Below are 57,671 nucleotides of genomic sequence, written 5' to 3' on the forward strand. Positions count from 1 at the left end.
CTGTTGCTGGTCCTACGTCCTTGGCGAGCGACGTTGACCGCCAAGTCATTGCGCACCGTCATCATCTATGGCATCGCGCTGGGCGGCATGAACTTCCTCTTCTATATGTCCTTACGCACCGTGCCACTTGGGATCGCCGTCGCGCTTGAGTTCACAGGACCATTGACCGTGGCTCTCCTCTCTTCGCGCAGGGCAATTGACTTTGTCTGGATAATCCTGGCTGTCACAGGCTTGCTGCTGCTCATACCGACCGGGGAGAGCGGCGCGAATATCGACCTGACCGGGATAGGCTACGCACTCGGCGCAGGGGTCTGCTGGGCGATGTATATCGTGTCCGGCCAAAAAGCTGGCGCGGACAACGGCATTCAGACCGCAGCGCTAGGCGTATTGATTGCGGCGATATTCATTGCGCCTATCGGGATCGTGCACGCAGGCTCGGCATTGCTCAACCCGGCGTTGCTCACGACCGCGTTAGGCGTGGCAATTCTGTCGACCGCCTTGCCCTACAGCCTGGAGATGATGGCGTTGACGCGCTTGCCCGCCCGAACCTTCAGCACATTAATGAGTATCGAACCCGCGTTTGGGGCACTGTCCGGACTACTTTTCCTGCATGAAAGCCTTACGCTGACGCAGTGGCTAGCCATTGGCTCAATCATTCTGGCTTCGGTGGGTGCGACACTGACCATGCGCCCAAAACGACCAGCGTTGGTACCCGCTGACTGACCCCGCTTTCGGGGCAGATATAAAACGCCTCTAGCATTTGTAACGCGGTTGAGCCATGTTGAGCTCCGTAACCGCTATTACCCTTGGAGCTTCATCCCGACCTGGACGTCACCGGCACCGGTCATGCACACACGTGAATTTAGAGCAAAGCGCTGGCATTCATGCATTCGCCAGGTAAGGAAAGAAATGAAACACATAGTGATCGTCTTGGCATTACTGGCGCTCGTTGGCTGTGCAGCGACCTACAAACCGGTGAAGATCGGCAAACGCGGACTTCATATCAACTGCTCCGGACTCACCTCTTCCTGGGACAAATGCTATGAACTGGCGGCCAGCTCATGCGACGCGAAAGGCTATAAACTCATCGCCAAATCCGGCGACGCTGTGGAAGATCCAGGTGATTACCCTTTTGGTCTCAACCCAGCGGGCTATACCAGCCGCAGCATGATCATCATCTGCAAGTAGCTCTATTCGCTTATTCGCTCACCCCTTGCGCATCGATTTGCCGGACCAGCCAATCGTGACTGACATCGAGAACTTGCTGTTGAATCCGGGGAGTAGACAGCATTCTCGCAACCACCGATGCACCGATGCATTGCGACAGCGCGGCCCGCGCCGGGCTTTCAGCCACAACCGAACTCGCACGGTCGACTATAGGGTCGAAGCCTTCGCCGCTGCGCCGCAGGTATGAGCCGGCAGCGCAATCGACGGGTTAGACCGCGACGGTGCGTGTACGCAACCACTCCAGAGCTGGCCCTTGCAGCAATGGGCTGAGACGCTTGTTGACCTGAGCATGGTAGGCATTTAGCCAGTCACGCTCGTCTTGGGCCAGCAAGGAAACCTCAAGACAACGGGTATCAATAGGGCACAGGGTCAGGGTTTCGAATTTGAGAAACTCACCAAATTCGGTTTTCCCGGCATCAACCGCGAGCACCAGGTTTTCGATGCGCACCCCCCAGCGACCAGGACGGTACGTGCCCGGTTCAATAGAGGTGATCATGCCCGGCAGCATCCCCGTTTGCGGTGCTGCAACGGCTTGATAGGCGATAACTTGCGGTCCCTCGTGCACATTGAGGAAATACCCGACACCATGCCCGGTCCCGTGACCATAATCGACGCCCTCAGCCCAGATCGGCGCTCGAGCGATAGCATCCAGCAACGGTGAAGCGATCCCGCGCGGGAAATGTGCCCGAGACAGCGCGATCACACCCTTGAGTACACGCGTGCAATCACGTTTTTGCTCGGCGCTGGGTGTTCCGATGGGCACCATCCGCGTGATGTCCGTAGTGCCACCCAGGTATTGACCGCCCGAATCGATCAGCAGCAGGCCATCACCTTCAATCTGCGCATGCTCGCGCTCGGTGGCACGATAATGCGGCATGGCCCCATTGGCATTGAAACCCGCAATGGTGGCGAAGCTTGGTGAGACATAGCCCGGACGACGGGCGCGAGCCTGACCTAAATGAAGATCAACGGACAACTCACTGACCGGCTCCTTTCCCTGCGTCGTTTCCAGCCAGGCAAAGAACTCACAAAGTGCAGCACCATCCTGTTCCATGGCCTGACGGATGTGTTGAACATCGGCATCGCTTTTTTGCGACTTGAACAACGTTGTCGGGTTGAGCCCTTCAACCAGTCTCACCTCGGCTTTAAGGTGATCCAGCAAGCCACAGGTGACACGCGTCGGGTCAATCAGTAGCCGTGCATCGGCCGGTACATCACGCAACGCCGAGGCAACGTTGGTGTATTCGACGAGTGTGATGCCCTCCCCCTCCAGTGCCTGGCGCAGCTCAGCATCAACTTTGACGGAGTCGACAAACAGACTGATCCGTTGAGGACCAATCAAGGCAAAGGAGATGAACACAGGATTATAGGAAACATCGGCACCGCGCAGATTGAACAGCCAGGCGATGTCATCTAGGGTCGCTATGAAATGCCAATCCGCACCGCGCTCTTGCAACGCCTGACGTAATTTGGCCAGTTTGTCGCCTCGACTCACGCTCGCCTGAGGTGGTAAATGCTGATAAATGGCATTGGTCGGCAACCCAGGACGGTCAAGCCATAGTTCTGTGAGCAGATCAAAATCCGTCCGCAAACTAGCGCCACGCTCATATAACCTGGCCGCGAGCGTACGCGCCGAAGCAACCGCCAGCACGGCACCGTCCACGGCGACAACACTTTTGCTCGTGGCCTTTTCAGCCAGCCAATCCAGCGGCCCAGGCTGGCCCGACATCAATTTCACCAACTCGATGCCACTGCCCGCCAGCTCTTTAGTGGCTTGCTCCCAATAACGGCTGTCGGCCCACAAACCCGCAAAACTCTGGGTGATGATCAGGGTACCGACCGAGCCATGGAAACCCGAAAGCCACTGCCGGCCCTGCCAATAGCCCGGCAGGTATTCAGAAAGGTGTGGATCCGCCGACGGCACCAGGTAAGCATCGATACGCTCCCGGCTCATCAGGGCGCGCACTTGCGCCAAACGTTCGGCGACCACTCCGTTGGTTTTCGACTGCGTACTCATTGACTCTCCCGCTGAACCGGTAATTGGCATGTTCCGGTTCAGATAATGGAGCAGCACTCACGGCTGAGCAACTGCCCAGAAGGCAGGCTCGGTCAATGAGGCCTTGATCAACCGGACGGCACGGTCAACATCGTCCTCCGTGGTGAAGCGCCCGAGGCTCAAGCGAATGGTCTGACGCGCAGACTGCACATCGTGACCAAGGGCAAGAAGCACATGCGACGGTGCATTTTTTGCCGAGTTACAGGCTGACGTGGACGAAAAGGCCAAGTCACTGCTCAGTGCATCCAGATTCAGATCGCCTTTGCCAAAGGTCAGGCTCAGGGTGTGCGCGACCCGCTGGGTAGGGCAGCCATTGACGCGCAAGCCCGGAATCTCGGCCAGTTGCTGCCGCAAGCGCAATTGCAGACGCTCGATCTGAGCAGTCTCATGCTCAAACACTTCGGCAGCCAAAGCGAAAGCAGCACCCATGCCCGCAATTTGATGGGTGGCCAGCGTGCCCGAACGCAGCCCCCCTTCGTGTCCGCCACCATGGATCTGAGCCTGCAAGCGCTGGTCGGCACGCGGCCCGACATAGAGCGCACCAATACCTTTTGGACCGTAGACTTTGTGTGCGGAGAACGACATCAGATCAACCGCCAGCGCGGCCAGATCAATGCTTACTTTGCCAGCACCTTGAGCGGCATCGACATGGAACAGCGCGCCGTGCTCACGGACGAGTTGGCCTATGGCTGCAATATCGTTGAGCGTGCCCAACTCGTTATTGACCAACATCAGGGACACCAGAAAGGTGTCCTCTCGAAGCGCGGCGCTGACAACTGCAGGAGCGATCAAACCCTGAGCATCCGGCGCCAGGTAAGTCACCTCGTAGCCAGCCGCTTGCAATTGCTGCGCCGTATCGAGAATCGCCTTGTGCTCAAGCTGGCTGGTGATGATATGCCCACCCCGCTGCACTCGAGCCTGTGCAACGCCCTTGAGCGCCAGGTTGTTCGACTCGGTCGCACCGGACGTCCAGACTATTTGCGTGGCCTTTGCGCCGACAAGATCGGCAATCTGTTGACGGGCCTGTTCGACAGCTTGCCGGGCCTGCTGACCATATAGATGGGAGCTGGATGCAGGATTACCAAAATTCCCGGATCGGCCCAGACACTCGACCATGACCTTAATGACACGCTCATCCACAGGTGTGGTAGCGGCGTAATCGAAATACAGCGGAAGGCTTTTCATAGACAGATAACTCTGAGGCGCACAACCCAGAACGCTGGAATGTTTGCGTGATGTCGAAGCGTCGAAAGCTTGATAGTGCCTGATTTTAAATAGATCAAAAAATTATTAATTATTATTTATATATTCCTGAAATGCATATAAAAAATATCACCCTAACCCAAGCACGCTTACCCCACTGATCCGGGCTCATCCTTGCCTGTCGGCTCAAGGTGATCAGCGTCATGGACGATACTCGTCTTTTGTCAAATAGCCCTACTAGACATAAGGGTTATTTCTACGTCTGCTGGCAGTTGAGTCCTAAACCGCCACATTCAACTGATAAAAAGTGAACCCCCTCTGCGGAGACCAGGAATCGACCCGCTCAACTTTCAAAAACCGCGCCCAGCAAAAACCACTCAACACCATAGTTACAACAGTGCCAATGCACTCATTCGAGCAGTTTGTGTCCTTTAATAAAAGCCAACTACACTCACTGCGGACCGGTGATTACTTGCCCAGACTTCACCGTGATTAATTGCATTATTCCCGCCTTTCTTATGCGTCTAAAAAACGTCGCAGCACCTAAGCGGTGCAGGCGATGGTTTTTTAACTCTTAATAAAATCAATAGCTTATAATCACAACAAAACCGTTTATCAAAAATTTAACAGTTTCTTGACGAAATAATTTGACAGAAAGGACGCCGCCGTCGATATATATGTCTGTCAGACGATTCGTTGCCAATGCAGCCCTGTCAAAGAGCAGAGCGCGCAACGCGTCAAGCCAACACGTTCTACAGTTCTGCCCACACAAAATTAGTTTTAGGCACGGTGCAGTTTCTTGCGCCTGTGGGAGTCCGTTAACTAATTGAACACTTGTTTTTTTACTGAGCGTGCTCGGTCGGGCGGTAGCATTGCCTGAGGGTTTACTTCGACCGCTCGTCTAAGTTACAGCGTGAACGTTTAAACGAACGTTTAAACATTGTTATTCAGTCACCAGGCCGCGGCGGGATCAGCAGATTCGGGCGGTAGCGTGTTTAAACGATGTGATGTGAAGGTGTTTGTTTGTAATGCATGCCCCTCAGCAATGGCAGCTGCACCGGATGGCCGTCCCGCTCACTTACTTACCTATAAAGAGCCTGAAGCGATGCCTTTATCTTTTGACATTGATGAGCCGCACGTAAAAAAGCTGGCCAATGAGATTGATACCAATGGCTTTGCCCAACTGAGAGGTGTCGTCAGCGAAGCCGATCTACAACAGCTGCGCACCTACACCGACCACCACGCGAACCTCCATCCCGGCGAGTATTTTGCCTATCACGGCGAACAGGCATTAGCTGGCAGCCTGCTGGTGAATATCTGGGCCGACCCCCGGTTCAAGGCATTGCTGGCCAGGTTGTATCGCGAAGCCGCAAACAAACAGGCCATCAGTGACCAGATTTTTCCGGTCCTTCGCTGTGTACAAGGGAACGAGGGACAACGGGAGTCCAATTGCTTTCATTACGACGCCAGTCTAGTGACCGCACTGGTTCCCATCTTTATTCCGCAAGACGGTGAAGAGCGCGGAGATTTAGTTCTGTTTCCTAACTTACGAACCGTGCGCTCGAGCGTGGTCCTCAATGTTATTGAAAAAGCGCTGCTGCAAAATCGTTTCAGTCGCACGTTGATGTGCCTGGCAATGCAACGCGGCTGGTTCAAGCCCACCACATTGCAGTTGGAGCCGGGCAGCATCTATTTCTTCTGGGGTTATCGCTCGCTGCATGCAAACCGTACTGTCGGCCCCGACCTGAAACGTGCGACCGCCATCTTTCATTATGGCGATCCTCATGCGGGCAGCCTTGCCACACGAATCATTCTTAAAATCAACCAACGTCGAGCCCGGTTGGTCAGCCGAAAAACAGGCAGTTAGCCGCCCACATCAACGCTCGGTTAGTTCAGTACTTCAATGCTCGCTATCACTATTCAGCGTCAGACATGGAGGCTTCGATGATCAACGTGACCAAGACCTACCTCGGAGACATCAACAAGTTCAAAACCTACGTAGAAGGCATCTACGCACGGGGCTGGCTAACCAATCATGGTCCCTTGGTGTGCGAGTTGCAGGAGCGCCTCAAGGCTTTTTTGGGCGTTAAACATGTGCTGCTGACCAATAATGGCACGCTGGCCCTGCAGGTCGCTTATCGCGCACTGGGTCTGAGCGGCAGCGCTGTGACTACACCGTTCAGCTTTGTAGCGACCAGCAGTTCGTTACAGTGGGAAGGTATTCGGCCGATCTTCGCCGACATTGACTCGCGCACCTGGAACATCTCCCCCGACCACATCGAAAGCAGGATCGTTTCCGATACCACGGCGATCGTGGGTACGCATGTGTTTGGCAACCCTTGTGCGGTCGAACGCATCGAGCAAATTGCGCGTAAACACCAACTAAAAACCGTCTACGACGGTGCCCATGCATTCGGGGTTCGTCATGCCGGTCAGTCGGTGCTCACGTGGGGCGACATCAGCACACTCAGTTTTCATGCGACCAAGTTATTCCATACCATTGAGGGTGGAGCGATCATCACCAACGATGACGAGCTGGCCCGGCGTGTGTACCTGCTGTGCAACTTCGGCATCGCCGACACCGACAAAATCGACGGCCTAGGGATTAACGCCAAACTCAACGAGTTTTCGGCGGCCATGGGGCTGTGCATTCTCGACGACATCGACAGCATCTTCGAACAGCGTGCTGAAATCGCTCATCGTTATCAGTCTCGGCTGGGCGATTACGTGGATTTTCAACAAGCCACACCCAATAGCGAGCTTAACAACAGCTACTTCCCCATCGGCCTACACAGTGAACAACAACTATTACGGGTGCGGACAGCCCTTAACAATAAAGGCATCAACCCTCGGCGTTATTTCTACCCGTCTCTGGACACCCTCGAATACCTGCAGCCCCAAGCCGCCCAGAGCGATTCGCGAGCCTTGAGCCAGCGCGTACTTTGCCTGCCGATCTATCCGGGGCTGGCACACGATGACCAAGACAAGATCATCGACACCCTTATCACTGAATGCAGTCTTGGCCCGATCAGCTTTAAAGATACGGCCTTCGCTCAGGTTATCTAAACGCCATGCCGAGAAAACTTTCCGTCATCAGAAACACCACCTTGAGCTATGCCGGACAGGCCTACGCGCTGCTGGTTGGCATTCTGATAATGCCGTTCTACCTCGGCCATCTAGGGGCCGAAGCGTATGGCCTGATCGGTTTCTTTTCCGTCATGCAGGCATGGCTACAGCTACTTGATGCAGGGATGTCACCCAGCCTGGTTCGTGCTGTTGCGCACCAGCAGAGTTTGCCGACTGAAGAACGAAACGCGGGGCATTTGCTGCGCTCGTTCGAGATTATCTTCGTGCCACTGGCAGTACTGTGCTGCGTGGTGATTTACGCGGCCAGCCCATGGATTGCAGTGAAATGGCTCAACGCTCAGGTCTTGGATCACCAAACCCTTATCAGCTGTATCAGCATGATGGGGCTGATCATCGCCTTGCGCCTGTATTCGACGCTCTACAAAAGCGGCATACAAGGTTTGGAACAACACGCGTGGCTAAACATCGCCAATGTGATCATTGCCACCCTGCGCTATTTCGGCGGGTTGCTACTGGTCAGTTCCATTTCGAACGACCCTCGGGACTTTTTCGAATTCCAGGTGCTGGTGGGATTGATCGAAACCTTGATCTTCGCGGCCCGGGCCTACCAGCAAATGCCAACCCCGCATCTGTTGAGCGGTTTCAACTGGGCACTGGTCAAGCCGATCATTCCGTTTGCGGCCAGCATGTCCCTGACAACCGTGTTGTGGATCGTCTTGACTCAGATAGACAAGGTGTTGCTCTCGGAAATGCTGCTGCTCAAAGAGTACGGTTATTTCTCGCTGGTAGCACTTATCAGCACCGGCATCCTGATGTTGGCCAACCCACTGGCGCAAACGCTATTACCCCGCTTGACTGTACTGATGGCAGAAGGCCGTCAGGACGATATGCATGCTCTGTTTCTATCCGCCAACCGATTCGTGTGCACCGTTCTGTTTCCACTGGCTGCGGTGATCGGGGTGCACGCCGAACCGCTGATTTACGCTTGGACCGGTGACCACGTTGCTGCCCAATGGAGCCATTCGATACTCCTCTGGTACTCATTGGGCAGCGCGATCATGGCCGCCAGTGCCTTCCAGTTTTACCTGCAATACGCCCATGGAAAGATCGAGTTGCATGTTTGGTACAGCGTGGTGTCAGCCGTAGTGACCGTGCCGGTGATGCTTCTGGCCATCCATTATCAAGGCGCCTACGGCGCAGCAGTGGCCTGGTTCGCTCTGCGCCTAGTGTCTTTCCTGATCTGGCCACCGATCGTGCACAACCGATTGGCACCAGGCATTAATGGCCGATGGCTACACGATATTTTGCGTATCAGCCTGATGACCGCGATCGGGATTGTTATCAGCGAACCGCTGTTTCGCATGATTGCAGGTGATGACCGCATCACGACGTTCATGGGCCTGGCGGTGTGTGGTCTGGTAACCCTGACGCTGGTGGCAGCAAGCTATAAGCCTCTGGCCGTGAAGATTTTCATTTTGTTCAGCAAACCGAGTACTTGAGCCATGGATGCCACCTCGCAAAATGCCACCACTGAGCCGCGCGCTCCCGAGCCGCTGTTGAGCATCGTCTGCCCCGCCTATAACCAGGAGGCGTTTATCGCCCAGACGCTAGAAAGCTTTCTGGCACAACAAACGAATTTTCCTTTCGAAATCCTGATCAACGACGATGCGTCCACCGATGGCACTGCGCGCGTCATCGCCGAGTATGCCGAACGTTATCCAGGAATCATCAGGCCGTTTTATCAAGACGTTAATCAGTACCAGCAAGGCAATCCCTGCGTACCGGCACTGTTCAAGGAAGCGCGTGGACGCTACATCGCTTATTGCGAGGCCGACGACTACTGGACCGACCCACGCAAACTTCAAATCCAAGTGGACTTCCTCGAGAGTCATCCGGATTACGCACTGACCTATCACGACGCCATGTCCTTCGACCACGATGGTGAGCGAGGCATCCAGTTACAGGGCGAATTACGTCGCGACGCCAGCGCCATCGAACTGCAAAAGGCCCGACCGATTTCAACGCTGACCGTGTGCTTTCGTAATGTCTTTTTCAAGCTGCCGCCAGAGTTGCTCCTCGCGCCACTCAACGACCTGTGTTGGTGGTCGCTGCTCGGCGCATTTGGCAAAGGTAAATTCCTCGCCGAGATCAAGCCTGCCATGTACCGCCTGCATCCGGGTGGAGTTTTCTCCATGCGATCGCACAAACGGAAATTGCACATGAGCCTGCAGACATGCACCAGCCTGGCCAACTACTACAACCGTATTGGCAATCAGGAATTGTATGAATACTTTCTGATTCAGGTGTTTGGTTTGTCGCTGTCGGCCATAAGGCCGCTGAACAAACTACACGCGTTGCTGCTGGTGGCACGTAACGTCAGCGTCAATCTAAACAAACGTCTGTGGCTGATGCTGTCGGGCAGCAAAGGTCATGTTCAATAACCTGTTAGTGATCTGCGTCGGCAATATCTGCCGCAGCCCGATGGCTGAGGCGATGTTCCGCCAACGCGTGCAGGCATCCGGTGTGCAGATTTCATCGGCAGGGATTCACGCAATGCTTTGCGCGCCGATGGACCCTCTGGCCCGCGAAGTCCTGAAGACGCATCAAGTGCCTGCTCACCGCCATGAGGCGCGTCAGGTCGACCGACAGATGTTGCGCCAGGCCGAGCTGATCCTGCTCATGGAACAGGCGCAGATGCAAAGTATTTTGAAACTGGCTCCAGAAGCGCGCGGCAAAGTGTTTTTGATTGGCAAATGGCAACACGAGCTGGAAATAGCCGACCCCTACCGGCGCCCGAAACTAGCCTTCGAACAGACCTTCGAGCACCTTTCGCGTTGTGTCGATGACTGGCTCCCTTACCTACAGTCAGGAGTAACAAGATAAATGACCGCTATGAACCGCTCTTCCCTGGACTATTACCAGGACACCCGGATCGATTTGGCAACTATCTTGCGCACATTGTTTGATCACAAGGGTCTGATCGCCTCGATCATCAGCTTTTTTTGCCTGATCGGCGTGGCCTACGCCCTGCTCGCGACACCGGCCTATCAAGCCGCTGCGATGATTCAAATCGAGCCTAAAAAAATCGGCATTGAAGCGACTACCGAAGTCAGTGGCAAGCCTATGTCTGTGTCTCAGGCCACTACCGAGATCGAGCTGATCAAGTCGCGGGCCGTGCTCGGCCGTGTGGTCGAAGACCTCAAGCTCAACATTATCCAGAAGCCACGGTACTTCCCTGTGTTCGGCGCATACATGGCCCGAACTTACAAACCGCTAACCGAAGGCAGCTTCGCTGAACCCTTGTTCGGCCTGAAGAACTACGCGTGGGGGGGCGAACAAATCAGCGTCTTCCAGCTGGAAGTTCCTGACGCACTGCTCGGCGAACCGATGACACTGGTGGCCGACGGAGCAGACGCGTTCTCGCTGTATGACAAAAAAAGCAAGCTGCTGCTCAAGGGCCAGACCAATCAGACCGTCGAAGGCAATGGCGTAAAAATCCAAGTGGCCACGCTTAAGGCTCGCCCCGGCACTGAGTTCAAGCTGACCAAAGAGCGCACGCTGACCAGCGCACTGGAATATCAGGGCCGCCTGACCATCAATGAAGCCGGCAAGGATTCAGGGATCATTTACCTGTCCATTCAGGACACCAACCCCATACAGGCCAAGATTATCCTCGATGAAGTCAGCCACCTGTACGTGCGCCAGAACGTTGAACGCAGCTCTGCCGAAGCCGCACAGCGCCTGGAGTTTCTGCGCTCGCAACTGCCGCTGGTACGTAAGCAGCTTGAGCAATCAGAGCAAGCCCTGAACGCTTTCCAGGCCAGCGCAAAATCGGTGGACCTGAGCATCGAAACCAAATCAGTGCTCGACCAAGTAGTCAACCTCGACTCCATGCTCTCCGAACTGAAACTCAAAAGGGTCGAGGTTGAACGGCTGTACACCCGCGAACACCCTACCTACCGCGCGCTGATGACTCAGATGGGTCAACTTGAAGCACAGAAACAAGGCCTGTTGAAAAAAATCCAGGCGTTGCCTGTCACCCAGCAAGAGTTGCTGCGCTTGACGCGCGACATGCAAGTCACCACTCAGACCTACACCTTGCTGCTGAACAAGAGCCAGGAACAGGACATCCTTCGCGCCGGCAGCATCGGTAACGTACGCATCATCGACAACGCTGACGTCAATGTCGAAGAGCCAGTCAGGCCCATGCGCAAACTGATCGTGGTTATCGCAACCTTGATTGGCGCATTGGTGGCAGTCATCGTGGTATTCCTGCGCCAAGCGTTCTATCGCGGCGTGGACAACCCGGAAATCATCGAAAACCTGGGCATGCCAGTTTATGCCTCGCTGCCGTACTCGCGAAAACAAGAGCGCCTGGAAAAACATAACCAGAGCCGTTCCGCGGGCAAGGAATCGAAGTTGCTGAGCGTCTCCGAACCCTCCGAGTTGGCCGTGGAGTCGCTGCGCAGTCTGCGCACCAGCCTGCACTTCGCGATGCTCGAAGCACGTAACAATGTATTGATGATTTCCAGCCCGTCACCCGGTTCGGGCAAGTCGTTCGTGTCCAGCAACCTGGCGGTGATCATTGCCCAGACGGGTAAGCGTGTACTGCTGATCGACGCTGATATGCGCAAGGGCTATTTGCACAAGGTATTCGGCCTGCACCCTAAACACGGTCTGTCCGATACGCTCGCCGCTCGCCTGACAAGCCGGGAAGTGATCAACGCCACCGAAGTGCCTAATCTGGACTTTATCTCCTGTGGTTTTGCTGCACCCAACCCGTCGGAGTTGTTGATGCACGACAACTTCAACAAGCTACTCAGCGACTTGTCGCCGCTCTATGACTTGGTAATTATCGATACGCCACCGATCCTCGCTGTGACCGACGCCACCTTGGTCGGACGCCAGGCGGGCACCTGTTTACTGGTCACCCGTTTCGGCCTGAGCACCGTCAAGGAAATCGAAGCCTGCAAACGCCGTCTGGGCCAAAACGGTGTGGTCATCAAAGGCGCCATTTTCAATGGCGTTTTGCGCAAGGCATCGAACAATGCCTATGACTGCTCAGCCTATGGATATGACTACAGTCCCGCTCGAAAGTGAACGCACGGATATCACTGACATCAAGGAGATGAACATGGCCAAGACGCTCGCAATGATGCAGCCGTACCTGTTTCCCTACCTGGGTTACTTCCAACTGATTGCATCAAGCGATGTCTTCGTCCTTGGCGATGACTTGCAGTACATCAGGTCGGGTTGGGTCAACCGCAACCGCATCCTTTACAACGGCGAAGCCAAACTGATTACCTTTCCGCTGAAACGGGATCGATTCGATCTGCCGATCAACCAGCGTGAACTGTGCGACAACTTCGCCGACGAGGCTCAACGCCTGATAAGCCTGATCACCCAAAGTTATCGCAAGGCTCCGTACTTTGCTCAAGTCATGCCCTTACTGGAGCGATTGATAAACTTCCCTCAACAGAACCTGGCGCTTTACATCGAACATTCGATCAGGGAAATGTGCGCCTATCTGCACATTGATACGCCGATTTTTCGTAGCTCTGATTTGGACATCGGCCCCCCCATCGACAAACAGGATCGGGTGGTACGAATCGTGCGCAATCTTGCTTGCGAGCGTTATCTCAATCCCATTGGCGGGGCTGAGTTGTATGACCCTGAGTATTTTGCGCGACATGACCTGTCGCTGCAGTTCTTCAAAATCGACCCCATCGACTATCGGCAATACAGAGATCCCTTCGTAGCCAATCTGTCGATCATTGATGTACTGATGTTCAACTGTGTCGAGCAAGTTCAACAACTGCTGTCGTGCTACTCGCTCAGTAACAGCACCGCGCCTCATGGACATAAGGCCTTGGCCGCCACCGCCTGAACACCTGATGTTGTACTACCCAGTCAAACCCGGATTGCAGTGGAGTAAACATATGTCTTACACGGAAAGCCCCGCTCGCTGGTATCTAATCCAGACCAAGCCGCGTCAGGAAGCTCGCGCTGAAGAGCACCTGCAACGTCAGCAGTTCGAATGCTATCGCCCACTCAAAGCAGCGGCGCCGAAGAAGCGCAATCCACGGGCCGTCAGCGAGGAAGAGTTATTCCCCGGCTACCTGTTTATCCGCATGGATCAGGTGCACGACAACTGGTACCCGATCCGCTCAACGCGTGGGGTAGCGCGCATCGTCACCTTCGGTGGACATCCGGTGCCGGTGCAGGACGAACTGATTGAGCAAATTCGCCAACGACTGTTGTCCCCTGCCCCACAGCCGGAGTTTCAAGAGGGCGAGCACGTACTCATTAAGTCCGGCGGTTTCTGCGACATTGAAGCGATTTTCCTCACCGCGGACGGCGAAGAGCGTGCAGTGATCCTGCTCAATCTGCTGCAACGTGAACAAAAGGTCACGCTGCCCATCAGCAGCCTGGCAAGGATGGAAGCGCGAGTCTGAAAGGTCGCTTGCACAGACCTTCGATTTTTTCTAATCGCCTGGAACTCACCATGACCCCTAAAACAACGCTGGTGACACTCACCTATGGTGATCGCTTGTCTTACCTGCAAACGCTGGTCGGTCGTTCCTTGGCCAGCCCCCAGATCGAACGGGTAATCATCGTCAGCAATGCGTCGGTGGCGCCACTCGAATCCCTGACTCGGGCCTGGCCCGGCCAGGTTCAAATCATTTACCTGCAGCACAACACCGGTTCTGCCAAAGGCTACTCCGTAGGTATCAAGGCTGCGCTGGATGCCGGTGCCGATTACATCTGGCTGATGGACGACGATAACGCGCCGACCGTCAATGCCATCGCGACCTTGCACCAATGCCTGTATCAACGCGAGCGCATTGATGGCCGTGAGAAAGCCGCCGTATTGGGATTCCGCCCGACCCATCAGGCAGACTTCGCCGCCGGTGTCCCCAAGCGCTTCGCCATTCAGCGGCGCTCGAGCTTCTTCGGTTTCCATATCGCCCAGTTGCCCTACAAGATTTGGCGGCGCTTGCCTTGGGGCCATCCTCGGGCCAAGCAGTCGCAAATGCCCATGGTGCAATTACCGTTCGCGACCTATGGCGGCTTGCTCGCCCACCGCAGCCTGTATGAAAAAATAGGTCTGCCGCTGGACGCGTTGTTGCTGTATGCGGATGACAGTGAATACACCTGGCGTATCACCGCTGGCGGCGGCCGGATATTCCTGGTCCCCGACGCGCTCCTCGACGACCTGGAAGAGTCGTGGAACATCAAGGCCAAAACCAACAACATCTATGAAAGCTTCCTGCTGGGTGGTTCAGACCTGCGCGCCTATTACGGCGCGCGTAATCAGGCATGGTTCGACAAGAACATCTGGGCATCATCGTCATGGCTGTACAGTCTCAACCGCTGGGTGTTCTTTCGCCTGCTGCGGGTGATCGCCAAACGACGTGGCGCAGAACAACGCTTGAGCCTGATCGAAAAGGCCATTCACGACGGTGAGTCCGGCGTGCTAGGGCTACATCAGTCGTATCCACTATGAAAGTACTGTTCATCAACAGTCTTTATCCTCCACATATCGGCGGCGGCGCAGAGATCATCCTGCAGCGCACTGCGGAAGGCCTGCAAGCACGTGGCTGCAAGGTGGTGGTATTAGCCACTGCACCAGAGCCGGGGCTGAGGGAAGACTCGCTAAACCAGATCAAGGTTTATCGCGCGGGCCTGCGCAACCTCTATTGGCACCATACCGAGCAGCGCCCCGGGCAGTTGAGTCGACTACGCTGGCATATGCGCGACCGCTATAACAGCGACATGCGCGAGTATGTACGTGATGTCATCCGCGCAGAGCAGCCAGATGTGGTGGTCTGCCACAATCTGAGTGGTTGGTCGGTTTCAGCCTGGGACGAGATCCGCGCAGCTGACTTACCTATTGTCCAGGTATTGCATGACATGTACCTGCTCTGCCCCAGTAGCACGATGTTCAAAAACGGCAAAAACTGTGAGCGCCAGTGCTTCAGCTGCAAAGTGTTTCGCAAGGGCTATGACTCGCGCTCGGCCCAGGTCGATACCGTGGTTGGAGTAAGTCGTTTCATGCTCGACACCTTGCAAGGCCAAGGCTATTTCCAGGGTGCCAAGGCCTATGTCGTGCACAACAGCAGCCCATTCCCCGCGCCAACGGTAAAGCCTCGGCACGCCAATGCCCTGAACACTAAGGAACCGCTGCGTTTTGGCTACATGGGCACGCTGTCCGAGGCGAAGGGCGTGCACTGGCTGATCGACCAATTCCAACGCCTGCCGTTCGACGCCACATTACAGATTGCCGGACGCGGCCAGCGCAATGATGAAGCGCGGCTCAAGGCGTTGGTGACCTCGCCAAACATCAGTTTTGTCGGTTACCAAGTGCCGTCGGAGTTCTACAGCCAGATTGATGTGGCTGTAGTGCCATCCATCTGGAACGAGCCCTTCGGCATGGTCGCCGTTGAAGCGTGCGCCCATTCACTGCCGGTTATCGCCAGCCGTATGGGTGGGTTGCCCGAGCTCATTCAGGATCGGCTCAACGGCCTGCTATGTAACCCCGATGACCCGGACTCACTAGGTTTGGCCATGCTGAGCTTGCATCAGCAGCCGAAGCTGCTCAGCCGGCTTAGCGGCCAGGCACGTACGAGCGTCGCTTCGCTACTCAACTTGGACCTGATGCTCGACAGCTATCAAAGTATTTTCGCCCAGACCCTTCTGGACAAAATCGTACGGCATGAAGATCAACCCCTGTCCCATTCGGTATTGCCCGGCCCGTGACCCTGAGCAACCGCTCCGGACCGTTGTTTCTTCACTGAGACGAAACATGCTCACTCCTAATCTAACCACGTCACGCCAGCAACTGACGTTATTTCTCACGAGCCTGTTTCTCAGCATCGCAGCCATGGGTGATGAATCGTTCATCGTTGGCGTTGGTACTCACCTGCTCAATAAAAACGACTCATCGGCCAGCGCCATGAAATTGATCAGCGACGCTGGGATCGACTCGGTACGTGACGAAGCCTATTGGTCGACGGCTGAACCCCGGCGTGGCCAGTTACATATCGACCCGGCCTGGAAAGACTGGTTGAGCAAAGCGCACGAACATCGATTAGGACCGCTGTTGGTACTGGGTTATGGCAACCCGTTTTACGCCAACAATGCAAAACCCCGCGAGCCGCAAGTCAGGGCAGCCTTCGGCAACTATGCAAGTTTCGTCACTAGGAAGTTGAGGGGCCGCGTCGATTTTTTCGAAATATGGAATGAGTGGGACTCAGAGAACCCGGCCGATGCGGGTTCCTCAGCCGATTACATCGCCTTGATTAATGAAACTGTGCAGCGTATTCGAGAGCAAAACCATCCTGTAAAAATTCTGGCGGGCGCTATCACCAGCAGAGGAATCGACTTGGGATTCGCTGATCGTTTACTCGAAGCGGATGTGCTGTCCAAAGTGGATGGCCTGTCACTGCATCCGTCTGTGTATTGCCGGAATGTCGAGCGCCATACCCCGGAACACTGGATTGCCTGGCTGCGCGAGGTGGATGCAAATTTTAGGTCGATTGCGGGCAAACCAGTGCCTTTGTACCTGACTGAAATGGGCTGGCCCAGCAACGAAGGTAAGTGCGGCGTGGATGAAAAAACCCAAGCTGCGTACCTCGCCCGCAGCTTCTTTCTGGTGCGTACCGTGCCGGATATCAAGGGCATGTGGTGGTATGACCTCCTCAATGACGGCGAAGACCGCAGCGATCTGAAACAGAATTTCGGCCTGCTGGAGCAAGACATGACGATCAAGCCGGCCTACCTGACCCTCAAGGCAATCAGTCCAACGTTACGCGAATACAGTTATGAGCCGGAAAAAAGCCGAGTGGAAGGCTCGACTTACCTCCTGCGTTTCTCCAAAGGCCCGGAACAGATACTGGTGGCCTGGAGCGCAGGCGAGAACCCGCAGCAGATACACATAGATGCCAGCAGCGCGCAGCGTGGCAATGTACAGATCATTGACACCGGCGAGCCCGAAAAGGGCCGTTTCGACAGCGGTATTGCCTGGCAATGCGACGACAGTCGCTGCTCGGCACTGCTCCCTATAACCGGTTTTCCTAAAATCATCAGCCTGGGCATCAAACCTCCGCTCTTTAGCCCGGTAAATTGCGCGCCCTTACAGCCATGGCCGGCAACTGACCCTATTTTTACCCTTCAACCTTCCCCTCAGGTCGCCTCCGATGATTGTGATCAATGCTCGTTTTCTCACTCAGGAACTGCGCGGTGTGCAACGGTTCGCTGAGCAGACCTGTCTGGCGCTCAAGCAGATGCGAGACGACGTGGTCTTTGTTGCCCCTCATGGCATTAAAATGCACGAAAGCGCCAAGGCGCTAGAGGTGCAATGCATTGGCCGCAATAGCGGTCACCTCTGGGAACAACTGGACCTGCCGCTGTATCTGCGTCGCCAGGGCAACCCATTGCTAGTGTCACTGTGCAGCACTGCGCCGCTGATGTATGGCAACCAGATTGCCACCCACCACGACATCACTTACGTACGTCACCCGGAAAGCTACACCCGCGCATTTCGTACCCTGTATCGGGTGATGACCCCCATCCTGCTGATGCGGATCAAAGCGCTGTTGACCGTGAGCAATTTTTCGAAAGGGGAAATTTCACAGTTCTATAACTACCCCGAGAGCAAGATTTTCGTAGTACCCAATGCGGTCAGCGACGACTTTCAACCGGGGCCGCCACTCACCAACAAGCAAAACTACCTGCTGGCGGTGTCTTCACCCAGTGCGCACAAAAACTTCAGTCGCATGATCGAAGCATTCCTGACATTGCGTACACAAGAGGATCTGCAATTGCACATTGTCGGTGCCGCGAGCGAAATCTTCTCTGACCCTAGCCTGCAACGTCTGGCCAGCAGCGATCCCCGCATCCACTTTCTCGGCAGGCTCAGCGACACCGAGCTGATAGCACAATATCAGGGCGCAACAGCTTTCGTATTCCCCTCACTGTATGAGGGCTTCGGCATCCCGCCGCTGGAAGCACAGGCCTGTGGTTGCCCGGTACTGGCAGCCAATGCCGCATCGATTCCCGAGGTGCTGCAAGCCAGCGCGCTGTACTTCGACCCGCTGGACGTCGGCCATATTGCCTCGGCCATGGAGCGCATTCTTACCGATATTTCGTTACGTCAATCTCTGCGCCGTCGCGGCTTGAACAACGTGACACGGTTTTCCTGGGAGGACTCGGCCCGCCGCGTTTCCCAACGCATCGATGCCGTGCTCACACAACCCAGCGCCCCAGAACTGCCCCGGCACACGGCGACGAAGCAGGCTGTTAACGAGAGCATTCCTGCGAAATCGTCTTCCAGCAAGTCTTGAAGTATTCCTATTGCTGCTATGGCTGGGTGCGATCAGTCATTCGCGGAATCTGTTGCGCCCATCAGTGTTGATGCTGTGTCGAACTGCCTTTTATCAAACTCGGTACGCGCCTTAACTATCGTCACACCAAGACGCAGCCTGCCCGAGCCTGAACCCGGGCGTGTGCACACATGAGAAAATCCAATGAAAATTGCTATCGTCCATGACTGGCTGGTGACCTACGCTGGCGCCGAGCGCGTGCTCGCTGCGCTGATAAAGGCCTGGCCGGAGGCTGATCTGTTCTCGGTGATCGATTTTCTCAGCGATCAGGATCGCGCCCATTTGGGTGGCAAGAAGGCTCAGACTACGTTCATCCAGAATCTGCCAAAAGCCAAAACCCATTATCAGAAATACTTGCCCTTGATGCCGCTGGCCATCGAGCAACTGGATCTGTCCGGTTATGACCTGATCATTTCCAGTAGCCATGCCGTGGCCAAAGGGGTGCTGAGCGGCCCCGATCAGTTGCACATCAGCTATGTCCATTCGCCGATCCGCTACGCCTGGGACTTGCAACACCAGTACCTGCACGAAGCCGGCCTGAACAAAGGCTTCAAAGGCAAGCTTGCGCGGATAGTTCTGCATTACATACGCATGTGGGATCAACGCACCGCCGCCGGGGTCGATGACTTTATCGCCAACTCGTATTTCATTGGCCGGCGCATCTCCAAAGCCTATCGCCGCGAATCGACAGTGATCTACCCACCGGTGGACACCTTGGGGTTCACCCTGCAAGAAACCAAACAGGAGTACTACCTGACGGCCTCGCGCATGGTGCCTTACAAGCGCATGCCGATGATCATCGAAGCTTTCGCGGCAATGCCGGACAAACGTCTGATCGTGATCGGCGATGGTCCGGAAATGGCAAAAGCACGCGCCATCCACGCGCCGAACGTGACCCTGCTGGGTTATCAACCGTTTGCCGTGTTGCTCGAACACATGCGCAACGCCAAGGCCTTTGTCTTTGCCGCCGAGGAAGACTTCGGCATCAGCCCGGTAGAAGCGCAAGCCTGTGGCACCCCTGTGATCGCCTATGCCAAGGGTGGCGTGCTTGAAACCATCTGTGGCCTCGACCATCCCATGCCGACCGGCGTGTTCTATCACCAGCAGACGGTATCCGCACTGGTGGCGGCCATCGGCGAATTCGAAAACGCCAAGCCCCGGATCAGCGCCCAGTCCTGTCGCACCAACGCCGAGCGTTTTTCCTGCGAGCGCTTCGAGCAAGAGATCAAAAACTTCGTCGAAGCACGCTTGAGCGCCGCGCACACCTCGCGCCATCCTCGGCCAGCGAGCGCAGCAGTATCTACTCCGCCAGTGGCCGTCGCCGATCACCACGCACGTGTAGTTCCGATCAAATCACTCTGAACGAGCACAGGTCATGAGCACACAATTTCGTGGCATTTTGCATGCTAACCAATCCCTGCTATCCGTCGCCCACCGCTTGCTTGATCTAACCGTCATCGTGCTCTGCGGCTATTGGCTGAACCGGGTCGAAGGCTCACCCATGGGCGCCGAGCCGTGGATCCTGATCATGCTTTCGGTGCTGGTCTTCCACTGGATCGGCGAGTATCACCAGCTCTATGGCTCTTGGCGCGGAGAACGCATTCTGCGTGAACTGACCAAAATCTTCAGTTATTGGTCGACGACGTTCGTCATCCTGCTGACGGTGAACTACCTGCTGTTTAACCACGTCAGTGTGCCGGACAACGGCCAAATGGCCTGGTTCGCGCTGGTGCTGGTGACGCTGTGCAGTTATCGACTATTGATCCGCAGCCTGTTGCACAACTTGCGGCGGCGAGGCTTTAACACTCGCCGCGTGGCTATTGTCGGTACGGGGCAATGTGGTGAACGCTTGGCCACCTCGATTTCCAGCGCCCCCTGGATGGGCATGGATCTGCTCGGTTTCTACGATGAGGAGCCTCAGCAGATGGACCTCACCGTCGTTGGCCGAAGAGTGCCGGTACTGGGCAATCTGGAGCAGTTGATCAACGATGCTCGTGAAGGTCGCGTTGACAAGATTTACATCACCCTTGCACTCGGTCAGCCACACCTGTGCGAGTTGGTCAAAGGCTTGAGCGACACCACCGCATCGGTGTACCTGATTCCGGATATGTTCATGTTCGAGCTGCTGCACGCACGCAGTGAGAGCATCAACGGCCTGGCCAGTATCAGCATTTTCGATTCCCCCATGGACGGCGCCTCGCGCGTGGTCAAACGCGTGGAAGACATCGTGCTGTCCAGCCTGATTCTGTTGATGATCGCCTTACCCCTGGTATTGATTGCAATCGCAATCAAGCTCACATCCCCCGGCCCCGTACTGTTTCGACAGCGTCGTTATGGACTGGATGGACGGCCAATCATGGTCTGGAAGTTTCGCAGCATGAGCGTGCAGGAAAACGGCGATAACGTCCGTCAGGCCACGCGCAATGACGCACGAATCACACCCCTCGGCGCTTTCCTGCGTCGCACCTCACTTGACGAGCTGCCGCAATTTTTCAACGTGTTGCGCGGTGACATGTCCATCGTCGGCCCACGGCCTCATGCGGTGGCGCACAACGAGCAATACCGCAAGCAAGTCAGCGGTTACATGCTGCGGCACAAGGTCAAACCGGGAATCACCGGCTGGGCGCAGATCAATGGCTGGCGTGGCGAAACGGACACGCTGGACAAGATGCAGAAACGCGTCGAATTCGACCTTGAATACATCGAACACTGGTCAATCTGGCTGGACATAAAAATCATTCTGTTGACCCTGTTCAAAGGCTTTCTCAACAAAAACGCATTTTAAATAAATCATCTATCTTTTGTATAACCAGGCTCGTTGAGGAGGCGAACCGGGGCGTGCACGACTGCAATAACGCGGTACCGGTGTTGGTAAGGGAAGCAATGAAATCACTGTGGTGCACCGTGCACCTTTCGGAAGGATAAAATATATGAAGCGAACCCTAGCTGTTGTGCTGCTTTCCAGCCTGATTTTGCAAGGCTGCGCATTTGCTCCCGGGCAGCATATGACGCCAGATGAAGTCGAAGACAATGGACCGGACGAACCTAAAGTCCACCTCGTGGCCATTACGCCCAAGAGCGTGCAGCAACAACATATCTCAACCAAAACCTCAGTGCTGCCGCCGGAGCTGGTGAACTACCGTACTCCCGAATACGTGGTCGGTGCAGGTGACACTTTATTGGTGACCGTCTTCGAACACCCCGAGTTGACAGCCCCGGGCTCCCTGGACCAGCTCGATGCCAACAGTCGGGAAGTGCTGAGCGACGGAACGGTGTTCTTTCCCTATGTCGGCAAGATCCAGGCCGCGGGCAAGACCGTCGCACAGATACGCGAACAGTTGAGGATGGGCTTGCTGCCGCAATACACCGAGGTCAAAGTCGACGTCAAAGTCTATCGTTACAACAGCCAGCGCATCGTGCTGTCAGGTGCGTTCAAGAATCCTGGAACGCAACCGATCACCAACATCCCGCTGAGTCTGGTGCAGGCCATCAGCGCTGCCGGGGTGGACCTGACCGACGCCAACCTGGCGGGGTTGACCCTCAGTCGTGACGGTAAGGAGTACGTGCTCGATATCGACGCACTCAACCGCAAAGGTTCGCAACTGAGCAAAATCCTCCTCAAGAATGGCGACTACCTGCACTTGAACAGCAACTCGCAGAACAAGATCTATGTGCTGGGTGAAGTCATGCGCCCGCAAGTGATCTCTTTCGGCACAACCAGCGTGACGCTGATGGAAGCCCTTGGCAATTCCGGTGGCCTCAGCCCGGACTCTGCCGACGGCAATGCGGTCTACGTGATTCGCGCTGCGGATAACGATGGCCAGGGCGCAACGGTCTACCACCTCAACGCAACAAAACCGACCTCCTATGTGCTGGCACGTCAATTTGAACTTGAGGCACAGGATGTGGTGTTCGTCGGTCCGGCCAATATCACCCGTTGGAACCGCTTCATCAGCAACTTGCTGCCATCGGCCAGCGTAGTCGCTACTGGCACCGCCTTCAAATAACTGAACCGCACTACAACCCTCCCCGCCTTCGCCGAATGCGGGGTTTTTTTTGCCTGCGATTTGGCGGCTGACGACTGTTGCGTAAGGGGGCAGCGAACACACCTTCCGAACCCGGTCGATAAGGACGATGGTGTCCGCGTATTTTGATCTGACCCCCTGAATATTGGACATCAACATTGAGGGGGTCATGAAAAAGTACACAGAACAGGCGAAATTGTCGGTTGTTGAAGATTACTGTTCGGGGTGCAGGTCACAGAGAGGTCGCGCAGCCCAAGCGCATGACGTTTGCCAAGCGCAGCAGCTGAATTCGCAGCAGGCCAGTTTGCTTGATGACCTGATCGATACCGAGACCACAGCACTTGAAGCAGAGCTTCAAGCGCTGTAATCCATCAGTGGCTGTACGAAATCGAAAGTGAAGTCCGAGACCTGGAACCGGATTTACGGCGCCGAATACGACAAGAAAAGCCGTACCGGTGATATATATGCTGCATGCCTGGATAGTCGCCCAGCGGGCAATTGGAATCGACCAATTGCTGGCGCAATAAGTGGCGACCGGTTTCTCTGCTCAAGGCTTGATGCCCGTGCGCATACTAACAATGTGTGTGTGTGTGAAGCCTTCACTTGCAAGACCCATTGAGCCGACGTTTAACGCTGACCTAAAGTTTCCATCATATATTCGACAAAACAGCGCAATTTTGATGTCATCCGATGGTCCGCTGCGTAAAGCAGGTGGATGGGGCGGGCAGGCCCCTCGTAAGTGGGGAGTATTCGAACTAAGTGGCCCGATGCGAGGTCGGCCGCAAGGGCACGCTCGTAACCGATCAAGATGCCAAAGCCGTCGCACGCGGCTACGTGCAGTGCTTCCCAGTCATTGATCTGCAAGCGGCCGCGCACCGGCACCTCCGTAATCTGTCCATCCTGCTGAAAATGCCAATTCCGACTGAGGTCGGATACCCAAGGGGCGAAGCCCAGGCACTCGTGGTCGATGAGATCCGACGGCAGTTGTGGCGTACCGTGCGCAAGCAGGTACGCCGGAGATGCACACGCTACAAGACGATAGGTACGCAACGGCCGTGCAATAAGCGCGAGATTTTTTTGCAGCGGACCGAGACGCACGACAGCTTCATAGCCTTCTTCGACCGGATCGATTAGGCGATCTGATAATGTCAGCTCAACGTCAACATCGGGATAGCGATTAAGAAACTGCGTGACCACCGGCATCAACCCGTGGCGTCCAAAAGTAACAGGGGCATTGACGCGCAAACGACCTTGCGGCCTGGCATGCGAAGACTGCGCCAGCATGTCGGCGGCTTCCACTTCGGAAAGGACCGAATGGCATCGGTCCAGATAAAGCCGGCCAAATACCGTCAAGCTTTGCTTCCGGGTCGTCCGATTTAATAAACGAGTTTCCACCCGTTGTTCAAGCGCCTCGATATGTTTAGCCACCATCTGTGGCGACATATTGAGCTTTTCCGCTGCGGCAGCGAAGGACCCATAGCGAACCGTTTGGACGAACACCGTCATGCTTGTCAGTCGATCAAGCATTAACAACCACCCGTTGTTAAAAAAACAAATGTACACCCATTTATCGAGTATCTAACGGCAATTATCCTCATCGTGTGTCACTGGATTGGCAAAAATCCAGTGAAGGTACCCATCGTTCGAACGTCATCAGCGCGCTGGCCATTGAGTGGTGGGAGTCTTCATTCGGCTTACTTGCCGATGACTCATCCAAACGATTGCCATCTGCCCTGGCTAATGCGACATGAGTGTCAAACGCTCCTCCTCTGTCGTCGTGCCCACGATGAACCCTAGGCGGGGTCTTGTTGATTTGAATAGTCGAGATATCGCATGTTTTATGAACTCACAACACTAAGTTGTCCACCGCTCACAGAGGGCGCCGTCGCGACTGCCGCGTGCGCGTGGATGGCGCAAGGGCCTGGCCAATTACTCGGTGTCTGGCGCTCAGAGATTGGCGACCTTTTCCAAGTTAAACTCCTGCGCGGGTTTGACACTGCGGATGCTCTTGAAGACGAACGTCGCCGAGCGCTGATGGTGAAAGCGCCTTTCGGGATCACTGATCCCGCCATCCGATTGAACACGGAAAGCTATATGCGGTTTCCGTTCTTGGCGGATATTTCCCCCGCGGCGTTTGGAAATTTTTATGAATTCAGGACGTATTTTCTTAAGCCGGGAGGTCTCACACCTACGCTAGCCAGTTGGGAGGATGCTCTTGCGCCGACAAATGAATATACCTCTCATCTAGTGCTGAATATGTACGCGTTTGATGGGCCGCCGCGCATCACCCACATCTGGGGGTTTTCCAGTTTGGAAGAGCGCGGTGTGCTAAGAGCGCGTCATTATGCTGAAGGCCTTTGGCCGCCCAAGGGTGCACCTCAGCAAATTGCCAGAGCGACAACAATGATATGCATACCAGAACCTTACTCGCCTCTGCGCTGAAGGCGTGTGCAAGGCGTCCGATTAGCTGCATCAGCTAAGGCAGCTCGTCGGATCATATCTTCCAATAGTTCACATCTGCCCTGTCCTCAGGCTGGAAGGTGGCCTATCCGTTATAAGTCGGCTACGTCGAATATTGGACGCGGTCGATGTCCCAAGTCCCATATCCCCAGCTAGGTGAAGGTGTATTGGCTGGACGCTTAAACTGTTGCCACAGAAACAGCGAACCAACAGTTACGTGCCTATTGCGCAGTCATAACGACACACGGGCGCGTCATATATTTCTATAAAATCGTTTATTTTCAAAGCGTTAGATAATTATTCGATGCTGGCATGCATGCTGCTTTGTACTGGGTAACAGACCGAAGCCATCACCATGGCGGGTGACATTGACCCAAGGAAATACAACATGTTGGTAGTTTCTCTCTCAGGCAGCCCTGCCCTGAAATCCCGCTCCGGCGTGGTCTTGGAACACGCGCGTCATTGGCTGCAAGCCCACGATGTGAACGTCCAGGCCCTGAAAATTCGAGACTTTGCGGCGGAAGACCTGCTCTACGCGCACTTCGACAGCCCGCAGGTCATCGACTTTATCGAAGCGGTCAAACAGGCCGATGGCCTGTTAATCGGTACACCTGTGTACAAGGCGTCATTTTCCGGCGCACTGAAAACCCTGCTCGATCTGCTGCCCGAGCGTTCGTTGCACGGCAAGGTTGTTCTGCCTCTGGCCACCGGTGGCAGCATCGCGCACATGCTAGCGGTGGACTACGCCCTGAAACCGGTGCTCTCGGCGCTCAAGTGCCAGGAAGTACTACACGGCATCTTCGCCATCGATACCCAGATCAGCTACAGCAACAACGAACAGGGTGGCGAACTCGACGATATCCTCACCGAGCGTCTGCATGAAGGATTGGAACATTTCCATCATGGATTACTGCGAAGGGTCCAGGCCCGGCACTCGCTGGCCGGCGGCCATTTGAAGCTGGCGCTGTGAACCCCCGTCAACCCTGACGATCAGGGTGAGCGACACCCTGCGCTGCATTCATCTCGCCGCGTTTGTCGAATTCATGGACGATCTGTTGCGAGTGGGTCAATTGGGCTTTTTTGGTCTGGTATTCATCAAACGACAACCCGCGACGGTTCAAGTCTTCAAGCGCCAGTTCGCGAGTCTCTTCGGCGGTGTAGGGACGCAGCTCAGGAGCGTGGCTGGCACATCCTGAGAGAACGGCAGCGGTGAGCAACAGGGCAAGGGTCAATAGGCGATTCATGGGCGTGTTCACAGGGCTCTTTTCGGAATGAGTCAAGGCTACTCGCCACCTAGGCCGAGTAGAAATCATCACGCTCGATAGTCGCTATCGATTCTCCTGTGTTCTCCACTCGTCCTCAGAAAGCCCGCCCACCCAAACATTCCTCTAGTGAAGTCGGGGCATTCCCGAGACTTGCTCCTGCGCACACCCAATCAACACCTCTCGCAAGGCCTGGGCCGCCGTCGACAATGTGTGATCAGCCAGCATCATCAAGCCGATGCGCCGTTCAATACGCGGCTCGATCAGCGCGATGCAATGCGCGCCCAGCTCGCGCATTTGCTGCACGCACAACGACGGTACCGCGCTGACCCCGAGCCCATTAGCGACCATACGGCCAATAGTCGCCAACTGATGACTTTCAAACGCGACCGACAGCTTGCCATGCGGCGCCTGCAGGGCTTGCTCCAGCAACAAACGCACGGCGGATGGCCGCTGCAGTGCGATGAAGTCTTCCTGCAACAGCTCACTCCAGGTCACTTCCTCGCGTTCGGCCAACGGCGAATCCATAGGCACCACGGCCACGAAACGGTCCATATAAAACGGGGTAAACAGCAGCGAATTGCTCGATTCCGGCTCAAAACCGATACCCAACTCCACCCGACGATGACGAACCATCTCAAGCACTTGCTCATTGATCACGTCATGCACCGCGACGTTGACCCGTGGGTAGCGATCACGAAACACCTTGAGTGCGCTCGGCAGCCAGTTACCGGCGAATGACGGCATCGCCGCGATCGATACTTTGCCCAACTGCAAGGTGAAGCGCTGGCGCAGCAACTCTTCGGTGTTGTCCCAATCCGCCAACAACTGACGCGCCAGCGGTAACAGGGTTTCGCCCTCCGGTGTGAGGCTGACGCTGCGCGTCGTGCGACTGAACAGCGGCCCGCCAAGGTCCTCTTCCAGACTTTTGATGGTCAGGCTCAACGCTGGCTGGGAAAGATGCAGGCGCTCCCCCGCCTGGGCGAAGCTCAGGCATTGCGACACGGCGAGAAAAGCCCTGAGCTGTTTGACGTTCATCTATTTAGTTTTCTTATCAATCCATCAGAAAAACAAAATTAACAAATCATTACAGGCAAGGGAAGATGCACTGAACGCTCTCCGACAGCCTGCTTGTCGGTCAACAACTACAAAAGGCGGATCATTATGGCTGGGCTCGACAAACGAGTGGCAACGTACGAAGAAGCGCTGGATGGGCTAACCGATAACATGACGGTCTTGTCCGGTGGTTTCGGTCTGTGTGGCATCCCTGAAAACCTGATCGCGGAAATAAAGCGCCGTGGCGTCAAAGGCCTTACGGTTGTTTCCAACAATTGCGGCGTCGACGGCTTTGGTCTCGGTGTGCTGCTCGAAGACCACCAGATCCGCAAAATGGTAGCGTCTTATGTTGGCGAGAACGCGCTGTTCGAACGCCAGCTGCTCAGCGGCGAGCTGGAAGTCGAACTGACCCCGCAAGGCACTCTGGCCGAAAAACTTCGCGCAGGCGGCGCCGGCATCCCCGCGTTTTACACCGCCACCGGCTACGGGACTCCCGTCGCTGAAGGCAAGGAAACCCGCGAGTTCAATGGACGTCACGTGATCCTTGAAGAAGCGATCACCGGCGATTTTGCTATCGTCAAAGGCTGGAAAGCCGACCATTTCGGCAACGTGGTGTACCGCAACACGGCGCAGAACTTTAACCCGGTCGTCGCCACCGCTGGCAGAGTCACCGTGGTCGAAGTCGAAGAAATCGTCGAGCCAGGCGAACTGCTGCCCAGCGAGATTCACACCCCGGGTATCTATGTTGATCGCGTGATCCTGGGCACCTTCGAGAAACGCATCGAACAGCGCACCGTCAAGAAGGCCTGAGGCCGTTCTTTCGCTGCACTCAAAGAGTCTTCTCGCCCAGAACACTCTCGTTCCGAACAATAAGAGAACCTGACCATGGCACTTTCCCGCGAACAAATGGCACAGCGCGTCGCACGCGAACTGAAAGATGGTTTTTACGTCAATCTCGGCATTGGCATTCCGACCCTGGTCGCCAACTACGTGCCCACCGATATCGACGTGATGCTGCAGTCGGAAAACGGCCTGCTCGGCATGGGTGAGTTTCCGACCGAAGAAACCATCGATGCCGACATGATCAACGCAGGCAAACAAACAGTGACCGCCCGCAAAGGCGCATCGATTTTCTCCTCGGCTGAATCCTTCGCCATGATCCGTGGCGGTCATGTGGACCTCACCGTGCTGGGTGCTTTCGAAGTTGACGTCGAGGGCAACATTGCCTCCTGGATGATCCCCGGCAAGCTGGTCAAAGGCATGGGTGGCGCGATGGACCTGGTGGCCGGTGCCGACAACATCATCGTCACCATGACCCACGCCTCCAAAGACGGTGAATCCAAACTGCTGGCGCGTTGCAGCCTGCCGCTGACCGGCGCCGGTTGCATCCGCAAAGTGCTGACCGACCTCGCTTACCTGGAAATCGCCGACGGCGCATTCATCCTGCGCGAACGCGCGCCGGGGGTCAGCATCGAAGAAATCATCGCCAAGACCGCTGGCAAACTGATCGTGCCGGACGATGTCGTGGAAATGAGTTTCTGATCCTTTTGTGGTGATAGCCAAGAGGTCACCAAACGACGCCTCCACGCTGTGCCATTCTGCCCCTTCAGTACTTGAAGGGGTTTGTTGTTTTGTAGCTTCACCGCTTTGCGCGTGCTCTAACAAAAACGGGCTACACCCTTAGCCCCTCAATAATAAATTCAAAAAAAGGTAGGACCCATGGCCGCCCATATCGAAGACAGCCGCTATGCCCGCTTTGCCCTGCGTTGCGCCAATTGGGCCGAACGCTGGTTCCCTGACTCCTGGGTATTTGCCGTGTTGGCTGTGGTTATCGTGGCCGTTGCGACCATGGCCATGGGCGCCAAACCGACTGAGGCCGCCACCGCGTTTGGAGACGGTTTCTGGAGTCTGATTCCATTCACCATGCAGATGGCTTTCGTGGTGATCGGTGGTTACGTGGTCGCCAGCTCACCACCTGCGGTACGCTTGATCGACCGCTTGGCGCGTATCCCGAAGAACGGGCGCTCGGCGGTGGCCTGGGTAGCGTTGATCTCCATGGTCGCCTCTTTGCTTAACTGGGGCTTGTCGCTGGTATTTGGCGGTCTGCTGGTTCGCGCGCTGGCGCGGCGCACCGATTTGCGCATGGACTACCGTGCCGCCGGCGCGGCTGCTTACCTGGGCCTGGGTGCGGTGTGGGCGTTAGGCCTTTCGTCTTCGGCCGCGCAACTGCAAGCCAACCCGGCCAGCCTGCCACCGTCGATTCTGGCGATTACCGGCATGATCCCCTTCACCCAAACCATCTTCCTTTGGCAGTCAGGCGTGATGTTGGCGATCCTGATCGTGGTCTCTCTGGTCATCGCCTACGCCACCGCGCCCGGCCCTTCCAGCGCCAAGGATGCAGCGGCCTGCGGTGTCGACCCGAGTTTCAGCCTGCCGGCAATGCCCAAGCGCTCACGTCCTGGCGAGTGGCTTGAGTACAGCCCGATACTGATCATCCTGTTAGTGCTGCTGGCTGCTGGCTGGTTGTTCCATGAGTTTTCGACCAAACCGGCGATCACCGCCATCTCCGGGCTGAACACTTATAACTTCCTGTTCATCATGACCGGTGCCCTACTGCACTGGCGCCCGCGCAGCTTCCTGGATGCGGTGTCTCGCGCGGTGCCAACCACCACCGGCGTATTGATCCAGTTCCCGCTCTACGGTTCGATTGCGGCACTGATGACCACGGTTAAAGGCAGCGATGCGCAGACCCTGGCCCATCACATTTCGACCTTCTTCACCCAGATCGCCTCGCACGATACTTACGCGTTGCTGATGGGTGTGTACTCGGCGGTGCTGGGCTTCTTTATTCCGTCAGGTGGTGGTAAGTGGATCATCGAAGCGCCTTACGTGATGCAAGTTGCCAATGACCTGAAATATCACCTGGGCTGGGCGGTGCAGATCTACAACGCAGCCGAAGCCCTGCCGAACCTGATCAACCCGTTCTACATGCTGCCGCTGCTGGGCGTTCTGGGCCTGAAGGCGCGTGACCTGATTGGCTTCTCATTTGTACAGTTGCTGGTCCATGCGCCTCTGGTGCTGTTCATGCTGTGGGCGTTGGGCACCACGCTGACGTATCTACCGCCGGTCATGCCATAAACCATTGGCCACTTCTTGCCGATGCAAGAGGTGGCCTTCTTAGCGGTTCCTCCACCATCGAGATAATCCTTCCGATTGAGTTAGCCAAGGTTTCCAGCGTGCTCTGGCATTTTTATTGATGACTCCCTACACCTGGCGGATGTCTCTACAATCAGGCCCTCTGATTTGAAGTGAACCCACATGGACATCGACCTGGCTCGAACCTTTGTAGAGATCGCGCGGTATGGCAGCCTTGTCGCTGCCGCCGAACGACTTCATGTTACGCAGACGGCCATTACGGCCCGCGTGCAGAAACTTGAGAGTCATCTCAACTGCACGCTGTTCATCCGCAACCGGGCCGGCGCTAAATTGACGGCTGATGGCGAAGCGTTCGTCGCGTATGCCAATCAACTGGTGCAGACCTGGGAAGCGGCGCGTCGGGACCTTCCTCTGCCTGAAGGCTACCGCAATGTGCTGCACATCGGGGGTGAAGTCAGTTTGTGCAACCCGCTGATGCTGAGCTGGGTGCAACAGCTACGTGAAAAAATCCCGACCCACGCCTTGCGCGCAGAGATAGGGGACGGCAAGCAACTGTTGCAACAACTTGAACTGGGTGTACTGGATGCCGCGCTGGTCTATCAGCCAACCTACTGGCCGGGCCTGCAAGTCGAGCAACTGCTGGAAGAGAAACTGATTCAGGTGCGCCTGACATCCAACCCGGAGCCCTACGTGTATGTCGACTGGGGCGATGACTTCCGCAAGCAACACGATGCGGCGCTTCCAGACCAGGCCAAAGCGGCGATCGGCTTCAACCTGGGGCCATTGGCGCTGCACTACATTCTTGAAAATGGCGGTGCCGGTTACTTCCGTACCCGGGTGGTCCAGAGTTATCTGGACAGCGGCGTATTCGAGCGCGTGCCAAAGGCGCCAGAGTTCACCTACCCCACCTATCTGGTCTATTCGCGTGATCGTGACTCGGCGGTATTGCAGTCGGCTTTCGAGCTGTTACGAAACATCGTCAAAGCAGACAGTGATTGGTCGCAACGCTGGGACCCAATCATCTAGTCATCCAAGGTGCATGATCAAATCCCGATGAAGCGCTGCAATCAGATCGGTCTGGGTCACGATGCCGACCAGCTCTCCCTTCTCGATGACGGGCAGGCAGTGCAGCCCCGATCCTGATAACAGCGGAATCAGTTCGACGACATGTGCATTACCGCTCACACACGTGACTGGGCGGGTCATCACGTGCTCCAGCACCCTTCCGCGGCGCAGGCCCAATCGGCCCAATACCCCCAATCGTCTGGTATTGCGCGAATGCCCAAGCAAATCAATCAAGCTGACAATGCCGACAAGGCGCCGCTCCTTATCCAGAACAGGTAACGTCTTGAGGTGTTGCGAGGTCAGCATATTCAGCGCCTGCTCGACCGGCGTGTCCGGGGTGGCACACTGTAAATCGCGCGACATGATCTGAGACGCCGTGATATCCCCCATGCTGCGCCGTAACGCATATTTTTCAGTGGCACGCACGATGTCTTCGAGCTCTTCACGTGTCACATCGACAAACTCACCGATGTCGGCCAACGCCAGATCCAGGTCTGCAGAGGTGATGCCGACGCGCTCCTCTGGGGCTGGATCGTCGGTAGCGCGTACAGCCGTCACAACGTGCAGTTTGGGATAACGTACTCCGGTGATGTTGTTGTAGAGCAAGGCCGCAACCAACAGGCAAATCGCATTGAGCATGACCGGGTAGAACACCTGAAGGCCCATCCCCGAGAGTTCGGTATCCGCCAATACCAGGCATAGGGCCAAGGCCGCCCCAGGGGGGTGCAAGCAACGCAACACACACATCGCGCCCAACGACAGGCCAACGGCCAAGGCGGCGCTTTCCAGCGAATAGCCGACATAATGGGTGACAATCAACGCCACCGCTGTTGAGGTCAGATAGCCGCCAATGACCGGCCAGGGTTGCGCCAGTGCCCCCGAAGACACGGCAAACAGGATAACGGCCGACGCCGCCACCGGCCCCATCAAATGCAATTCGACTGAACTGCCAAAGACTGCGCGACAGATCAGCGTGCTGACCAGCAACCCGAGAAAACTTCCGACACTCGCTCTCAACCATTCTTTGGGACGTGTGTTTAATGTCGCCGGCGTAAAACGAGCAAGCCAACCCATAAAGCGATAACGCTGCATAATCAAAACCAGAATTAAAAAGGCGCACCCAAACAAATGGATGAGCCTCGTATCAGGGCGACGATACTAAAAAAAATTCATCCCAGGACAGGGAAGCGCTTCACATCTCTTGTCGTCAATCAAGCCACGGCCACAATCGGTGATTGGACGTTGCGCTCGCCTGCTCGCACAGTGCGCCAGGTGTTGTAGGCCATCAGCAGCATCCCGCCAGCGAAGGTCGAGCCGCCGATAAGTCGCACAACGTAGCCTGGGTGACTGGCTTGTAGCGTTTCGACGAAGGAGTAAGTCAATGTCCCGTCATCGTTGATCGCACGCCACATCAAACCCTGAGTGATGCCATTGACCCACATCGACGCGATGTACAAAACGGTACCGATGGTCGCCAGCCAGAAGTGCACGTTGATCAGCCCCACGCTATGCATGTGTTCGCGGCCATACAGTTTGGGGATCATGTGGTACAGCGTCCCGATGCTGATCATGGCAACCCAGCCGAGCGCGCCAGCGTGTACGTGGCCAATGGTCCAGTCGGTGTAATGGGAAAGCGCATTGACGGTTTTGATCGCCATCATCGGCCCTTCAAAGGTCGACATGCCGTAGAACGCCAGGGACACGACAAGGAATCGCAAAATCGGGTCAGTACGCAACTTATGCCACGCCCCCGACAGGGTCATCATGCCGTTGATCATGCCGCCCCAGCTTGGCGCCAGCAGAATCATCGACATCGCCATGCCCAGCGACTGAGCCCAGTCGGGCAGTGCGGTGTAGTGCAAATGGTGCGGACCCGCCCAGATGTACAGAGTGATGATTGACCAGAAGTGCACGATGGATAACCGATAGGAGTAAATCGGCCGCGCGGCCTGTTTCGGCACGAAGTAATACATCATGCCCAAAAAGCCGACAGACAAAATAAAGCCCACAACGCTATGGCCATACCACCACTGGACCATTGCATCGGTCGCGCCGGAATAGACCGAATAGGACTTTAGCAAACTGACCGGAACCGAAAGGTGATTGATCACATGCACCATGCCTGTCACCACGATGAAGGCACCGTAAAACCAGTTACCGACATAAATATGTTTAACGGTGCGGCGGGCGATAGTGCCGAAAAATAAATAGGCATACGCCACCCAGACGACGGCCACCGCTATCGCAATTGGCCATTCCATTTCGGCGTATTCCTTGGACGTGGTATAGCCCAAGGGGTACGTGATCAGCAGGGCAACGATAATGGCTTGCCAGCCCCAGAATACAAAGTTGGCCAACCTGTCGGATATCAACCGAACCCGACTGGTGCGCTGAACCACATACAATGACGTTGCAAATAATGCACCGCCACCAAATGCAAAAATCACCAGATTAGTATGGACAGGCCGCAAGCGGCCAAACGTGGTCCATGGCATATTCAAGTTCAGCTCCGGCCAGACTAACTGTGCGGCCAGAATCACGCCCATCCCCATGCCAAGGATCCCCCAGAACAGGGTCATTAACGTGAAGCGGCGAACAACGTCGTAATTATAGGAAGCGTTGATATCGGGAGCGGTTACACGGGCCATAATTATTCCATTACAAGCACACTGAGTGACTCACACTGATCGCCGAAAAAAAGACACATGTGTGCCTTGAATCCAAGCGTCAGAACTCAATGAAGCAAGCACTCGAGACAGCGGGGATGGAGACAGTAAACCGTGAGCGCCCGCAGTGTGCCGATCAGCGGCACGCTGGGCAATGTCAAATTAATGATGTTTAACTTCACTTTTATTGAAGTGACTTGCATTACACCTGTTACTCACTTGAGGTGTGAGCCGGCATAACAGACGGGAGAACTTTGCGGCCCTTGCTTATCCAGTTCTTCTTCAAGCCACTCCCTCAGCACGATTGCATTGTTATGTTCCGTGTCCTTCGCCGAATAGATGAGTGTCAGCGTGCCTTGGCGGGCAGGTTCGAGAAGTCGCCACCAATGTTCCGGATGAGCCGTCAGTTCTTGGCGATACCCCGTACAAAAATCCGCGAAGCTCATCGCGCCGCTTTTGAACGCCTTTCTTAACGGGGTGGTCGGGCCCGTGTCAGGCAGCCATTCGTTGAGGACCAAGCGATCTTTGCGCATGTTTCTTGGCCAAAGTCGGTCGACCAATACCCGATAACCATCTGCGGGGGACGCCGGGTCATAAGCGCGCTTGCATTGAATCATGGCCTTCTCCTTTTACCGACGGGCTACGTAACAGGGTCACAACGTTAACGCTCGATTCAACTGCGCACTGGGGTCAGCACCGGTTGCCCGGAAAAGTACGCCAGCAGATTGTCCGCCACCAACTGAACAGTACCCTGCGAAGCTTCCGGAGAGAGTCCTGCGACATGAGGGGTGAGCACCACGTTGCTCAACGCCTTGAGCGCGTCCGGTACCTGCGGTTCATTATCGAAGACATCCAGTGCGGCGCCAGCGATACGATCATGTTCAAGCGCATCGATCAGGTCCGCCGTCGAAATGACGCTGGCACGCGCGATGTTGACGATAAAACCGTGAGGGCCCAGGGCATCCAGTACGTGTTTGTCGACCAACTGCAGAGTTTCTGCCCCACCCGGTGTCGCGACGATAAAGAAGTCCGAGGCGCTCGCCAGTTCGACCGGGCTTGCGCAATAAGCGTAAGGCACATCACTGCGAGGCTGGCGATTGTGATAACTCACGGACATATCAAAACCCAGAACGGCACGTTTGGCGATCGCCATGCCCACCGCGCCCAGCCCAAGAATACCGAGGCGTTTGCCAGCCAGCGAAGGACGCATGACTTTACGCCACTCGCCGCGCCGTACCGATGCATCGGCACGCGGGATATCACGCACCAGCGACAGCAACAGCGCCAAGGCGTGGTCGGCGACCGAGGGTGCATTGACCCCGGCCCCGTTTGTCACCGTAATATTCCGAGCCTTGGCGGCCTCAAGGTCGACATGCTCATAGCCGGCGCCGATCACGCAGATGATTTCCAGATGAGGTAGCGCGGCGATCTCATCGGCATAAAAACCCAGCGGACCGCGGGTTAATACGGCATTGATCTGCGCACCATGCGTCTCGATGGCTTTTGCCCGCTCGGCCGGACTCGGCGCGAGAATCAGGTTAAAACCACTGTTTTCGAGTATCGGCAAATAGTCGTTAATGGTTTCAACCAGCACTAGAACAGTCGTCATACGTTCCTCCATCCCCAAGTCCACTGTCAGACCACACTCAATCAGTCTGAGGACTATGCCGTCTATCAGGCCTGCCCGTCACGTGGCAAACGGCGGTCGCTCCCGCGAAATGATACAAGGGCATGAGGCATGTAAACTTGCCCACCCGTAAACCCCGTATGGATCCCCATAATGGCGACTCGTTTGACCTTGATCTGCCATGCCCGGACACTCGCACAGAAGCTCGCGCGTTTTCCGCTGGACGAGCCTGTCGAACTGGATTGGCAGGCTGCAGGGCATTCGCTGGCCGACCGCTTCAAGCCCTCCGTGCATTTACTCAGCGCACCCGAGATCCGCGCCCGGCAAACCGCTCACCTGTTCGGGTCGCAGATGGATATCGTCCCTGAGTTGCGCGATTGCGATTTTGGACTCTGGCAAGGCAAACGCATCAAAGACCTCCAGGCGCATGAGCCCGAAGCACTCCAGGCCTGGAGTGCAGACAGCGCTTCAACTGCGCACGGCGGCGAATCGGTGGCCGAGGTCTGCGCCCGCGTCGGCGCATGGCTCGACACCCTGCGCACGCAGGGACACTTCGTCGCGATCACCCACCCCTTCGTCATCCGCGCCGCCATCCTGCATGCCCTGCAGTGCCCAACGGCAGCCTTCAACTCGATAGACATCGAGCCATTATCCGCGACTGAGTTGCGGTTCAACGGGCGGTGGCGGTTACGGATGCAGGAAGGGCTTTTGTGAGGATTCTAGAGCGGGCGCAAAAAGGCACCCGAGACGCCCTTATGCACATGATGTCAGGTCAAAAAAACCAGATGATTCGATGAGTGTCAGATCTGGTTCCGGGGGACTGAGCGAAGGAACTGTTTGCCGTCTTCGTCATAGATGAAATAAACACGCTTCTGTGACCACACGTACTTGTCATGCATCGAGTACAGCCCGACATCCACTGTCTCCAAGTTCTGATCAACGTCTATTTCGTAGAGCAGTTCGGTATCAGTGAAGCTACGGATACAGCTCGAAAAGAATACGCCAGGCTCTCGCTTCGCTATGTTGAGTTCCAAAAAAGTCTTTACCGTCATCTCCATGCCTGGATGATTCCTCACTAAAAATTGGCGCCATTTTAACCGTGACCTGTCGGTTCCTGGAATACCTGAAACGGGCCGAATCGTTGCAAAAGTGACCGACGGCTCACTCACCATTTCGTCATCGACGACTTGCTACAGTGCAGCAACGACAGCTTGATTGCTCTCGCTGATGGTTGCTGTTAATGCTTGAGACTTGGGAGGCCTCGATTTATCGGGGCCTGCATGGCGATCAAGACGGGCGTGAATGATCCGTGCAGAAAAGGAAAATCAAACATGTTGAAAGGTATTCCACGAGCGGTCGGGCTCATGACACTGTTGGCGAGCGCGCTGCTGATGAGTGAGTCCACGCTCGCGATTGAACCGCCGAGCAAGACACTCGCCGCCAAAATCGGGGTGCCCTGGCCTGCCGTCATTGCGCACCGGGGCGCGTCGTTTGATGCGCCAGAGGAAACCATTCCCGCTTATATGCTGGCTCGAGAGCTGGGGGCTGATTATCTGGAAATGGATATTCAGCGCACCAAGGACGGAGTTCTGATCGCCCTGCATGACGATACCCTCCGACGCACTACCAACATCGCGCAGGTCTACCCGGACCGGATCACGCAACCTGTGAGCAGCTTCACGCTGGCGGAGCTCAAACAGCTGGACGCTGGTTCCTGGTTCAATACCGCCTTCCCCGCCAGAGCCCGCAGCAGTTATGTCGGTTTAAAAATTCTGACCCTGGACGAAGTCATCGATATCGCCGAGGGCGGTGAGAACAAACCGGGGCTGTATATCGAGACCAAGGTTCCCGCCCAGTTTCCCGGCATAGAAGAAGACCTTAAAAATGTCCTGGCCAAACGCGGCTGGCTCGATCAACGACCCGAAGCCGCCCAGGGCCGGGTGAATGTCGCGCACATGCCTGGTCGCGTGGTCTTGCAGACCTTCGAAAAACCAAGCCTCGAACTGCTGCAAAAAAGCATGCCACAGGTGCCAAAAGTGCTGTTGTTGTGGTTAGGGGATGGCTATATCCAGGCCAGTTCGGACGCCACGTTCAAGACCTCTGGCGCCAAAGACAAGGCCAGCTTTTATGCCGGACAGGACGTGAAGTCCGAAGCGGAGTTCGCCGGGTGGATTGAGTGGGCCAAAGCTCACGGAGCAATCGGCATTGGGCCTTCATCAGCGCTCAAAGACGGTGGCGATCAAAGTTATGTGGACTTGGTCAAGCCATGGATGAACCGTATGGCCCATGACAAAGGCCTGATAATCCATCCCTACACCGTCGATGACGAGGTGGATTTCAAAGCACTCAGCGCCCGCGGAGTCGACGGTTTCTTCACCAACCGCGCGGCACAACTGCTGACGTTCTATGGCCGTCCGTCTTCAGAAAGCCTCGACACCCTTCTTCGTCGAAGCGGGTATTGAGCGCATTTCACCCGTGCTGAAGGCAAGGCTCCGTTATCGGCTCAAGGCAAGCGCTAACGAGTCCTTGCTGAACAGCATGTTTACTGCGACCCCGCACTCAAGCGGGATCACGCACGACCTGATGAAATGCCCCGTCAATCAAACAACCGACCCGGTCACGCCCCGTGCTTTTAGCCCCATACAGCGCCTTGTCGGAGTCACTTAGCCAACTGGTCGCATCCAGATGGGCAGGGCTGTAGGCGGCCAGTCCAATGCTAAGGCTGACCCTCATCGCCGGTTCCCGTTCGTAACGGATGGAGCCGAAGGTATCGCGCAGGCGGTCCATAATCTCGGCCGCGACCACGATCGGGGTATCAGGCAAGATCACGCAAAACTCATCGCCGCCATACCGCCCTGCCAGATCCGAGGCCCTCAGGTTTTGTTTGAGTACCGTGCTCAATTGCCGGAGCACATAGTCCCCCACCACATGGCCATAGGTATCGTTGATCACTTTGAAGTGATCGATGTCGATCAGGGCGATGGTGCCACTCTGCTGCGTATTGCTGCAGGACTGGAACTCAAGGTCCAGATGATCCTTCCACGAGCCATGGTTCAACAGGCCCGACAAGCTGTCGGTACGACTGAGGGTCAGCAATTCGCGCTTGTGGTTTTTCAGCAGATGAGTCTGTTTGTACGCAACCCAGCCAAGCGCCAACGGGTAGATAGCGAGCAAAGGTACACAGGCATACATCTGGAAAACTGTGGTTTCGGGCGTAAATACCGGGGAAAAAATCAGCAGGGAGACCGCAATACCCAACGCTTGTGCCAGCCAGCCTCCCAGCAGAAAACGCGGCCCCGCGATGGCCATATTGTTCATGGACATCATTGAAAGAGCGATGACGCTGGGCAGCAGGTTGAATTGCATGGCCCCCACCCAGAGGCCGCCTAGACATGAATCAATCAGTAGATTGCGCTGCTCAGCCTGGAATGGAACCGTCGATACGCGAGCCCATTGAAAGGCCAGATGCGGCCAGACAAATCCGGTAAGGACCATCAGCCCCCATACCCAGCCAGACTTGTGCAGTGGGTAGACGACGGCGGCAACGCAGAAAAACCCGAGGATCATTCCCAGCGTGCGCGACTTGTACAGCCGCTTCGTGAGTGAAAGTCCTTTTCCTCCGGGGTCTTGCATGGGGTCGAGGCTCCTCTGCCCTACCGCTCGATAAGGGCGGGGAATGAGACAGGATGGCTGTTCGGGCAATCGATCCACAGGCAATCACACATCCATGGCATCCACTTCTGTTGAGGGTGCGAACCGACGAGTAGCGTCATTCAGCTAACCTCCTGGCTCACGATCTGAAGCTTATCAGAGAGCTATCAAATAGCCATCACCCTCTTGTCCGGATACAGAACGCATCGGGACGGGATTAAACATCCAGCTGAACGTGCGGCCCCATATTTTCATATGGTTGGTGATAGTAGAAGTATTCGCGATCAGCACTATTAGCGTTTTCCGGCGTGCTCGCCAAAAAGGTCAGGCACCATGCCCCCGCGCGATTATAAAAAAACAAACCCTGTCATTGTTCAGTTTCAACGACGTGCTGCACCAAGAGATGATGAAGCTGTTCGGTCTGGGCCGCGCCCAACTCATGGTCTTTGGCGTGTTTCAACTGCCATACCGGTCAACTTTGTGCAGCGAGGCAAAGAGCAAACCCTCTCACTGACACTCTGGTGTAAGCTCCCGTGCTATCTGGCTAACGCTTCGAGAGGCTTATGCGCTCCACTTTCAGACGTTCCATCCTGCCCACGCTTCGTGGTTTTGCCTTGGCAGCCGATGCAATCACGATGTTGCCCCACGCCACCGACTACCGACGCTGCCTGCTGGAGAAAATCGCTGCTGCGACTCAGCGAATCTATGTGGTTGCCCTGTACCTGCAACAGGATGAAGCCGGTCAGGAAATCCTCGACGCCTTGTACGCCGCCAAAGCAGCGCGGCCGACACTGGATGTCGTGGTGTTGGTGGATTGGTTTCGCGCACAACGAGGGTTGATCGGTGCCGGCAAGCAGCCCGGTAACTCCGCGTGGTATCAGGCGCAGAACCTGGAGCATGACGTTGAAGTGCCGGTGTATGGAGTGCCTGTGCAGACCCGCGAACTGTTCGGGGTGCTGCACCTCAAGGGAATCGTGATCGATGACTGCGTGATCTACAGTGGCGCCAGCATCAATAACGTCTACCTGCACAAGTTCGACAAGTACCGCCTTGATCGCTATCACCTGTTGCAGAACAAGGCACTGGCCGACTCGATGCAACACTTGGTGCGCAACGATGTACTCACATCCAAAGCCGTGCACCGCCTGGACCTGCCCGCGCCTCCCACCTCTCGCAGTTTGCGGGGTGAAATCCGAGCCTTCAGGAGCCATCTCAAACGCACGTCATACGACACATCGGACGGCAGCGATGAAACCGGTGGCCTGCGTGTCATTCCCCTGCTGGGTGTGGGCAACAAGAACCCGCTGAGTCGCACTATTTGCGAGTTGATCGCGGCCAGTCAGACACAACTGACGCTGTGCACGCCGTATTTCAATCTGCCGGTGACCGTGACGCGGGAAATCAATCGCGCCCTCAAGCGCGGCGTGACCATCGATATCATCATCGGCGACAAGACCGCCAATGACTTTTTCATCCCGGCCGACGAGCCCTTTAAAGTCATTGCCGCACTGCCTTATCTCTACGAAATCAGCTTGCGCCGCTTCGCACAAAAGCATCAGCAGGCCATCGCCAAGGACCAGTTGAATCTGCACCTGTGGAAAGACGGCGACAACACATTCCACCTGAAAGGACTCTGGGCCGACCAGCGCTACACCTTACTGACGGGCAACAACCTCAATCCGCGAGCCTTCCAGCTGGACCTGGAAAATGCTCTGCTGATCGACGATCCAAAGTCCGAGTGGACTGCAAGCCGTGATGTGGAAGTCACTCAACTGATGCGTAATACCTTGCGGGTCGGCAAGTACGACGAACTGGACACGCTGAGCGAATACCCGGTCGCCGTGCGCACGTTTCTGCGTCGGGTCAGCCGGGTTCGCATAGAGCGTTTGTTGTACCGCATCCTCTAATTGCAACGTTCGATGATCGCGTAGCGCGCCCACGACAGGGCTCAGTGACCGAGCAGGGCCGAATCGGCTTCACTCGAGGGCGCTTCGAAGCGACTGGCCCACTCACCCAACTGGCTCAAGCGGATATCCAGTTCGTTGAGCAGTCGCGCGGTCGTCTCGCGAACTTCCCGACCATTAAACAAGCCTGGCTCTTTGGTGTAGAGCTTATAACGCTGATTGATCTCGGCCGGACCCAGGACCTTCCACATCGCTTTGGCATTATGGTTGACCAGTGCCACCAGCATCCCGTTGGGGCTGTCGTCAGCGTTGCAGAAGATCAGCGAAACAACCTGTCCCTTGCGCATGGGGATGTTGCTGTCAAACAGATAGATCGGCTTTTCGACCCCGTCCGGCAGTCGGATCCAGAACTCATGGGCCGTGTTGGTTGTGGCGTTGACGAAGGAGTGGCTGGACACATTCATGCTCACCGAGCCGGTGCCTTGCCAAAGAAACCCGCCACCTGTGCTACTGAGCGAATGGCTGGCAGACATCCTCACCTCAGAACGCTTGTCAGACGCCAGTACTTCACCCGTGATGCACATGAAGTTCAGCGAGCGACCGTAATGGTTGAATTTCTCGTCGATGAACGCCAGCGACCGCGGGGTAAGGGTCATCAAGTACATGGTCCTTACGTACTCGGCGTGGGCCACCTTGTCGTTTCGGGCTTTCTCTTGCAGAACCGCACGCTGAACCTTGGCTTCTTCGAGCGCTTTGATCGCCTGCGCCTTAATGATCGGAGATTTTTCTTGGGCATAAGCGCTGGCTTTCGCAGACGCCTGCTTGATCACGGGAGCGGCCTTGTCAGCCATTTCAACAGCGACCTTCTTGCCTTTCTCCATCAACTCGGATGTGCGAGCGAGCAGATCAGGAGAGGCCTCATTGATCTTGTTCTTGATTTTGTCCAGGAAACTGCTCACGTACGTACCCTCTCTTTCCATTGAATGGACCGATGGTATGGCAAATGGCCTGCAGCGAATAGCAGCGATCCGAACAGAAACCGCTGGCTGGCAAGACATACCAATGTGCCTACCAGCCAGCAAGGCATTTCCTGACCGTTCAAGACAGAAGCTAACTCTTCAAGGCATCGTAAGCTTCGAGTGCGTGCAGAGAGAAGATGCTCGCGGACCACGTCACCCGCTGGCTTGTCGCTACGCAGGGCGATAAATGCCGCCTGACGTAAACGACACTTGAGTTTGATCCAGTCCGGGCTGCGTTTGGACACGTAAGGGCTGCCAGAGCCTTGGCTTGCAGTGGTAATCGCTCAGTCCAGTCGTTGCCGTTGCGGCGGAGCAGGCGCACCTGTCCAGCGCTGAAATGGGTCAGGATCCGGTAGCCGTCGAATTTGATTTCATACAGCCATTCGCCACTCGGCGGTCTATCGACCAGCGTTGCCAACTGAGGCGCCAGCGTGTCAGGAACGTGGAAGGACGTTTTGGCTTTTTTGGTTGTATCCACAGTGCGTGTCTCACCCACAGTCGCGCCACTGATCACGCTCTTCGGTAGCGCCTCGACGAGGTCGTACTCCTCTGCAGGTCGCGCGCTTCGTGCTTTTGCACCACAAAACTCAATGACTTGGCCCCGCGCGAGGTCTGCTTTCGATCAGCAAGCTCCGACGGCTCGGAAGTGATGTCGAAATTGCGTTTGCGAGCGTACTCACTCAATGGCTTGGCCATGATCGATTACCTTGCGCTGGATCGGAGCAGGTGGAGATTTGCTTAAAGAGACCTCAAGAGGCTTTGCTGGTTTTCTTTCGGGCAGGTGCCCGTCCTTTGGCCGGGCTTTTGCTGCTCAGGCTGCGCTTGAGCAACTCGGTGAGGTCAATGACATCGGCGCTTTTGCGCTCCAGTTCGCCGACACTGGTTTCGACATCCTCGATTTTTCCTTCGCGGCCCTTGGTCTCGACCAGTTGCATGATCTTTTCTTCGAAGGTGTCACGGTACTCATCGGGCTGCCAATCGACGCTCATGTCCTTGACGATATTTTCCGGGGTCATTTCCTTGCCGGTGACCTTGTTGATCCGCTTGTAACCGACCGGTTCCATACTGCGCTTCAACGCGACCGGGATATGCACCAGCCCGAAACCGATCGCACCCTTCCAGATTGCTCGTGCCATCACCTGACTCCCTGCGCTGTCGTGTTATAGAAATGGCAGGAGCGTCGAGACAAAGTTTCGGGGAGGCGACGAGTGAAGGCTGCGATGAGGCCGACCAAGGCAGGAGCCTTGGTCGATTGGCAATCACTGATCGGTCTTGTCAAGCGTCCGCAGTTTGGCCGGCAAAGCCCAAAGCAGCAGCCCGGCGGCAATCAGGCTGGCGATGCCGATCACGTACAGCGCTGGGGTGGTGCTGCCGGTCAGGTCTTTGATTCGGCCGACCATGATCGGGCTGACGATACCGCCGAACTGCCCGAGGGTATTGATTACCGCAATACCGCCGGCTGCACCTGCGCCAGCACCGGCCAGCAGTTTTGGTGGCAGGGCCCAGAAGGCAGGGATTGAGGCGACGATGCCTGCACCCAGCAAACTCAGGGAGATGATAAGAAACAACGTGTGCTCGGCGAATATCCCGGCGCTAAAGAAACCGATCGCTCCCAGCACCACCAAACCGGCCACGTATTTGCGCCGTTCGCCGCTGGCATCGGACATCCGCCCAACTACCACCATGCTGATGGCGCCACAGATATACGGGATAGCCGTAAGCAAACCGATGATCACCGGGCTTTCAGTGCCAGCGCTGCGAATCAACTGCGGGGCCCAGAAGTTGAGGCCATAGGACGCCACTTGAATCAAGAAGTAAATCAGCCCGAGCATCAAGAAGCCTGGCAGCTTCAATGCCGCCAGCAAGGAGCCGCCGCCTTTGTGGGGTTCGTGGTGGGCGACGCGGCTGGCCAAATAGGTCTTTTCCTGGCCCGTCAGCCAATGCGCATCGGCGATCTTGTCCTTGAGGACAACCAACACCAACAGGCCCAGCAGCACACAGGGTAAACCGCCCAGCAGGAACAGCCAGTGCCAGCCGCGCATGTTCATCACGCCATCAAGATGACCGAGGACCAGGCCCGAGAGCGGCGCGCCAATCAGACCGGCGAAGGCCGAGGCCAGGAACAGCATCGAGGTGATCCGCCCGCGATAGTGCTGTGGGAACCACAACGTCAGGTAATACAGCACGCCCGGCGCGAAGCCCGCTTCCATCGCGCCAATGATGAAGCGCAAACCGTAGAACTGCCATTCAGTATTGACGAAGACCATCAGCGCCGTCGCCACACCCCAGGACATCATGATCCGGGCGATCCAGCGCCGTGCGCCGACCTTGTACAGCATCATGTTGCTGGGCACTTCGAACAGCACGTAACCGACCACGAACAGCCCCGCGCCGAGACCATAAGCGGTGTCGCTCAGGCTCAGGTCAGTCTGTAGCTGGAATTTGGCGAAGCTGATGTTGATGCGGTCGAAGAAGGCGAACAGGTAGCAGACCATGATCAATGGCATCAGGCGCCAGGCGACTTTACTGATCAGGGCCTTTTCCGCGCTCACGATCTCGGCAGGACTGCTGTCCGCGTTCAGAACAGAGATTGTCATTTCATTTTCTCCAGACGGACTTCCCGTGGGTGTCCGATTGTTTTTGTTGTCTGGTCCGGGGGCGTGTGCCCCCTTGGTCACGCTAAGGGGTGAAACAGGATCAAACGGGCATATTCTCCGGCGCGGAATGCAGGTCGCAGTTGCGACCGGCCTTGGCTACCTGACCGGGCATTTCATGACCCAACAGCGCAGGCAAACGGCGAGACATCTCCAGCAAATGAGGCAGATCGGTACCGGTGTGAATACCCATTTCCTCGCACAGGTTCACCAGGTCTTCGGTGCAGATGTTGCCGGAGGCGCCAGGGGCGAACGGACAACCTCCCAGCCCCCCAAGGGAGGCATCGAAGCGCCGTGCGCCAGCCTCGTATGCAGCCAACACATTGCTCAGGCCCAGACCTCGGGTGTTGTGGAAGTGCAGCGTCAGCATTGACGCCGGAACCTGCGTCAATACGCGTTGTACCAGACGATAGACCTGACGTGGATTGGCCATGCCTGTTGTGTCGGCCAGGGTGATGCCCTGCATGCCCAACTCCAGATAAGCATCGACGATCTGCATCACCCGGTCTTCGCTGGTCACGCCTTCGAAGGGGCAACCGAAGGCGGTGGCAATGGAGGCATTCAGGCCCAGCGACGTGCCGCGAGCCAGTGCCACCACATCGGCAAATGCCGTAAGCGATTGCTCGCAGCGCATGCGCATGTTTGCCAGGTTATGGGTCTGGCTGGCGGACATCACCAGGTTCAGCTCATCGGCACCCGCGCTGAGGGCGCGCTGCGCACCTTTGAGGTTGGGCACCAGCGCAACGTAGGTCACGCCAGGCTGACGCTGGATGCCCAGAAACACCGCTTCACCGTCGCGTAACGCTGGGATGGCTTTGGGGGAGACGAAGGAGCCTGCTTCGATACGGGAAAACCCGGCCAGTGACAATTGATCGATCAAGGCGATCTTGTCGGCAGTTTCTACCCACTTGGGCTCGATTTGCAGGCCGTCTCGCGGCGCGACCTCCTGGACGATCAGGCTGTCGGAATAGTCAGTAATCATTGGACCACTCCATCGTGTTTGAGTCGGGCGATATCCTGCTCGGTCATGCCCAGTTCGCTGAGTACGCTGGAGGTGTGCTGGCCCAGGCTTGGCCCCTGCCAATTGATTGAGCCCGGTGTCTCGGAAAGTTTGGGCACGATGCCCGGCATCTTCACCGCAACCCCGCCCGGCAACTCGGCGTCGAGAATCATGTCGCGTGCCTGATAGTGCGGATCGGCAACGATGTCAGCCACTGAGTAGATGCGCCCGGCCGGCACCTCAGCCGTTTCCAGGGCCTGCAACACGGTGTCGATGGGCTGGCTCAAGGTCCAGGTGCTGATCGCTTCATCGAGCATCGCGCTCTGCAGCGCCCGACCATCGTTATGCGTCAATTCGGGGTTTTCGCCCAAGTCGGGGCGGCCGATGACCTGCATCAGTCGCTTGTAAATCGGGTCGCTATTGCCCGCAATCACCACGTAGGCGCCGTCGGCAGTCGGGTAGGTGTTGGAAGGTGCGATGCCTGGCAAGGCGCCGCCGCTGCGCTCACGTATATGGCCTTGCATGGCGTATTCCGGTACCAGACTTTCCATGACGTTGAACACGCTTTCGACCAGCGACACATCGACAACCTGACCTTCGCCCTGCCCGGTCTTCACCCGCAGCAACGACATCAGTGCGCCCATCACCGCGTGCATCGATGCCAGCGAATCACCCAGGCTGACGCCGACCCGCGCTGGCGGTGAACCAGGCGTGCCGGTGGTGTAACGAATACCTCCCATGGCTTCGCCGATGGCGCCAAAACCGGGACGGTCACGATAGGGACCGGTCTGGCCGTAGCCTGAGATGCGCACCAGGGTCAGCTTGGGGTTCAGCGCATGCAAAACGTCCCAGCCCAGACCCAGTTTTTCCAGGGCGCCGGGGCGCAAGTTCTCGATCAGCACGTCGGTGCTTTCAGCGAGCTGCTTGACGATGGCGATGCCTTCGGGAGATTTGAGATTCAGTGCAAGGGATTTTTTGTTGCGTGATTGGAGGTACCACCACAGGGAGGTGCCCTCGTGGAGTTTTCGCCATTTACGAAGAGGATCGCCCTGCCCCATCGATTCGATCTTGATCACTTCAGCGCCGAACTCCGCCATCAGACGCGCCGCGAAGGGTGCCGCGATCAGTGTTCCAATCTCGATAACGCGGATTCCACTCAGGGGAGCCGTCATCTTCAGTGCCTCATATTTTTTTATTGGAATGTAAGCCTTGTAACGTGAGCCAAGGCTAGAGGACCAGGCACTGAAGAATCCAACCTTCTGTTGGCAAGCGTCGTTCGCGAAACGCGAACGCTTGAGGTGGTGTGTCTAGTTCGCGGGATTTTCCAGGCGGCGCAAGTGTTCGAACAACAAACAGCTGACCGGTGACAACGATGCCTGGTCGCGGGCTACCAGCAACAAGGTGCGTTCGGACCAATCATCGCTCAACGCCACCGCCGTCAACCCGAGCGAGCGACCGAACAGTTCATACGCCTTTTGCGGCAGGATGCCGATGCCCATATTGGCCTGCACCATCCGGCACACCGCATCGAAACCTGGGACATGAATCCGCAGGCGCACGATCCGCCCGCAGGCACGAGCCGCTGCGTGGGTGCGCATGTTGATCGAACTGGCCGCATGCAGACCGACATAGTCATAGTCCAGGGTATCGGCAAAGGCCACGTGATCACGATCGGCCAAGGGATGGTCGCTGCGCATCACGACCGCCAGCGTATCCTGGCGATAAGGCACGCTGAACAGGCTTTGGGTGTCGGTGTCCATCGAACAAATGCCGATGTCCGCCACGCCATCAATGATGCCCTGCACCACGCCATTGCTGGGGCGTTCTTCGAGGTCGATTTTCACTTGCTCATGGCTGGAGACGAAGTCGTGCAGGTCTTCCGGCAGAAACTGGATGATCGCCGACAGGTTCGCCAGCATCCGCACATAACCGCGTACGCCCTGAATATGTTCGCCTAGTTCCAGGCCGATTTTTTCCACATCGAACAGCATCCGCCGCGCATGGTGCAACAGCGTTTCCCCCGCTGCGGTCAATGCCATGCCTTTAGCGTTACGCATGAACAGGCCAATGCCCAGTGCATTCTCCAACTCCATCAAACGCTTACTGGCTGCCGACACCGCAATCGCCTCCCGCGCAGCCGCCCGAGTCAACGTGCCTTCTTCGTGCACGGCGACAAACAATTGCAAGGTAATCAAGTCAAGACGACGGGTGAGGTTTTTGTGGCGCATGGGGTGCGGCTCTCGGCTTCGCGATGAGGCCGAGGATATCCGTAAATCAGCTGCTGAGGTTTAAAACCCCACACTCGCCTGCACGAAAAACGTCCGTGGTAGGCCCAGGTAGATGCCTCAGTGCTCTGCTCGCGAGCAGCAATCCAATTTGCTCAGGATTTGATACGCCAAACGAACCCGAGGCTCGTTGGGATAATTCTTGTTGGCCAGGATCACAATGCCGAGCTTCTTCTCAGGGATGAAGGCAGCGTAGGCTCCAAACCCGCGGGTTGAGCCCGTCTTGTTCACCCAGACCGCCTGTTGCGGGGGCTGGGGCGGGGTCAGCTTGGTGGCCGCCTGACGCTCATAAGCCATCTTGTCAGAGTTGCCTTCCAGTAGCGTATCGAGGCTAACCGGGTACCCATATTGTTCCCATATAAGGTCCTGGGTCATCGGACCAAGCTGGAAGTAACCTATATGGGTATCGGCGATTGCGCGCTTAAGCGTGGCATCTGTCTGGGTAAGGTTCAGGTTAACCTCGACGAAGCGAATCAAGTCCTGGACGCTGGTTTTCACTCCGTAGGCTTCGGCTGCAAGCACTCCTGGGCTAAGCCTGACTGGAGCGTCCTGTTTGTTATAGCCCTGTGCATAGAGCGGCATATTGCTTGAAGGCACATTGATGTAGCTGCCGTGCATGCCAAGTTTCGGGAAAAGCTGGGCCTCAAGAGCCTCATCGAAAGGAATGTTCATGCTCTTGGCAGCGATCATCCCAAGCAAGCCGATACTGGGATTGGCGTAAGTCCTGTAGGTGCCAGGGGCGAAAAGGGGCTGCCAAGACCTGAAGTAGTCCATCAACTGCTCGTTGTTCTGGACGTCATCAGGAATCTGAAGGGGAAACCCTCCCGCCGTATGAGTCCCCAAGTTGATCAGCGTCACCTTGTCCAACTGGCTGCCCTGGAGCTGCGGCAGGTATTTGCCGGGGTTGTCACTGAGTGCAAGCCGACCGTTGACCTGAGCGTAAGTGGCCAGGGTCGCCGTGAACGTTTTGCTGATCGATCCGATCTCGAACAGCGTATTGCGGGTGACCTTTCGCCCGGTTTCCCTGGAGGCCACCCCGTAGTTGTAGAAGCTTTGTTTACCATTAGCGGTAACTGCAATAGCCAGGCCGGGAATCTTGTACTGCTGCATGATCGCCTGGGCGGCGTCTTGCACGAGGTTGTCAATATCCGACTTTTCCGTATCCGCAGCTGCTGAGGTGCCGAACAAAGCCGCACAGACAAGAAAGAGAAACGGTGCGCAGAATTTTCCATTCGAGTGCATCCGGTCGTCCTTTGGGGGTTTCTATTGGACGGCGAAAACTATCACATGATTTAGTTTTTCCAGAACCGCTGCTTGGCGACTCTCGGTACTGAAGTACCTTTTTCGGCGATCAAACACGAACCATGCCCCATGCCATCACTGCTCGCCATTGATGCGTCTACGTGCGCGCCCATGATGGCGCCTTGAGTGTGTCGGGCCTCGCAGCCTCGCGTAGCACTGCAAGCCTGCAGCGCCCGAGCATAGGACTCATACATATATATTAAAGTTATAAAAATATGAAATTAGGTTCTTTTGAGGAATAACTCATAAGCTTTATAACTAGCACTGACTCAATGCAGTGTTGGCCCAGCAACTGTTTGCCCGGCAACAGTCATTCAACAAAAGCGTTGCCGGTGAACAGGTGACTGACGCTAGCCAGCGCTGCCCAAGGTGTGAATACGGGGGGCTCGTTGATACAGCTCTTGCTCTGAGCCCGTGAACTTCATTACCGACTGAGACACCGCTTTTTTGCCCTACTGCATAACGCGCCGTACTGCTGTTCGGCGTCCATAAAAAATTGGCTGCACATTGTTTGAAGGATTTGTCATGGATGTTTTCTGGTTCCTCCCTACTCACGGCGACGGCCATTACCTGGGCACCACCAAAGGCGCCCGCCCCGTCACCTTGAATTACCTCAAACAAGTGGCCCAGGCAGCGGATGACTTGGGTTATCACGGGGTGCTGATCCCCACTGGCCGCTCTTGCGAAGACTCCTGGGTCATCGCCTCGGCGCTGGTGCCATTGACCGAGCGCCTGAAGTATCTAGTGGCCATCCGTCCCGGCATTATCTCGCCGACCGTGTCCGCGCGGATGGCGGCAACCCTGGATCGACTGTCCGGTGGCCGACTGTTGATTAACGTGGTGACCGGCGGCGACCCGGATGAAAACCGTGGCGACGGTATCTATCTCGATCACAGCGAGCGCTACGAAGTCACCGACGAGTTTCTGCACATCTGGCGTCGCGTGCTGCAAGGCGAAGCCGTGGATTTTGAAGGCAAGCATTTGCGCGTGCAGAACGCCAAAGCGCTATACCCACCGATTCAGAAACCCTATCCACCGCTGTACTTCGGGGGATCTTCCGAGGCTGCTCACGAACTGGCCGCCGAGCAGGTGGATGTGTACCTGACCTGGGGTGAGCCGCCAGCCGCCGTCGCCGAGAAGATCGCTGACGTTCGCGAACGTGCCGCACGCAAAGGACGCACCGTGCGTTTCGGTATTCGTCTGCATGTGATTGTGCGTGAAACCAGCGAAGAGGCTTGGAAAGCCGCCGATACCCTGATCGAGCACATCAGCGACGAAACCATCGCGGCCGCGCAGAAGTCGTTCTCGCGCTTCGACTCCGAGGGCCAGCGACGCATGGCAGCGCTGCACGACGGGCGTCGCGATAATCTGGAAATCGCACCAAATCTGTGGGCCGGTGTCGGCCTGGTTCGTGGGGGGGCTGGCACCGCGCTGGTGGGCAACCCGCAAGAGGTCGCGGCACGGATCAAAGAATATGCGGACCTGGGGATCGAGAGCTTCATCTTCTCCGGCTACCCGCACCTCGAAGAAGCCTACCGCTTCGCCGAGTTGGTGTTTCCGCTGCTGCCCGAGCCCTACGCGAGCCTGGCCGGTCGCGGGATCACCAACCTGACCGGGCCATTTGGCGAAATGATCGCCAATGACTTGCCGCCTCAGGCCAAGTGATCGGTTGCGCCTGACATACCGTTTTCGCAGGCAAGTCTGCTCACACAGCCTGAACAGGATCGGGGGGGCGTGACACTTCCGTCCGACCCTGCATTAACCCTTGAGGAAACCCGTGTGACTGCCAAGCCGCCAAGCGCCCCGTCCACGCCCTTGCAGACAGCCCAAAAACTGGCTGCACAATTTGCCGAAACCGCCGCAGAGCGTGATGAACGTGGTGGCACTCCCAAAGCCGAGCGCGACGCACTGCGCGAAAGCGGCCTGCTGGCGCTAAGCATTCCTCGTCAATATGGCGGGCTAGGTGGGCGCTGGAGTGAAACCTTAGACATCGTTCGCGAGTTCGCCAAGGTCGACAGTTCCATCGCTCATGTCTTCGGTTTCCATCATTTGATGTTGGCCACCGTGCGCCTGTTCGCCAAGCCGGAACAATGGCAGCCCTGGTTCGAGCAGACCGCGCGCAAGAATTGGTTCTGGGGCAACGCCCTCAACCCGCTGGACACACGCACTGTCGTCAAAACATTCAACGGCTGGCGGGAGTTCTCCGGCAAAAAAAGCTTCTGCTCCGGGGCCAGCGATTCACAGATGCTGATCGCTTCGGCCGTGGACGAAACGGCGGGCGGCAAGTTGCTGATCGCCGCCATCCCCAGCGGGCGCAGCGGTATCACCCTGCATAAAGACTGGAACAACATGGGCCAGCGTCAGACCGACAGCGGCAGTGCCAGCTTTGAGCGGGTGCGGGTCGACGAGTCGGAGTTGCTCCTTGACCCCGGTCCTTTGAGTACGCCCTTTGCCTGCTTGCGTCCGCTGATCGCGCAACTGACGTTCACCCACATGTTTCTCGGTATCGCCGAGGGGGCCTTCAATGAAGCGCGGCAATACACCCTCACCGAAACCCGCACCTGGTTCAAATCCACGACCGAGGACATCCGCCAGGACCCTTATGTGTTGGCACACTACGGGGAGTTCTGGGTAGCGCTGGAAGGCGTGCGGTTGCTGGTAGAACGGGCCGCCGAACTGCTCGATGCCGCTTGGGCCAAAGGCCCGGATCTAAGCAACGAGGAGCGTGGTTATCTGGCAACAGCGATCGCCACCGCAAAAGTCGCCGCCAGCCGCCAAGGCCTGGAGCTGTGTAGCAAGCTGTTCGAGGTGACGGGGGCGCGCTCGACCCACGCGTCCCTGCGTCTCGACCGGCATTGGCGCAACCTGCGCACTCAGACCTTGCACGATCCTGTGGATTACAAACTCCACGAACTGGGTGACTGGGCATTGAACCGATCTCTGCCTGTTCCGACCTTCTACTCATAGTGATAGAGATGCCCATGCAGCTTCTGACCTTACCCCCATCGCCAGCTTTGGCGACGTCGATCCGGGCCACCGCTCAGGTCTTCGAAGATCCAAAATCCCAAGCCCTGTTGGCGCATGTGCAGCAGGTCGCGCCCAGCGAAGCCAGTGTGCTGATCATCGGCGAGACCGGCACCGGCAAGGAACTGGTCGCGCGCCATATCCATAACCTCAGCGCCCGACGCAATCGCCCCTTCGTGGCGGTCAACTGCGGAGCCTTTTCCGAATCGCTGGTCGAGGCCGAGTTGTTCGGTCACGAAAAAGGGGCCTTCACCGGCGCCCTCAGCGCTAAAGCCGGCTGGTTTGAAGAGGCCAATGGCGGCACGCTGTTCCTAGATGAGATCGGCGATCTGCCAATGCCCATCCAGGTAAAACTGCTCCGGGTGTTGCAGGAGCGTGAAGTGGTGCGTCTGGGCTCACGTAAAAGCATCCCCATTGATGTGCGGGTCCTGGCGGCCACCAACGTACAGCTGGAGAAAGCCATCAATGCAGGGCATTTTCGCGAGGATCTGTATTACCGGCTGGACGTGGTAAGCCTGGAGTTGAGCCCGCTGCGCGAGCGTCCCGGCGATATCCTGCCATTGACCCGGCACTTCATCGAGGTCTATAGCAAGCGCTTGGGTTATGGCCCGATCAGCATCAGCGCAGAAGCCGAACACAAGCTCAGGAGCTACAGCTGGCCGGGTAATATCCGCGAACTGGAAAACGTCATCCACCATACCCTGCTCATCTGCCGCAACGGGTTGATCCAGCACAACGATCTGCGCTTGTCGAACATGCGCATCGAGCGCCTGGATGATACGGCGCCTGTTGACGACTCCGCCGCGGCGCTGCTGACGCGAGCGTTCCAGACCCTGTTCGAAGAGCAGGCCGGCGCCCTGCACGAAAAAGTCGAAGACGCCCTGTTGCGCGCGGCCTATCGCTTCAGCCATTACAACCAGGTGCACACCGCCAACTTGCTCGGTTTGAGCCGCAACGTCACGCGGACCCGCCTGATCAAGATTGGCGAGCTGGCAGTGAACAAACGTCGTCCCACTGAACAGACGGCAGGAGATCGCGTGCTTCAGCTATCAATCTGAACGCCGATCAGGTGTCTGGCACGAAGTAAAAAGGTGTAGGACCGTAACGCTTCGATCAGAAACGACAGTATCTTCGACTGCTCAAACCCAGCATTTACGGGGGGAAATATTAACTATTTAATACCGTACGAAATCCCCTACTAAACCTAGTCACGAACCCTGCATCTATGCAGGAAGCGTCTGACAGATTCAGGGGTCGACTCCCGTTATGGTTGCGCCGGCTTATTTATGCCCGAGCACAAACCACCAGGAGTCACCACACATGAAGAAGTTATACCTTGCTGCCGCTGTCGCCACCCTGATCGCAACGACCAGCGGCTGCGTGAGCTATAACATGAGCCAGCCAACCGCGCCGATTGCTGGCTCGGTCACCGCTGACTTGAAAGCCGATGTGAAAGTAGGGGAACAAATCAGCGGCGAATCATCCACCACGATCCTGTTCGGCTGGCTTAACGTGGGTGGCGATACCCAGTTCGCCGATGGCGTTACTTACGGTGGTGCGGGCGGTTCCGCAATCGGCCTGCCTGACCCGATCTCCGCAGTGAAAGCTGCCGCCGCGTTCAAAGCGGTGAAAAGCTCCGGTTCCGACCTGATCGTCGCACCTCGCTACGAAGTCAGCGTTGAAGACTACTTTCTGTTCAAGAAGGTCAACGTCAAGGTTACCGGTAACAAAGGCAGCATCAGCAGCATCCGCTAAGGACTGCTCGCTCTGGATTGAATCCCAGTGACGTGAACGAACGCCGCTCAGCGCATATCCGCTGAGCGGCGTTTTTTATGAGTCAGTGTTTATCCAGAGAAGCCAATCGCTCCGCCAGGGCTTTGGCCTGACTGGCGACGTCGGTTACTGCAGTACTTTCCCACCACATTCCGCGCAACGGCGGCCCCATGGCGAACAGCCGCGGTGAGACGTTCCCTTGCGCATCAAGCAACGCACCATCGGGCTGCGCGGCAATCCCTAGCGCCAGCGGACCTGGGAGGATAAGGCCCCGCGCCAAAAGCTGCCTGGGCAATGCACGGTCCACCCGACGCCAGTCGTATTCGATGCCCGTGGAGTTAATCAAGGCATCGCCAATGACGTGCGACGACTCAGACTCTCCGCGACGACGGATGCGAATCTGTACCTGCCCTGTCGGCAGCACTTCCACCCCCTGCAATGACGCGGCGTGAATGGTCAGCCGTCCCTCTTCCACACGTCGCGCCAGCAGTGCTGCACTTGGCGGTGGTGAACGATGGTGATGGCTTTCCCACCAGGGCCGCACATGGCGAACGAATTGCCGACGCTGCACATCGCTGGCCTGGGACCACAGACGGCCAATGTGCGCACGAACCGTATCCAGCGGCGCCTGCCAATCAATCCCGTCAGCAATGGCGTGTTCGCATTCCTCGCGGACCTTGCGCAGCAGCTGACGCGTGCTGCGAATACTGTGATCTTCGGCCAGAAAATCCACCCACACCGGCGGCTGGCGGCGGACGTGGGGCAATAGACCGTGACGGGAAAACACGTCGATTGGTCCGCGATGCCCGGCCTGCTCCAAGGACACCAATGCATCGACCATGGTCAGGCCCGAGCCGATGATCAGTACGTTTGCCAAAGGGTCGAGCTCGCGCATGGCGTCGACATCCCACGGATCGACAGACGCCGCATTAAGCCCGCTGGACTCGCGTTGTGAGGTGCGCGCAGCAGGGAACATGCCGGTGGCCAGCACCGCAAACGTGCCCTGTAATTGGCGGCCATCACTCAGGGTGATCCGCACACCCGCATCACTGCTTTCCAGATCAGTTGCTTCGCCGCGCACATGTTCCAGGCTAGATCCGTATGAAGCGCCGAGCACCCGCGCATCCGCCAATCGTTGCTGCACATACAGACCAAAAATACCCCGTGGCGGGAACAGCTCTGCCACGGGTACGTGTTGCCCGGCAGACTCCGGCCAGCCGCCAGCCGCAATGTAGTCGCCCAGCCATTGGGTCAGGTCATCGGGGTTGTCTGGATCGACACCCATGCGTGCAGCATTACCATTGAGGGTGTGGCCCAATTCAGTCGCGCTGTAGGCTTCGCCACGCCCCAGCTCACTGCGCGACTCGATAATCAAAATCCGTCGTTTACCCGGCAGTCTCAATAATTGCGCAGCCAACATGCTGCCGCTCAAGCCGCCACCCACAATTAAAATATCGGCTGTACGGACGGCAGAAATCGCCTGCCCTGAATGCGACTCGGTCATTCCCCTATCCTTCAAAAAGCGCAGCAAAAAGTAATGTCTGCCACCGACCTTGCACAGGGCATGCCTGATCAAAAATGATCGCTTTTCTTGGCCTTGCCTGCAATCTGACAGTGAAAAAGTCCAGCAAACCTACACAGTGTTCAAACGCTGTTGTTGGGCAAACAGTTCGCGAGCCATCACCCCTCTTCCGTGAACGGCTTACAGCACCACGTTGCGCACAAACCGAACAGCCACCGGCCCATCGTTTCGATAGGTATGGGCCTGACTGCTGGCGAACATGTAGAACTCGCCGCGTTCAACGCGGTGGACGGTATCGACCAGACCGATGTTCAAGCAACCTTCGAACACATAGACCTGCTCACTCCAGCCTTCAGGGTCGGCTTCCGACGCATAAACCTCACCCGGTTCCAGGCAAAACTCCCACAACTCGACTTCGCGCTTGGCCACGGCCTTTGCCAGGAGCACTGCTTTGCTGCCAGGGATCAGTCCCGCCCACGCGACCTCGTTGATGCGGCTGGGATCGCGCACATCCGGGGCCTGGATCAAATCGCTGAACGCCACGTCCAGCGCATCGGCGACCCGATCAAGGGTTGCCAGGCTAACGTTTTTCTCGCCCGCCTCGATTGCCACCAGCATTCTGCGGCTCACCCCGGATTTCTCTGCCAAGGCACTCTGACTAAGGTCTGCGGCATTGCGCAAACGGCGCACATTCTGACTGACGTGTTGTAGCACCGGGGCTCTCTGAGCGATGTCTTTGTGCACTATATTGCTCGCCTGATTCGATTTGCGCAGTATACTGCCCACTTTCGACGCATTCTGCGTCTCACCTTTGTCACACGCAAGCCCCAATAGCCCGGTGAACACCATGAAGTCTACCCGCCTGACGCCACGAATCAGTAAAGCAGAAGCTGTATTGATCCTGATCACCGTGATCTGGGGCGGGACGTTTCTGCTGGTGCAGCATGCACTGACGTCCAGTGGACCGTTGTTTTTCGTCGGGCTGCGGTTCGCTGCCGCCGCGAACATCGTTGCCCTCTTTTCCCTGCGAATTCTACGCGACCTGACGCTGCTCGAGTTCAAGGCCGGGGTGTTCATCGGTGTGTCGATCATGCTCGGCTATGGCCTGCAAACCATCGGCCTGCAAACCATTCCCAGTAGCCAGTCTGCCTTTATCACCGCGTTGTATGTGCCTTTCGTACCGTTGTTGCAATGGCTGGTGCTGGGACGTCGTCCGGGTCTTATGCCAAGCCTGGGCATTGGCCTGGCCTTCGCCGGGTTGAT

General features: G+C 56.6%; 52 protein-coding genes and 1 pseudogene (2 of these 53 only partly in view). 32 read left to right on the plus strand and 21 right to left on the minus strand.

The genetic code is table 11. The features are described from left to right. Positions 1-723, plus strand: the 3' portion of a protein-coding gene (gene rhtA / locus ACVBEG_RS17295; RefSeq protein ID WP_322178393.1) for a threonine/homoserine exporter RhtA. It extends 165 nt beyond the left edge of the window; 723 of the gene's 888 nt are visible here — the last part of the coding sequence; the start codon falls outside the window, past its left edge; its stop codon occupies positions 721-723. A 186-nt stretch (positions 724-909) separates the two neighbouring features. Next, positions 910-1,188: a hypothetical protein gene (locus ACVBEG_RS17300; protein ID WP_322183079.1), complete on the plus strand. Its 279-nt coding sequence runs from the start codon at positions 910-912 to the stop codon at positions 1,186-1,188. Positions 1,189-1,198: 10 nt separating this feature from the next. Here the strand turns inward: ACVBEG_RS17300 and ACVBEG_RS17305 are convergent, their stop codons facing one another. The 3 genes from ACVBEG_RS17305 to ACVBEG_RS17315 all read right to left on the minus strand — a co-directional run bounded on the left by ACVBEG_RS17305 (position 1,199) and on the right by ACVBEG_RS17315 (position 4,468). Beyond that, positions 1,199-1,354 (minus strand): hypothetical protein, encoded by a 156-nt coding sequence (locus ACVBEG_RS17305; protein WP_322178392.1) that lies wholly within the window; start codon positions 1,352-1,354, stop codon positions 1,199-1,201. 81 nt (positions 1,355-1,435) lie between these two features. Beyond that, positions 1,436-3,244 carry an aminopeptidase P family protein gene (locus ACVBEG_RS17310; protein ID WP_322178391.1) on the minus strand — a complete coding sequence of 603 codons (1,809 nt, stop codon included), beginning with the start codon at positions 3,242-3,244 and terminating at the stop codon, positions 1,436-1,438. A gap of 57 nt (positions 3,245-3,301) precedes the next feature. Next, a complete protein-coding gene (locus ACVBEG_RS17315; protein ID WP_330200853.1) occupies positions 3,302-4,468 on the minus strand; it encodes a cysteine desulfurase family protein in 1,167 nt (388 codons plus the stop codon). A gap of 1,123 nt (positions 4,469-5,591) precedes the next feature. Here ACVBEG_RS17315 and ACVBEG_RS17320 point away from each other — a divergent pair. From ACVBEG_RS17320 to ACVBEG_RS17395, 16 genes are all read left to right on the plus strand, one after another. Beyond that, on the plus strand, positions 5,592-6,353 hold the full coding sequence (locus ACVBEG_RS17320; protein WP_322183077.1) for a hypothetical protein: 762 nt from the start codon (positions 5,592-5,594) through the stop codon (positions 6,351-6,353). A gap of 77 nt (positions 6,354-6,430) precedes the next feature. Next, positions 6,431-7,552, plus strand: coding sequence for a DegT/DnrJ/EryC1/StrS family aminotransferase (locus ACVBEG_RS17325; RefSeq protein WP_447108144.1), 1,122 nt, complete (start codon positions 6,431-6,433; stop codon positions 7,550-7,552). 5 nt (positions 7,553-7,557) lie between these two features. After that, a complete protein-coding gene (locus ACVBEG_RS17330; protein WP_322178388.1) occupies positions 7,558-9,072 on the plus strand; it encodes a lipopolysaccharide biosynthesis protein in 1,515 nt (504 codons plus the stop codon). 3 nt (positions 9,073-9,075) lie between these two features. Beyond that, positions 9,076-10,014 carry a glycosyltransferase family 2 protein gene (locus ACVBEG_RS17335; protein WP_322178387.1) on the plus strand — a complete coding sequence of 313 codons (939 nt, stop codon included), beginning with the start codon at positions 9,076-9,078 and terminating at the stop codon, positions 10,012-10,014. Continuing rightward, positions 10,004-10,456 (plus strand): low molecular weight protein-tyrosine-phosphatase, encoded by a 453-nt coding sequence (locus ACVBEG_RS17340; protein WP_322178386.1) that lies wholly within the window; start codon positions 10,004-10,006, stop codon positions 10,454-10,456. Before ACVBEG_RS17335 ends, ACVBEG_RS17340 begins: the two co-directional genes overlap by 11 nt. Further along, complete coding sequence (locus ACVBEG_RS17345; RefSeq protein ID WP_322178385.1) at positions 10,457-12,673, plus strand: polysaccharide biosynthesis tyrosine autokinase; 2,217 nt, start codon at positions 10,457-10,459, stop codon at positions 12,671-12,673. A 34-nt stretch (positions 12,674-12,707) separates the two neighbouring features. Then, entirely contained in the window at positions 12,708-13,460 is a 753-nt protein-coding gene (locus ACVBEG_RS17350) for a WbqC family protein (RefSeq protein ID WP_443690324.1), read from the plus strand. 52 nt (positions 13,461-13,512) lie between these two features. After that, positions 13,513-14,028, plus strand: coding sequence for a transcription/translation regulatory transformer protein RfaH (rfaH, locus tag ACVBEG_RS17355; protein ID WP_322178383.1), 516 nt, complete (start codon positions 13,513-13,515; stop codon positions 14,026-14,028). A gap of 50 nt (positions 14,029-14,078) precedes the next feature. Continuing rightward, positions 14,079-15,080, plus strand: coding sequence for a glycosyltransferase (locus tag ACVBEG_RS17360; protein ID WP_322217089.1), 1,002 nt, complete (start codon positions 14,079-14,081; stop codon positions 15,078-15,080). After that, the gene (locus tag ACVBEG_RS17365) at positions 15,077-16,333 is read left to right on the plus strand and encodes a glycosyltransferase family 4 protein (protein ID WP_447108145.1); all 1,257 of its coding nucleotides are present in this window, start codon (positions 15,077-15,079) and stop codon (positions 16,331-16,333) included. Before ACVBEG_RS17360 ends, ACVBEG_RS17365 begins: the two co-directional genes overlap by 4 nt. Before the next feature lie 46 nt (positions 16,334-16,379). Continuing rightward, on the plus strand, positions 16,380-17,834 hold the full coding sequence (locus ACVBEG_RS17370) for a hypothetical protein (RefSeq protein WP_322178380.1): 1,455 nt from the start codon (positions 16,380-16,382) through the stop codon (positions 17,832-17,834). Next, the gene (locus ACVBEG_RS17375) at positions 17,773-18,918 is read left to right on the plus strand and encodes a glycosyltransferase family 4 protein (protein WP_322217094.1); all 1,146 of its coding nucleotides are present in this window, start codon (positions 17,773-17,775) and stop codon (positions 18,916-18,918) included. Before ACVBEG_RS17370 ends, ACVBEG_RS17375 begins: the two co-directional genes overlap by 62 nt. Before the next feature lie 183 nt (positions 18,919-19,101). Further along, positions 19,102-20,319: a glycosyltransferase family 4 protein gene (locus ACVBEG_RS17380; RefSeq protein ID WP_322178378.1), complete on the plus strand. Its 1,218-nt coding sequence runs from the start codon at positions 19,102-19,104 to the stop codon at positions 20,317-20,319. 13 nt (positions 20,320-20,332) lie between these two features. Beyond that, complete coding sequence (locus ACVBEG_RS17385; RefSeq protein ID WP_322178377.1) at positions 20,333-21,742, plus strand: undecaprenyl-phosphate glucose phosphotransferase; 1,410 nt, start codon at positions 20,333-20,335, stop codon at positions 21,740-21,742. 145 nt (positions 21,743-21,887) lie between these two features. Next, positions 21,888-22,964: a polysaccharide biosynthesis/export family protein gene (locus ACVBEG_RS17390; protein WP_322178376.1), complete on the plus strand. Its 1,077-nt coding sequence runs from the start codon at positions 21,888-21,890 to the stop codon at positions 22,962-22,964. A 187-nt stretch (positions 22,965-23,151) separates the two neighbouring features. Then, complete coding sequence (locus ACVBEG_RS17395; protein ID WP_447108146.1) at positions 23,152-23,349, plus strand: hypothetical protein; 198 nt, start codon at positions 23,152-23,154, stop codon at positions 23,347-23,349. Positions 23,350-23,609: 260 nt separating this feature from the next. Here the strand turns inward: ACVBEG_RS17395 and ACVBEG_RS17400 are convergent, their stop codons facing one another. Then, positions 23,610-24,509, minus strand: coding sequence for a LysR family transcriptional regulator (locus tag ACVBEG_RS17400; RefSeq protein WP_322178375.1), 900 nt, complete (start codon positions 24,507-24,509; stop codon positions 23,610-23,612). A 306-nt stretch (positions 24,510-24,815) separates the two neighbouring features. Here ACVBEG_RS17400 and ACVBEG_RS17405 point away from each other — a divergent pair, with 306 nt between their 5' ends. Further along, entirely contained in the window at positions 24,816-25,424 is a 609-nt protein-coding gene (locus ACVBEG_RS17405; RefSeq protein ID WP_447108147.1) for an NIPSNAP family protein, read from the plus strand. Between the two features lie 406 nt (positions 25,425-25,830). Next, the gene (gene ssuE, locus ACVBEG_RS17410) at positions 25,831-26,412 is read left to right on the plus strand and encodes an NADPH-dependent FMN reductase (protein ID WP_219061349.1); all 582 of its coding nucleotides are present in this window, start codon (positions 25,831-25,833) and stop codon (positions 26,410-26,412) included. Positions 26,413-26,419: 7 nt separating this feature from the next. On the opposite strand, the gene ACVBEG_RS17415 is transcribed toward ssuE, so the two are convergent. Together ACVBEG_RS17415 and ACVBEG_RS17420 are read right to left on the minus strand one after the other, a co-directional pair. Continuing rightward, positions 26,420-26,686: a hypothetical protein gene (locus ACVBEG_RS17415; RefSeq protein ID WP_322178373.1), complete on the minus strand. Its 267-nt coding sequence runs from the start codon at positions 26,684-26,686 to the stop codon at positions 26,420-26,422. A 144-nt stretch (positions 26,687-26,830) separates the two neighbouring features. Continuing rightward, positions 26,831-27,742: a LysR family transcriptional regulator gene (locus tag ACVBEG_RS17420; protein WP_322178372.1), complete on the minus strand. Its 912-nt coding sequence runs from the start codon at positions 27,740-27,742 to the stop codon at positions 26,831-26,833. Between the two features lie 126 nt (positions 27,743-27,868). Here ACVBEG_RS17420 and ACVBEG_RS17425 point away from each other — a divergent pair, with 126 nt between their 5' ends. The 4 genes from ACVBEG_RS17425 to ACVBEG_RS17440 all read left to right on the plus strand — a co-directional run bounded on the left by ACVBEG_RS17425 (position 27,869) and on the right by ACVBEG_RS17440 (position 31,942). Beyond that, positions 27,869-28,570: a CoA transferase subunit A gene (locus tag ACVBEG_RS17425; protein WP_322178371.1), complete on the plus strand. Its 702-nt coding sequence runs from the start codon at positions 27,869-27,871 to the stop codon at positions 28,568-28,570. A 75-nt stretch (positions 28,571-28,645) separates the two neighbouring features. Further along, on the plus strand, positions 28,646-29,302 hold the full coding sequence (locus ACVBEG_RS17430; protein ID WP_322178370.1) for a CoA transferase subunit B: 657 nt from the start codon (positions 28,646-28,648) through the stop codon (positions 29,300-29,302). Positions 29,303-29,479: 177 nt separating this feature from the next. Then, entirely contained in the window at positions 29,480-30,898 is a 1,419-nt protein-coding gene (locus ACVBEG_RS17435) for a short-chain fatty acid transporter (RefSeq protein ID WP_322178369.1), read from the plus strand. Positions 30,899-31,078: 180 nt separating this feature from the next. Continuing rightward, complete coding sequence (locus ACVBEG_RS17440) at positions 31,079-31,942, plus strand: LysR family transcriptional regulator (protein WP_322178368.1); 864 nt, start codon at positions 31,079-31,081, stop codon at positions 31,940-31,942. Here ACVBEG_RS17440 and ACVBEG_RS17445 read toward each other — a convergent pair whose 3' ends face one another. The 4 genes from ACVBEG_RS17445 to ACVBEG_RS17460 form a co-directional block, all read right to left on the minus strand. Beyond that, on the minus strand, positions 31,943-33,073 hold the full coding sequence (locus ACVBEG_RS17445; protein ID WP_322178367.1) for an HPP family protein: 1,131 nt from the start codon (positions 33,071-33,073) through the stop codon (positions 31,943-31,945). A gap of 119 nt (positions 33,074-33,192) precedes the next feature. After that, positions 33,193-34,629 carry a cytochrome-c oxidase, cbb3-type subunit I gene (ccoN, locus tag ACVBEG_RS17450; protein WP_322178366.1) on the minus strand — a complete coding sequence of 479 codons (1,437 nt, stop codon included), beginning with the start codon at positions 34,627-34,629 and terminating at the stop codon, positions 33,193-33,195. A gap of 233 nt (positions 34,630-34,862) precedes the next feature. Continuing rightward, positions 34,863-35,264 (minus strand): DUF488 domain-containing protein, encoded by a 402-nt coding sequence (locus ACVBEG_RS17455; RefSeq protein ID WP_322178365.1) that lies wholly within the window; start codon positions 35,262-35,264, stop codon positions 34,863-34,865. 56 nt (positions 35,265-35,320) lie between these two features. Further along, a complete protein-coding gene (locus ACVBEG_RS17460; RefSeq protein WP_330200846.1) occupies positions 35,321-36,256 on the minus strand; it encodes a 2-hydroxyacid dehydrogenase in 936 nt (311 codons plus the stop codon). 168 nt (positions 36,257-36,424) lie between these two features. On the opposite strand from ACVBEG_RS17460, the gene ACVBEG_RS17465 reads away from it, so the two are divergent. Further along, a complete protein-coding gene (locus tag ACVBEG_RS17465; protein WP_330200859.1) occupies positions 36,425-36,988 on the plus strand; it encodes a histidine phosphatase family protein in 564 nt (187 codons plus the stop codon). 650 nt (positions 36,989-37,638) lie between these two features. Beyond that, entirely contained in the window at positions 37,639-38,736 is a 1,098-nt protein-coding gene (locus ACVBEG_RS17470) for a glycerophosphodiester phosphodiesterase (protein WP_407074576.1), read from the plus strand. Between the two features lie 97 nt (positions 38,737-38,833). Here the strand turns inward: ACVBEG_RS17470 and ACVBEG_RS17475 are convergent, their stop codons facing one another. Continuing rightward, positions 38,834-39,907, minus strand: a complete 1,074-nt coding sequence (locus ACVBEG_RS17475) for a diguanylate cyclase (protein WP_447108148.1) — start codon at positions 39,905-39,907, stop codon at positions 38,834-38,836. Positions 39,908-40,488: 581 nt separating this feature from the next. On the opposite strand from ACVBEG_RS17475, the gene pssA reads away from it, so the two are divergent. Continuing rightward, positions 40,489-41,832 (plus strand): CDP-diacylglycerol--serine O-phosphatidyltransferase, encoded by a 1,344-nt coding sequence (gene pssA / locus ACVBEG_RS17480; protein WP_447108149.1) that lies wholly within the window; start codon positions 40,489-40,491, stop codon positions 41,830-41,832. 41 nt (positions 41,833-41,873) lie between these two features. On the opposite strand, the gene ACVBEG_RS17485 is transcribed toward pssA, so the two are convergent. The 8 genes and pseudogenes from ACVBEG_RS17485 to ampC form a co-directional block, all read right to left on the minus strand. Further along, the gene (locus ACVBEG_RS17485; RefSeq protein ID WP_322178361.1) at positions 41,874-42,788 is read right to left on the minus strand and encodes a hypothetical protein; all 915 of its coding nucleotides are present in this window, start codon (positions 42,786-42,788) and stop codon (positions 41,874-41,876) included. A gap of 307 nt (positions 42,789-43,095) precedes the next feature. Beyond that, a pseudogene (locus ACVBEG_RS17490) lies at positions 43,096-43,290 on the minus strand (ATP-dependent DNA ligase); the annotation flags it as partial. 307 nt (positions 43,291-43,597) lie between these two features. Continuing rightward, a complete protein-coding gene (locus ACVBEG_RS17495) occupies positions 43,598-43,984 on the minus strand; it encodes a hypothetical protein (protein WP_322178360.1) in 387 nt (128 codons plus the stop codon). A 123-nt stretch (positions 43,985-44,107) separates the two neighbouring features. Further along, on the minus strand, positions 44,108-45,445 hold the full coding sequence (locus tag ACVBEG_RS17500) for an MFS transporter (protein WP_322178359.1): 1,338 nt from the start codon (positions 45,443-45,445) through the stop codon (positions 44,108-44,110). Between the two features lie 100 nt (positions 45,446-45,545). Beyond that, positions 45,546-46,484 carry a hydroxymethylglutaryl-CoA lyase gene (locus ACVBEG_RS17505; RefSeq protein ID WP_322178358.1) on the minus strand — a complete coding sequence of 313 codons (939 nt, stop codon included), beginning with the start codon at positions 46,482-46,484 and terminating at the stop codon, positions 45,546-45,548. Further along, a complete protein-coding gene (locus tag ACVBEG_RS17510; protein WP_447108150.1) occupies positions 46,481-47,674 on the minus strand; it encodes a CaiB/BaiF CoA transferase family protein in 1,194 nt (397 codons plus the stop codon). Before ACVBEG_RS17510 ends, ACVBEG_RS17505 begins: the two co-directional genes overlap by 4 nt. 135 nt (positions 47,675-47,809) lie before the next feature. Then, complete coding sequence (locus ACVBEG_RS17515) at positions 47,810-48,730, minus strand: LysR family transcriptional regulator (RefSeq protein WP_322178356.1); 921 nt, start codon at positions 48,728-48,730, stop codon at positions 47,810-47,812. A gap of 117 nt (positions 48,731-48,847) precedes the next feature. Beyond that, positions 48,848-50,029 (minus strand): class C beta-lactamase, encoded by a 1,182-nt coding sequence (gene ampC, locus ACVBEG_RS17520; protein ID WP_322178355.1) that lies wholly within the window; start codon positions 50,027-50,029, stop codon positions 48,848-48,850. Between the two features lie 585 nt (positions 50,030-50,614). Between ampC and ssuD the strand changes: the two genes are divergently transcribed. From ssuD to ACVBEG_RS17540, 4 genes are all read left to right on the plus strand, one after another. Then, complete coding sequence (gene ssuD, locus ACVBEG_RS17525; RefSeq protein ID WP_322178354.1) at positions 50,615-51,754, plus strand: FMNH2-dependent alkanesulfonate monooxygenase; 1,140 nt, start codon at positions 50,615-50,617, stop codon at positions 51,752-51,754. Positions 51,755-51,868: 114 nt separating this feature from the next. Continuing rightward, the gene (locus ACVBEG_RS17530) at positions 51,869-53,056 is read left to right on the plus strand and encodes an acyl-CoA dehydrogenase family protein (protein WP_322217805.1); all 1,188 of its coding nucleotides are present in this window, start codon (positions 51,869-51,871) and stop codon (positions 53,054-53,056) included. An 8-nt stretch (positions 53,057-53,064) separates the two neighbouring features. Further along, positions 53,065-54,171 (plus strand): sigma-54 interaction domain-containing protein, encoded by a 1,107-nt coding sequence (locus ACVBEG_RS17535; protein WP_407074570.1) that lies wholly within the window; start codon positions 53,065-53,067, stop codon positions 54,169-54,171. A gap of 262 nt (positions 54,172-54,433) precedes the next feature. Beyond that, positions 54,434-54,868, plus strand: coding sequence for a hypothetical protein (locus ACVBEG_RS17540; protein WP_322178352.1), 435 nt, complete (start codon positions 54,434-54,436; stop codon positions 54,866-54,868). A gap of 82 nt (positions 54,869-54,950) precedes the next feature. On the opposite strand, the gene ACVBEG_RS17545 is transcribed toward ACVBEG_RS17540, so the two are convergent. Together ACVBEG_RS17545 and ACVBEG_RS17550 are read right to left on the minus strand one after the other, a co-directional pair. Continuing rightward, positions 54,951-56,390 (minus strand): FAD/NAD(P)-binding protein, encoded by a 1,440-nt coding sequence (locus ACVBEG_RS17545; RefSeq protein ID WP_322178351.1) that lies wholly within the window; start codon positions 56,388-56,390, stop codon positions 54,951-54,953. 198 nt (positions 56,391-56,588) lie between these two features. Then, on the minus strand, positions 56,589-57,152 hold the full coding sequence (locus ACVBEG_RS17550) for a helix-turn-helix domain-containing protein (RefSeq protein WP_322178350.1): 564 nt from the start codon (positions 57,150-57,152) through the stop codon (positions 56,589-56,591). A 103-nt stretch (positions 57,153-57,255) separates the two neighbouring features. On the opposite strand from ACVBEG_RS17550, the gene ACVBEG_RS17555 reads away from it, so the two are divergent. After that, on the plus strand, positions 57,256-57,671 hold the 5' end (the start) of the coding sequence (locus ACVBEG_RS17555; RefSeq protein WP_322178349.1) for a DMT family transporter. Its footprint extends 511 nt past the window's final position; 416 of the gene's 927 nt are visible here — the first part of the coding sequence; it begins with the start codon at positions 57,256-57,258; its stop codon lies off the right edge, out of view.

Source organism: Pseudomonas sp. GG8 (assembly GCF_052976945.1).

Coding starts and splice junctions, on each gene's coding strand:
- ACVBEG_RS17300 (WP_322183079.1), top strand. CDS start 910: ATGAAACACATAGTGATCGTCTTGGCATTACTGGCGCTCGTTGGCTGT.
- ACVBEG_RS17310 (WP_322178391.1), bottom strand. CDS start 3,244: ATGAGTACGCAGTCGAAAACCAACGGAGTGGTCGCCGAACGTTTGGCG.
- ACVBEG_RS17315 (WP_330200853.1), bottom strand. CDS start 4,468: ATGAAAAGCCTTCCGCTGTATTTCGATTACGCCGCTACCACACCTGTG.
- ACVBEG_RS17320 (WP_322183077.1), top strand. CDS start 5,592: ATGCCTTTATCTTTTGACATTGATGAGCCGCACGTAAAAAAGCTGGCC.
- ACVBEG_RS17325 (WP_447108144.1), top strand. CDS start 6,431: ATGATCAACGTGACCAAGACCTACCTCGGAGACATCAACAAGTTCAAA.
- ACVBEG_RS17330 (WP_322178388.1), top strand. CDS start 7,558: ATGCCGAGAAAACTTTCCGTCATCAGAAACACCACCTTGAGCTATGCC.
- ACVBEG_RS17335 (WP_322178387.1), top strand. CDS start 9,076: ATGGATGCCACCTCGCAAAATGCCACCACTGAGCCGCGCGCTCCCGAG.
- ACVBEG_RS17340 (WP_322178386.1), top strand. CDS start 10,004: ATGTTCAATAACCTGTTAGTGATCTGCGTCGGCAATATCTGCCGCAGC.
- ACVBEG_RS17345 (WP_322178385.1), top strand. CDS start 10,457: ATGACCGCTATGAACCGCTCTTCCCTGGACTATTACCAGGACACCCGG.
- ACVBEG_RS17350 (WP_443690324.1), top strand. CDS start 12,708: ATGGCCAAGACGCTCGCAATGATGCAGCCGTACCTGTTTCCCTACCTG.
- rfaH (WP_322178383.1), top strand. CDS start 13,513: ATGTCTTACACGGAAAGCCCCGCTCGCTGGTATCTAATCCAGACCAAG.
- ACVBEG_RS17360 (WP_322217089.1), top strand. CDS start 14,079: ATGACCCCTAAAACAACGCTGGTGACACTCACCTATGGTGATCGCTTG.
- ACVBEG_RS17365 (WP_447108145.1), top strand. CDS start 15,077: ATGAAAGTACTGTTCATCAACAGTCTTTATCCTCCACATATCGGCGGC.
- ACVBEG_RS17370 (WP_322178380.1), top strand. CDS start 16,380: ATGCTCACTCCTAATCTAACCACGTCACGCCAGCAACTGACGTTATTT.
- ACVBEG_RS17375 (WP_322217094.1), top strand. CDS start 17,773: ATGATTGTGATCAATGCTCGTTTTCTCACTCAGGAACTGCGCGGTGTG.
- ACVBEG_RS17380 (WP_322178378.1), top strand. CDS start 19,102: ATGAAAATTGCTATCGTCCATGACTGGCTGGTGACCTACGCTGGCGCC.
- ACVBEG_RS17385 (WP_322178377.1), top strand. CDS start 20,333: ATGAGCACACAATTTCGTGGCATTTTGCATGCTAACCAATCCCTGCTA.
- ACVBEG_RS17390 (WP_322178376.1), top strand. CDS start 21,888: ATGAAGCGAACCCTAGCTGTTGTGCTGCTTTCCAGCCTGATTTTGCAA.
- ACVBEG_RS17395 (WP_447108146.1), top strand. CDS start 23,152: ATGAAAAAGTACACAGAACAGGCGAAATTGTCGGTTGTTGAAGATTAC.
- ACVBEG_RS17400 (WP_322178375.1), bottom strand. CDS start 24,509: ATGCTTGATCGACTGACAAGCATGACGGTGTTCGTCCAAACGGTTCGC.
- ACVBEG_RS17405 (WP_447108147.1), top strand. CDS start 24,816: ATGTTTTATGAACTCACAACACTAAGTTGTCCACCGCTCACAGAGGGC.
- ssuE (WP_219061349.1), top strand. CDS start 25,831: ATGTTGGTAGTTTCTCTCTCAGGCAGCCCTGCCCTGAAATCCCGCTCC.
- ACVBEG_RS17415 (WP_322178373.1), bottom strand. CDS start 26,686: ATGAATCGCCTATTGACCCTTGCCCTGTTGCTCACCGCTGCCGTTCTC.
- ACVBEG_RS17420 (WP_322178372.1), bottom strand. CDS start 27,742: ATGAACGTCAAACAGCTCAGGGCTTTTCTCGCCGTGTCGCAATGCCTG.
- ACVBEG_RS17425 (WP_322178371.1), top strand. CDS start 27,869: ATGGCTGGGCTCGACAAACGAGTGGCAACGTACGAAGAAGCGCTGGAT.
- ACVBEG_RS17430 (WP_322178370.1), top strand. CDS start 28,646: ATGGCACTTTCCCGCGAACAAATGGCACAGCGCGTCGCACGCGAACTG.
- ACVBEG_RS17435 (WP_322178369.1), top strand. CDS start 29,480: ATGGCCGCCCATATCGAAGACAGCCGCTATGCCCGCTTTGCCCTGCGT.
- ACVBEG_RS17440 (WP_322178368.1), top strand. CDS start 31,079: ATGGACATCGACCTGGCTCGAACCTTTGTAGAGATCGCGCGGTATGGC.
- ACVBEG_RS17445 (WP_322178367.1), bottom strand. CDS start 33,073: ATGCAGCGTTATCGCTTTATGGGTTGGCTTGCTCGTTTTACGCCGGCG.
- ccoN (WP_322178366.1), bottom strand. CDS start 34,629: ATGGCCCGTGTAACCGCTCCCGATATCAACGCTTCCTATAATTACGAC.
- ACVBEG_RS17455 (WP_322178365.1), bottom strand. CDS start 35,264: ATGATTCAATGCAAGCGCGCTTATGACCCGGCGTCCCCCGCAGATGGT.
- ACVBEG_RS17460 (WP_330200846.1), bottom strand. CDS start 36,256: ATGACGACTGTTCTAGTGCTGGTTGAAACCATTAACGACTATTTGCCG.
- ACVBEG_RS17470 (WP_407074576.1), top strand. CDS start 37,639: ATGACACTGTTGGCGAGCGCGCTGCTGATGAGTGAGTCCACGCTCGCG.
- ACVBEG_RS17475 (WP_447108148.1), bottom strand. CDS start 39,907: ATGCAAGACCCCGGAGGAAAAGGACTTTCACTCACGAAGCGGCTGTAC.
- pssA (WP_447108149.1), top strand. CDS start 40,489: ATGCGCTCCACTTTCAGACGTTCCATCCTGCCCACGCTTCGTGGTTTT.
- ACVBEG_RS17495 (WP_322178360.1), bottom strand. CDS start 43,984: ATGGCACGAGCAATCTGGAAGGGTGCGATCGGTTTCGGGCTGGTGCAT.
- ACVBEG_RS17500 (WP_322178359.1), bottom strand. CDS start 45,445: ATGACAATCTCTGTTCTGAACGCGGACAGCAGTCCTGCCGAGATCGTG.
- ACVBEG_RS17505 (WP_322178358.1), bottom strand. CDS start 46,484: ATGATTACTGACTATTCCGACAGCCTGATCGTCCAGGAGGTCGCGCCG.
- ACVBEG_RS17510 (WP_447108150.1), bottom strand. CDS start 47,674: ATGACGGCTCCCCTGAGTGGAATCCGCGTTATCGAGATTGGAACACTG.
- ACVBEG_RS17515 (WP_322178356.1), bottom strand. CDS start 48,730: ATGCGCCACAAAAACCTCACCCGTCGTCTTGACTTGATTACCTTGCAA.
- ampC (WP_322178355.1), bottom strand. CDS start 50,029: ATGCACTCGAATGGAAAATTCTGCGCACCGTTTCTCTTTCTTGTCTGT.
- ssuD (WP_322178354.1), top strand. CDS start 50,615: ATGGATGTTTTCTGGTTCCTCCCTACTCACGGCGACGGCCATTACCTG.
- ACVBEG_RS17535 (WP_407074570.1), top strand. CDS start 53,065: ATGCCCATGCAGCTTCTGACCTTACCCCCATCGCCAGCTTTGGCGACG.
- ACVBEG_RS17540 (WP_322178352.1), top strand. CDS start 54,434: ATGAAGAAGTTATACCTTGCTGCCGCTGTCGCCACCCTGATCGCAACG.
- ACVBEG_RS17545 (WP_322178351.1), bottom strand. CDS start 56,390: ATGACCGAGTCGCATTCAGGGCAGGCGATTTCTGCCGTCCGTACAGCC.